We start from the raw sequence: 53,377 nt of genomic DNA, 5'->3' as shown, positions 1-53,377 counted from the left end.
GGGCCAGCTGACAGTCGTCGTGCAGCCGCCGCAGCAGCAGCCGCTGCTCCTCACCGGACGGCGCGGCACCGGGCTGGGCCGCTCCCGGCGCCGCCGGGGTCGCGTCGTTCATCGAGCGCTGCACGGCCGTCTCGTAGGTGCGGATCTCACGGGTCAGCACCAGCATCAGGTTCACCAGGAAGGCATCCCGGGACGCCGGGCCCGCCGACTGCGCGATCTGGCTGATCTGGCGACGGGCCACCGGTGCGTCCCCGAGCACCGACCACAGTGTCGCCAGGTCGTACCCCGGCAGATACCAGCCCGCGTGCTCCCAGTCCACCAGCACTGGACCGGCCGGTGACAGGAGGATGTTCGACAGCAGTGCGTCGCCGTGGCAGAACTGGCCCATGCCCTGCCGCCCGGACGCCTGCGCGATGCCGTGCAGCAGCTTCTGCAGGTCGCCCAGGTCCCGGTCGGTGAGCAGGCCCAGTTCGTGGTACCGGGAGATCCGGGTCGCGTAGTCCAGCGGGGCGTCGAAGGTGCCCGCCGGCGGCCGCCAGGCGTTCAGCCGGCAGATCGCGCCGAGTGCCGCCCTGATGTCCGCCCGGGGTGGCGCCTCGGCCGGGTGCCGCTGGAGCGCCGCCACCCGTCCGGGCATCCGCTCGATCACCAGTGTGCAGTTGTCCGGGTCCGCCGCGATCAGTCTCGGCACACGCACCGGAGGGCGGTGCCGGACGAACGAGCGGTACGCCGCTATTTCGTGGCGGATCCGCTCGGACCAGGCGGGGGAGTGGTCCAGTAAACACTTGGCGACGGCCGAGTTGCGACCGGTCGTACCGACCAGGAGCACGGCCCGTCCGCTGCGGCGCAGGACCTGCACCGGGGCGAACTCCGGGCAGATGCGGTGCACCGACGCGATCGCCGTGCGCAGCTGCGCGCCCTGGGGGCCGGACAAGTCGAGTCTCCCGCTGAGCGGTTGGGAGCCGAGGACCGCGCCGCGCCGTGCCCTGCCCGCGCCGAGCACGGGGGCCACCGGCCGCGCGGGGGCGAGGTAGGGGCCGCTGTCCGTGGGACGCGGGTGGAGCGACCGGGGCGGTGCGGACACGGAGGACGATGCTGCGTACATGGGCGAGACAGATCCCTTCGTGTGCCTGCGACGACAGCGCACCACCCGGCCCGGACGCCCGGGAGCACCCTGGGGAATGTCCCTGCGGCGACCGGGTCGGGGTGGCGCGTTCCTACCTGACACCGCATCGCCGGTGGCACACCATCTGGCGCACCCTGGCGAACCCTGGCGAATAGTCGCCCGGCAAGTCCGGCCGGGCTACTGTCAACTCAGCCGAGAACCTGGGGGCTTGATGTGAGCGGACAACCCAACACCCGGCTCGCGGATCTGTTCGGTCTCGCCGGCTGGTCCAAGGGCGAACTCGCGAGGCTGGTCAACCGGCAGGCGGCGGCCATGGGCCATCCCCAGCTGTCGACCGACACCTCCCGGGTGCGGCGGTGGATCGACACGGGAGAGATCCCGCGCGATCCGGTGCCGCGGGTGCTGGCGGCTCTGTTCACCGAGCGTCTCGGCCGTGTCGTGACCATCGAGGACCTCGGTCTGGTCCGGCACGGGCGTGCGGGGAAACGGCAGGGCGGCGGGAGTGACGATGCTCCCGACGGTGTGCCGTGGGCGCCCGAGCGGACGGCTGCGGTCCTCACCGAATTCACGGGAATGGACCTCATGCTCAACCGACGCGGCTTGGTGGGCGCGGGCGCCGCGCTCGCCGCGGGATCCGCACTCAGCAATGCCATGTACGACTGGCTGCACACCGACCCTGCCCTGGCTGCCGACGCCCCCGACCCGGACCGTTTCCTGCACGCCGACCCCGCTGGGTTCGACCGTTACGAGGCCGCCCCCATCGGGTCGCAGGAGATCGAGGAACTGGAGCGCTCGGTCGAGGTGTTCCGCGCCTGGGACGCGGCCCGCGGCGGCGGGCTCCAGCGCAAGGCCGTGGTGGGCCAGCTCAACGAGGTGGGCGGCATGCTCGCCTACCGTCACCCACCCCACCTCCAGCGGCGCCTGTGGGGCGTCGCCGCCAACCTCGCCGTCCTCGCGGGCTGGATGTCGCACGACGTCGGTCTGGAGCCCACGGCCCAGAAGTACTTCGTCATCGCCGCCCACGCGGCCAGAGAGGGCGGGGACCGGCCCCGTGCGGGCGAGGCCCTCTCCCGCGCGGCCCGCCAGATGGTGCACCTGGGCCGGCCCGACGACGCCCTGGACCTGATGAAGCTCGCCACGTCCGGTTCGGGCGACGAGGTGCTGCCCCGCACCCGGGCGATGCTCTACACCATCGAGGCCTGGGCACAAGCCGCCATGGGCAAGGGCCAGGCGATGCGCCGCACCCTCGGGCAGGCCGAAGACCTGTTCGTCTCCGACAAGGCCGACGTACCCCCGCCGGACTGGATGCAGACCTTCAAGGAGGAGGACCTCTACGGCATGCAGGCCCTGGCCTACCGCACGCTCGCGGAGTTCGAGCCGGGCGCTGCCGCGCATGCAAGGCACTACGCGGACAAGGCGCTGGCCCTGCGAGTCGACGGCCGGCAGCGGTCGAAGATCTTCGACTACCTGTCGATGGCTTCGGCGTGTTTCATCGCCGACGACCCCGAACAGGCGGACCGGTACGCGCGACTGGCCCTGGTGTCGATGGGATCCAACTCCTCCCACCGCACCTGGGACCGGCTGCGCCAGATGTACCGGCTCACGGCCGAGTACTCCGGTTACCCGAGGATCGAGGAGCTGCGGGAGGAGATCAAGCTCGCCCTGCCGAAGACGAAGGGGAGGGGCGGGAACGGCGCACCGGCCTGAGTTTCCTATGACATGACCTTGGCGACGAGCACGCAGGCGTTGTCCTCGCGCTCGCTCTCGCCGAACTCCTTGACGACCGTGCGCACGCAGTCCTCCGCTGTGCGGTTCCCGGCCAGCCGCGGGGCCAGGTCGAGCAGGAGGGCCGCGGCCGCCGTGCCGGTGTGGCCGGGTACCAGCCCGTCGGTGTGCAGGAGCAGGAGGTCGCCCACCTGAAGGGTCTCCTCGGCCTGCCCGTAGGTGGCGCCCGAGGTGGCGCCGAGCAGGACGCCGTCCGGTGCGCTCAGCGCGCGCCCCGCCCCGTCGCGGAACAGCAGCGGGGCGGGATGTCCGGCCTGCGCCCACACCAGGGTGCGCGTGGCGGGCCGGTAGCGGCAGCAGAGGGCGCTGCCGAGGGCGGGTTGCACGGTGGCGTCGAGTAACTGGTTCAGCAGGGCCATCAGTTGCCCCGGTCGCGCACCCGCCATCGCCATGCCGCGTACGGCGCCGAGCAGCATGGTCATGTTCGAGGTGACGCCGACGCCGCTCCCGGTGAGGTCGCCGACGCCGAGGAGGGTCTCGCCGTCGGTCAGTTCGAGCGCGTCGTACCAGTCACCGCCGATCAGGGTGGCGGTGGACGCCGGCAGTTGGTGGGTCGCGACGTCCAGGGCCCCGGGTCCGCGGTGCGGGAGCCGCAGGGAGCCGCGCCACGGCGGCAGCACGGCCTCCTGCAGCTCGACCGCGAGCCGGTGCTCGGTCCGCGCGGCCTCCCGCTGGTCGTGGAGCGAGTCACGGGTCTCGCTCACCACCCGCTGGCTGCGGCGCAGTGCGCTGACGTCGCGCAGCACGGCCCACATCGAGGCGGTGCTGCCGTCGGCGTCGAGCACCGGTTCGCCCATCATGTGCACGGTCCGTACGTCACCGTCCCGGCGTGCGATGCGGAACTCTCCGTCGATGGGCCGGGCGTCGACGAGGCAGTCGGTGACCATCGCCGTCAGCCTCGGCCGGTCCTCGTCGAGGACCACCGAGGGCAGCTCGTCGAGGGTGAGCGGGGGAGCGGCGGGGTCACGGCCGAGGATGTCGTAGAGCTCCCCCGACCAACTGGCCTCGTCCGTCAGCAGGTTCCACTCGGCGCTGCCCACCCGGCTGAGCAGCGAGCCGGGTGCGGGCGCGGGGGGTTCCGCGGACGCCGTGGGGGGCGGCCCGTCCCGGAGCTGGGCCAGGTGCTCGTCGAGATCGTTGAGCTGGTGCAGGGCCAGGTCGTACAGGGCGCGTTGCCAGCGTCCCCGAGGGTGGTCCGCCTCCTCCCCCTCGGCGTCGCGCCGCACCGCGTCCACATCACCCTTGAGCCGCCGCGTCTGCGAGATGAGCGCGTCGACCGAGCCGCGTCCGGGCGGCTGGGCGGCGGGGCGGTCCGCGGAGAGGTGGGACGGCATGACGCACTCCGATGCGGGACGGTACGGCCAAAGGCGGACGGAGGGACCGCTACGACTGTCGCACAGGCCGCCATGGCCTGTAAGGGCTTTGGCAACACACGATACGGTGGTGCTTCTGGCATATGCCACAGTCTCGCGGAGTTACTCCGAGGTAGGTGCGGGGTGTCCTACCGTAAGGTCCAAGTCGTAGATTACACAGGCGAGTTGACGACCCGTCGGTAACCTGGAGCGCGGTTGCTCCGGGTGTTCGACGGCCTTGTGTTCGATGCTTTCAGTACCGCAGTACTCCGGCGATGCCGTCCGCCTCTCCGAGCATGCCGTCCGGTACGAAGCGGACGTCGGCCCCCGTCTCCAGGCACTGCTCGACGATCTCGTCCACGATGTCCTCACGGGAGCCGAGATCGCCGCTCTCGGTGAGGATCAGGTGGTCCCCGGCGTCGTGGGCCGACACACGGTAGTTCTCCTCGACGGCCAGCAGCCGGACGCGGCCGTCCCGGGCGCTCTGCCACAGCTCGTCGACGCCGGCGGCGAACTCCCGCCGCCCGCGGGCGGTTTCGAGGGCGCGCGCCACGGTGTCCGTGCTCCTGCGGGCCTCCGCCTCGAGAACCGGCCGCATGGCCTGCCACACCGCCTCGGGCGTACCGTGCGCGAGTCCGCCGTGCGGGACGTGCACCGCGCTCCCGGCGGTGCCGCCGACCTCGTCCAGCAGCGTCAGCGCGGCCGGCTCCCCGGTCACGTACAGCCGTCGCGGGTGGTCGCGCAGGACGGCGCTCATCGCGATGTCGGTCTCGCGCAGGAACTGGCGGGTGCGCTCTTCCCGGAAGGCGCTCGGCAGGTCACCGACCCGCTGCTGCCGTTCCGGGTCGAAGTTCTCCATCCGCCGGGTCAGCGGGAAGCCGCCGACGCGCGCCTCGGTGACGCGGTCCGCGCCGCCGTTCCACAGCGTGACGCGGTCGGCGGCGAGCGACAGCACCCAGAACGGCCGCTCGGCCGTCTGGGCGGAGACGAGGTTGCGGGTGAGAAACGTGTCCGAGAGCACCACGCGTTCGGGCACGCTCCGGGAGAGCGACCACACCTGGTGCTCGCCGGAGGCCGCGAAGATCACCAGGCCGTCCTCGGCGTGCGTCAGGTCGACCTCGGACAGGGCCCGGTCGAGGCGCCGGGCGACCTCGGTCCGTCGGTCCCGGCTGACCGCCGGATCCGCCTCCAGCTGCCGTTTCGCCTCGGCCACGACATTGCGCAGCCGGACCTGGTCCTGGGCGTTGTAGGGCTCGCGCCGGTGCGTCGGCGTCAGTACGGAGACCGCCGGGTAGGGGCGCGGGCGCCGCAGCTCGGTGAGGGTCGCTGGACTCAGAACGTGCTCCATGACAGCACGATAGAGCCAATTCACCATGAGGGCATTTGGGGTAATCGAACCGAATGCGACGCCGGGTGCCGCAGGGCGCGCACGTCCTGATCAGGAAGGCTCGGGGTCGCGGTCGGGACCGCAGGAACTGCCGTTCGGCGGGAGGGTGCCGTACAGCAGGAACGCGTCGACCTTGCGGTGCACGCACTTGGAGGAGCCGTAGCCGGTGTGCCCCTCACCCCGGTTGTCGAGCACCACGGCCGACGACCCGAGCCGCTCGGCCGTCTCCACCGTCCAGCGGTACGGGGTGGCCGGATCGCCGCGGGTGCCGACGAGCAGCATCCTCGGGGTGTCGAGGTCCTTGACCTCGTCCCGGATGAAGTCGGTGCCCTTGGGGCGGCCGTAGCACATCAGCACCTGGGTGAGCCGGTACCGGCCGAACACCGGGGACGCCTGTTCGTACCGGGTGCGCAGCCTGCCGAGGTCCCTGGCGACCTGCGCGGCGGCGGGGCGGTCGGGATCGTCCGCGCAGTTGACCGCCATCAGCGCCGCCGGGAGGTTGTCCAGCGGCACGTCCTCCGGGTCGACCAGCCCGCGGTGGGGGCGCAGCGGCGGCAGCGTGACGCCCCCGGAAGCGAAGGCCTCCAGAGCGCGTGTGTCACCGTCCTCCAGCAGCTGCGCGATGGCCCGCTGGAGTGAAGGCCACAGTTCTCTGCTGTAGAGCCCCTGAGCGAGGGCCCCCACGAAGTCCTGGCCGGAGAACGCCTCGCCGAAGTCCGTCGGCACCGGGTCCTCGTCGAGCGACTCGACCACCTGGACGATGTCCTCCCTGGCCTCCCGCGGGTTCTGCCCGAAGGGGCAGGCGATGTCCTCGGTGCACCAGGTGAGGAAGTTCTCCAGGGCGGTCTGCTGACTCTGCGCGCTCACCACGCCCTGCTCGGACAGCGGCTCGGTCAGTGTGTCGACGCCGTCCAGCACCATCCTGCCGACCTTGCCGGGGAACTGGGCCGCGTACACCGCGCCCAGCCGGCTTCCGTAGGAGAAGCCCAGGTAGTTCAGCTTGGAGTCGCCGAGCGCGTCGCGTATGACGTCCAGGTCGCGGGCGGCGTTCACCGTGCCGATGTGGGGCAGGACGGGGCCCGAGTGCTCGGTGCACTCGGCCGCGGCGTCGCGCAGCCTCTGCAGTACGGCCTGCGGATCGGCCACGGCGGCGTCCGTCTCGTCCAGCGCGTCGTCGGGGGCGTTCCCGCAGCTGACCGGCGAGGAGCGGCCGACGCCGCGGGGATCAAAACCGACCACGTCGTAGCCGTTCGTCAGGCCCATGAACTCCTTGCCCGCCATGGCGAGTTGTCCCACGCCCTGACCGCCGGGGCCGCCGAAGTTCAGCAGCACCGAGCCCCGGGACTTCCCGGTGGCCCGGAAGCGGGCCACGGCGAGATCCAGCGTCCCTTTGCCGGGCGCGGCGTAGTCGAGCGGAACGGTGACCTTTCCGCAGCGGAGGTCCTTCGGCATGTCCGGCCCCTCGCAGGCCGACCAGGTGACCTTCTGGTCGTAGAAGCGCGACAGGCCGGGCGGGGGGTCGTCCGCGGCCGGCAGCCCCGCACCCAGCAGTGCGAGCCCGGCCGCGCCGACGACGGCGCAGCGCCGGACCGAGGGGCGCACGGACAGCTTGGCCAGCATCGATGCCTCCAGGGGGCGCCCCACAGCGGACCGGGTACCGGCGCCCTCGCTCACCATATGCGGGCACCGCACACCCCGCCTCCGGGCGATCCGGGCGAGCCGAGCGGGGCGAGCGGGGTGGGTGGGGCCGGTGAGCCGGACGGGGCGGGGGCCTGCGCCGCGCGGCGGCGTCCCACATACGAAGGGCTTTACCGCTAGTTCGACAACCGGGCCGCTCGATGGAGTGAAAGGCCGATTAGCCACTAACCAGGATCGACCGCCCGCGTTTTATCCCGTGCGGGTGAGTGCCCGCGACGATGTCTGGAAGGCAGGGACCCTATGAGACGGGTTACCCGAAACGGTGTGATCGCCGTCGCCGCCGCCTCGGGCGCGATGGCCGTGACCGTCCCCGCGTACGCCGGCTCCGGGGCGGACGGCTCGGCGGCCGGTTCGCCCGGGGTGGTCTCCGGCAACACGGTTCAGCTGCCGGTGCACGTCCCGGTGAACGTGTGCGGAAACACCGTGAACGTGGTGGGGCTGCTCAATCCGGCCGCGGGCAACACGTGCGCGAACAAGGACCGGCCGGGCAGCGGGTCCGGCGGCGGTGCGGTCGCCGAGGGCAGTGGGAAGCATTCACCGGGGGTGGCCTCCGGCAACGGCGTGCAACTGCCCGTCGACCTGCCGGTCAACGTCACCGGCAACTCGGTGAACGTGGTCGGCGTCGGCAACGCGTCCGTGGGCAACGAGTCCTCGAACACCCCGGGCGACCGCCCCGTGCGCCCGGACCGGCCCCGCCACCAGAAACCGACGCCGGAACCGTCCACCCCGCCCCGGGCGCCGACGGCCCCCGAGCCGGCCCCGCACACCCCGCGGCACAACGAGGCCCTGGCCCACACGGGTGCGGACCACACCCTCCCGGCCGTGGCGGCGAGCGCGGCGCTCGTGCTCGGCGGAGTGGCCCTCCGCCGCCGCTTCCGCTCCGGGGCGGACGACTGATCGCACGGCCGGGGAGGCAGGGAGGGAAACAGTGTCCTTCCCGCCGCCCCGGCCGTCCCGGTCGGCGACTCAGTCGCGTCCGGTGTGGAACCGTGTGTGCAACTCCCGGATCTGCTCCGTCAGTTCGGGCACCGGCCCGTCCACGACCACACCGGGTGCGATGGCGTGGACGGGGAGTGTCCGAACCGGCGGTGCGGGGACTCCCAACTCGCTGAGCCAGGCGGCGAGTTGTTCGGACGAGGCGACATAGACGATACGTCCCAGGCCGACCCAGGCGTGCGCGGCCGCGCACATCGGGCAGTGCTCGCCGGAGGTGTAGACCGTGGCCGCCGCCCGCTCCTCGGGCGTGAGATGAGCGGCCGACCAGCGCGCCAGTTCGAACTCGGGATGGCGGGTGTGATCGCCCGAGGCCACCCGGTTGTGGTCCTCACCGAGGACCGTGCCGTCGGCGCCCACCAGTACCGAACCGAACGGCTCGTCCCCGGCGTCCAGTGCCTCGGCCGCGAGCTCCACGCAGCGGCGCAGGTACGGCAGTTCCGTGTCCTTGACGACCATGGTGCCGGGGCCCTTCCTCGTGGCGACGTGATCAACAGGACTCTACGGCGGGCGGGGCCCGCGGCCGCACGGGAAAACCCGTTGCCGGGCCGCGCGGCCGATGGTGGGGTGTGCCCATGCCATCCATGGATCATGCCGCGCTGCTCGCCCTGTTCGACCGCGAGCTGCGCGAGGGAGCGCGACCGGACGGCCCCGACGCGCGGGTCGAACGGACCCGTGACGTGGTGCGCTGCGTCAGCGACGCACAGGGCTGGAACGGCGTGGTGTGGTCCGCCCTCGACGAGACCACGGCGGACGCCGCGATCGCCGGGCAGGCAAGCGACTACACCGCGCTCGGCCTGGACTTCGAGTGGAAGCTCTACGGGCACGACCGCCCGGCCGACCTCGGGTCCCGCCTGCGTGCGGCCGGGTTCACCCCCGATCCCGAGGAGACCGTGATGGTCGGCGAGATCGCGGACCTGGACCTCGGCGCCACACCGCCGCAGGGCGTCCGCGTCGTGCCGGTCACCGATCCGGCCGGAGTCGATCTCGTCGCCGACGTCCATGAGAAGGCGTTCGGCCAGGACAGCTCCTTGCTGCGCCACCACCTTCTCGCCCGGCTCGCGGCCGATCCGGACACCGTCGTCGCGGTGGTGGCGATGGCCGGGGACGAGCCGGTGAGCTCGGCCCGTATGGAGCTCGTGCCGGGCACGCGGTTCGCCGGCCTGTGGGGCGGCGGCACCGTCGAGGGCTGGCGCGGGCGCGGGATCTACCGCTCCCTGGTGGCCCATCGCGCCCACGTCGCCGCGGCCCGCGGCTACCGCTGGCTCCAGGTCGACGCCACCAGTCAGAGCCGCCCCATTCTGGAACGCCTCGGCTTCGTACCGCTGACCACGACGACGCCCTACGTGTACAGGCCGTAGCCGCCCCGCGCCCGGAGCCCCCACAGCCCCTGGCCGGATCTCCGCGGCCCGGCCCCGATGTCACGTCCGCGCCCGCCCGATCCGTCGCCTCGTCATGACGGCGATCGCCGAGCGCGGCCGGACCGATCTGCCTTCTCGTCGGCTCGCGGCCCGGTGCGCGCACGGAAGGGGCCGGTCCGGGCGCGGACCGGCCCTCTGCTCCTTCCGGCAGAGTTTCTTCAGCGTTCCTTCAGTGCAGGGCTAGGGCCTCGGAGTGGCTTTCGCCGCCGTGCCGGCGCAGACAAGCCCCAGGAGCACGGCCAGCGCGCCGATGACGATGTTGTTCCACACGACACCGGCGTCCGGGCTGTCGCCGACGATCCACGGCGAGATGATCATCCACACCCCGAGGGCGCACATGGCCCAGCTCAGGCCGTACATACGCTCGGGAGCGCGTGTGAACCCGAGCGCCAGCAGGCCGATCGCGATCCCCATGATCAGGTTGTGGGTGACGAGCGGCGGCTGGCTGGTCGTGTAGTGGACTATCCACGGGGAGGCGGCGCAGTACAGACCGAGCAGGAACACCGGTCCGTCCACGAGCGCCACATCACGACCACCGAGCATGCGGGCGTACCGGGCCCGCATTTCGGAGGCATCAGGGTGGCTGGTTATGTCCCCTCTGGTGGGCGAGACGTTGGCCATGACTCGTCTCCTTCGTCTTACAGGGCGACCGCGTCTGGAGGGGTATGCGGTAAGCGCCGCGTAAAGCTCATTCTGCTCTTATTTTTCCTTTATGTGTAGAGGTCTGTGAGGGCTGTGGTGTCTTACCGGGCGGTACATGTCCGGGCGGATCGGGGGCAGCCGGATGTGTACGACAGTGACGGATCGGGCCGCCCCGGCGGGCGGCCCGGGACAAGGAGGGCAGCGGACGTGTCAGCGGCCACGAGCGCGAAGGTGTTGGAGCGGTTTCCGGCGGGAGCGCCGCGCGGATCGTGGCCGGCGGAGGAGTACGCGGCACGCCGCCGCGCGGAGGGCGAGCCCGCCACCGTCGTGATGGACCTGGAGTCGGACGCCTTCCTCGTGGTGGTCCCGTCGGACGACGACTGAACGCAACTGCCGGGGTGACCAGGCGATTCCGGGCGCCCGTCGCCGAAACGCCTGGTCCGGGATACGAGATGAGCCGCGGATTCCTTGACGGCCCTCGTCCGCCACTGCCACGATCGATGGCATGACCATGCGACTGGACCTCACGCGGCGACGCCACGTCGACCTCGCACGCGTCTCCAGCGCCTTCTGTCGCGCCGCAGCCTGAGTCTTCCGGCTCGCCGCTTCTCCACACCGCCGTATCCGCCGGCCGAACTCCGCTTCGCCGGCGGGCCGTCAGGGGCGGTGCATTCCCCTCACGCCCGCATCCGGTGTACGTCACGCCCTTCGCCCGGCGCGCCCCCCGGATTCGGCGCTGCCATGCGCAGTCGCGCCTCTCCCGGAAAAGAGAACCCATGGCCACCGTCCTGTCCGTCTCCGGAAGTCCCTCCGCCTCCTCCCGCACCGGCCGACTGCTGCGCCACCTCGACGAACGGCTCGTCGCCCAGGGGCATGACGTGATCCCGCTCGACGTCCGCACCATCCCCGCCGACGCCCTGCTCGGCGCGGACTTCCGGCACCCCGCCATCGTCGAGGCCACCGAGTTGTTCGCGCGGGCCGACGGTGTCGTCATCGGCACCCCCGTCTACAAGGCGTCCTACTCCGGGGTCCTCAAGGCCCTGCTGGATCTGCTCCCGCAGTACGCGCTCACCGGCAAGACCGTGCTGCCCCTCGCCACCGGCGGCAGCATCGCCCATGTCCTGGCCATCGACTACGCCCTGCGGCCCGTGCTCACCTCCATGGGTGCGGCCCACACGGTGCAGGGCTGGTTCACCCTCGACAAGGACCTCACCGTGCACGACGACGGCTCCCTGACCGTCGCGCCGTCCGCCGCCGAGGCGCTCGTCCAGGTCGTCGACCAGTTCTCCACGGCACTCGGCCGCACCCCGCTGCTGGCCGTGGCAGGGTGATCGCCACCGCCGCGCCCGACGATCAACCGTGTGGCCCGCGTTGGGCGTCCTCGGCATCAGGGGCAGACCTGGCCCCTCGATGACCAGGAGGCACACATCCATGAAGAAGCGGGCCGCACGCACTGTCTCGTTAGCCCTTGCCGCGGCGTTGTCCGCCGCCGGAGCGGCACTCGCCCCGGCGGCGCAGGCGGCACAGCAGGGGCACGGCCATGAGGCGACCAGAGCCGCACTGCGCGACATCGTCGACAAGGGCGGACTCCCCGGCGTGGCCGCGAAGGTCCGCGACAGCAGAGGCAGTTGGTTCGCGGCCGCCGGCCACGCGGACACCGCCACCGGACGAAAGCGTTCGGCCGCCGACCACTTCCGCGGTGCCAGCATCACCAAGACGTTCGTCGCGACCGTCCTGCTCCAACTGGAGGCGGAAGGCGGACTGAGTCTGGACGACACCGTAGAGAAGTGGCTGCCGGGGCTGCTGCGCGGCAACGGCTACGACGGCGGCGAGATCACCCTGCGTCAGCTCCTCAACCACACCAGCGGCATAGCCAACTACACCGACGATCCCGGGTTCATCCACGGCGCCGCTGGCCCCGGCTTCCCGGAACACCGGTACGACACGCACACGCCCGAAGAGCTCGTGGCGATCGCCCTGAAGTACCCGCCCCTGCCCGACCAGCGGGCGGCACCCTCGTACTCGGACACCAACTTCGTCATCGCGGGCATGGTCATCGAGAAGGCGACGGGCCACTCGTACGCGCACGAGATCACCCACCGCATCATCCGGCCGCTGAAGCTGCGCGGCACGTCCTTCCCCGGTACGGCGCCGCAGATGCCGAAGCCGCACCCCGTCGGCTACTCCCGGCTCCACCAGGAGACGCCCGACGCCGAGATCCACGACGCCACCGAACAGAACATGACCTGGCTGGGCGCGGCGGGTGACGTCATCTCCACCAGCGGCGACCTCAACCGCTTCCAGCGGGCCCTGATCAAGGGCGAGTTGCTGCCCCGGGCGCAGATGAGGGAGATGCTGGACGAGGTCCCGGCCGGGGGCGGGTTCGGGTACGGACTCGGCGTCGAGTTCGCCGAGCTGTCCTGCGGTGTGCGGGTGGTGGGCAAGAGCGGCCGTACGAACGGCTCCCTGTCCGCGATGGTCGGTACCCCGGACGGGGAGCATCAGCTGACGTTCAACATCAACGGCGACTGGCTCCAGGACCCCGAGCTCTACACCGACGTGGTCGAGGCGGAGTTCTGCGGCAAGGTACCGGCCCGCGCCGGCCGGCCGTCGCTGCCCCCGCTCGGCTAGCCGGACGCCAGCGTGCCGAGGTGCGTCCGGCGTGCCTCGGCCGTCTGCCCCTGCACCAGCAGGAACATCCCCTCGCGTGCCAGCCGCTGCGCCCGGCTGTCCAGGGTCATGGACCGGCCGCCCCCGGACACGATCGCCGCGGTCGTGGCCGCGCGCAGCAGCTCGTACGCCCTCGTCCGCACCGCCAGACGTTCCGGGACGGACTCGTGGGGGGCGGGGTGGTCGGCCAGGGCGTAGGCCTCACGCCGGACCGCGTCGAGCCGGGCCCGCAGCGACCGGGCCGGCCCCTCGCCGTCGGGGCTCCGTGCCAGCAGGTTCAGCGCCGCCTCGGCCACTCCGAACACGGCCGGACTGGCGTTCGCGGCCCTGGGCAGGTCGACCAGGGCGAACTCCTCCCGCGGGGTGCGCAGCACGACGTCCCCCTCCGGCACCCACAGGCCGTCCAGCTCCAGGGAGACCGTACGGGCGGCGCCGAGGGCCGCGAGCCGCAACGGCGCCGACGGGCGCATCCCCGGCTGCTCGCGGGCGTCGGTGACGACGAACACCACCTCCGCCGTGTCCGTCACCCCCGCCAGCAGCAGCACGTCGTTCAGGCCCCAGCCCGTGTACCAGGGCACCCTGCCCTCGAAGCGCCAGCCGCCCCGCTCCGGCACGGCCCGTACGGGAACGCGGGGGAAGGCACGGACATGGGCGTACGCGATGCCCGCCAGTACCTCGCCGGTCGCCAGCGGCCGCAACAGCTTCTCCCGGACCGGCGAGTCGTATGTGGCGAGCAGCTTCACCGGTGTGTGGTGCTGTGTCTGCACGAACCATGTGGAACAGCACGCCCCCGCCAGGATCTCCGCGGTCTCCCGCGCCACGGCGACGGGCGCGTCCGCCCCGCCGTACTCCCGGGGCGCGCCCACCCCGAGCAGCCCCGACCGCTTCACCGCCTCGATGTGACTCGCCGGCACACCCTCCTGGTCGACGCGCTCGGCTTTCGGGACGAGGAGATCGTGCGCCAGCCGCCGCGCGGCGGTGACGAGGGGATGAGGCGTGGTGGTCATGAGGGAAATTCTCGCGGTCGTGCTGCGCGGGTTGTCGATCTGGGGGTGTGTCGTTCGTGTAGGAGGTGCAAGGACACCCGGATGACCAGAGGCCGAGGAGGCCGTCATGAAGTACTACCTGCTCAGCGTGATGCAGCCGGTCGGCGACCCGCCCGCCCCCGAGGTCCTCGAGGAGATCGGCGAGAATCTCGGCGCCTTCCACCGCGAACTGCGCGAGGCGGGCGCGTGGGTCTTCGCCGGAGGGCTGCACGGCCCGGAGTCCTCCACCGTGCTGCGGCCCGGCGACGGCGACGTCCTGATCACCGACGGCCCGTACGCCGAGGGCAAGGAGATGCTCGGCGGTATCTGCCTGCTCAAGGCACCCGACCTGGACGCCGCTCTGGAGTGGGGACGCAAGGCGGCCCTGGCCACCACCCTGCCCATCGAGGTGCGCCCCTTCATGGGAGACGCCGACTGATGGATGTGGATGTCGAGGCGGTCTTCCGCGCGGAGTACGGCCGCGCGGTCGCCGTCCTCGTCCGCTTCCTCGGCGACATCGACCTCGCCGAGGAAGCGGTGCAGGACGCCTTCACCACGGCGGTCCGGCGGTGGCCGGAGACCGGCGTCCCGCCGAGCCCGGCCGGGTGGATCATCACCACCGCCCGCAACCGGGCCGTCGACCGTCTGCGCCGCGAGTCGTCCCGGGCCGCCCGGCACGCCGAGGCGGCCCTGCTGCACGCCCCCGACGCACCGCCCGAGGAGGGCCCCGTGCGCGACGACCGGCTCCGCCTGATCTTCACCTGCTGCCATCCGGCGCTCGCCCTCCGGACCCGGGTCGCCCTGACCCTGAGACTCCTCGGCGGACTCACCACGGCGCAGATCGCCCGCGCGTTCCTGGTGCCGGAGCCGACCATGGCGCAGCGGCTGGTCCGCGCGAAGGCGAAGATCCGCGACGCCGGCATCCCGTACCGGGTGCCCCGCGACGCCGACCTGCCCGACCGGCTCGGCGGCGTCCTGGCCGTCGTCTACCTGATCTTCAACCAGGGGTACGAGGGCTCGCCCGAGCTGTGCGCGGAAGCACTGCGGCTCGGCCGGCTGCTGGTCGCACTCATGCCGGACGAGCCCGAGGCGACCGGCCTGCTCGCGCTGATGCTCCTCGTCGAGTCACGCCGCGACGCCCGCGAGAGCGACCGGGGCGAACTGGTGCCACTGCCCGAACAGGACCGGGCCCGCTGGGACCGCGAGCTGATCGCCGAAGGTCAGGCGCTGGTCCGCCGCTGCCTGCGCCGGAACCGGCCCGGGCCCTACCAGGTCCAGGCCGCCATCCAGGCCGTCCACAGTGACGCGCCCCGCGCGGAAGCCACCGACTGGGCTCAGATCCGGCAGCTGTACGACCAGCTCATGGTCATCGCCCCCAGCCCGGTCGTGGCCCTGAACCGGGCCGTCGCCGTGGCCGAGACCGACGGTCCGGGGCCCGCCCTCGCCCTCGTGGACGCCCTCGACCTCGACGGTTACCACGTCTTCCACGCCGTCCGCGCCGACCTGCTGCGCCGTCTGGGCCGGGCCGGCGAGGCCGTCCAGGCCTACGAGCAGGCCGCCGCGCTCGCCGAGAACCCCGCGGAACGCGCCTTCCTCGACGGGCGCGGGAGGGCGCTCACCCGGCGAGGCGGACCGGACGGCACGGTCACCGACGTGGATCCAGCTCCGTGAGCACGTCGAAGTCGAGCCCGTCGGCGCGTGCCAGGTAGATCCGCTGGCGCACATGCGCGTCCCGCAGGTGCAGCAGCCCGCGCGGCCCCTCGTACGACACCGCGCCCGCCGCCGCCCCGATCGCCGTCACGTCCACCGTCCCGGCCCTCCTCAACAGTGCGGCCAGCAGCAGCACGCCCTCGTAGCAGGACTCACCGAGGCTGCCGACGGCGGGCGCCTCGACGCCGAAGCGGGCCGCGTACCGGCTGTGGAAGTCGAGGGTGTCCCGGTTGGCCAGCGAGGCGAAGAATCCGGCCGTGCTGTACAGGTCCTCGGTGGCCGCCGGGCCGCTCGCCATCAGCATGTTCTCGTCCATCAGCGTGCTCAGCCGCAGACAGCGCGCGTGCAGGCCGTGCGTCGCGAAGGCCCGGTTGAAGCGCACCGCGTCGCTGCCGACGAGCAGCATCAGCACCCCGTCGGCCTCCGCGTGCTCGATGCGCCGCATCACCCGTTCGAAGTCGTGGGTGCCGAGCGGGAGATACGCCTCGTCGGCGACGCACCCGCCGGACGCCCGCGCGTATCCGCGGGCCGCCCGAGCCGTGCGCCGCGGCCACACGTAGTCGTTGCCCAGCACGAACCACCGGCGCACCCGGCGCTCGCGCGCCAGCAGGTCCATCGCGGGCCGCAGCTGGTCGCGCGGGGTCTCGCTGGTCAGGAACACGCCCGCGGTGTGCTCACCGCCCTCGTACAGCGCGGTGTACACGTACGGAACGCGGTGCGCGACTCTCGGTGCCACCGCCCGGCGCACCGAGGAGATGTGCCAGCCCGTGACACCCTGGACGACGCCCAGGTCCACCAGCGCCTCGACCTGCCCGGCGACCTCACCCGGCGGGCCCGAGCCGTCGACCGGCACCAGCCGCAGCTCCCTGCCGAGCACACCGCCGTCCCGGTTGACCTCCTCGGCGGCCAGCCGCGCGCACAGCTCGCAGGCGGGCCCGAAGACGCCGGCCGGCCCCTGCAAGGGAACGACGAGCGCCACGCCGAGCACGGAGTCGTCGGCCGTGAACCACTCGGGCGCGGTGAGGTCGTGCCGGAACATGGCGTCATGATTACGGCTCGCCCGTACGAACTCCAGTGCGTCTCCTACGATGGACATCCCTCTTGAGCCTAGGAGCAGGGATGCCCACCCCAACCCCGCGTCGGCCGGACGACTTGCTGCATCTGCTGACGCGGGCCGAGCGGCTCGCGGCCCGGCGGCTCCAGGCCCTGCTGGAGGCGGAGGGCTGCTCGCTGGACGCCTGGCGGGTGCTGGCCCTGCTGTCCGACGGCGAGGGGTACCACATGACGGCGATCGCGGATGCCGCCCTCCTGCCGCCCCCGACGCTCACCAAGCTGATCGACCAGCTCGTCGACCAGAACCTGGTGCACCGCCGGGTCGACCCGTACGACCGCCGCCGCGTGCTCGCCCATCTCACCCCGCGCGGCCGGGAGTACTGGCAGCGCGTCGACCGTGCGGTGCGCGCCGGCCGGCCGACTCTCGGCGACGGCGAGGACGACCTGTTGCGGTCCCTGCTGGCCCGGCTGGCGGCGACGCTGGAGGAACAGGCTCACGTCTGAGCCACCCGCCACCCGATGACTGGTCTACACCCTTGACTGGTACAGACCAACGCGGTTGAGTGTGCGTCCACACCCCCACCCACGGCCGCCCCCACGCCGTGACCGGTCCACCGGTGCGCGCGGTCAAGGCTCTGCTCCGCCCTGCCCTTGTCAGGGTGCGGCCGTGCTCCGCAAAGGAGTTGATCCCGTGTCGAGACGCCGTGTCTCCGCCGTCCTGGCCACCCTCGTCCTCGCGGGCGCCGCGCCCGTGCTCCTGCCCGCCTCCAGCGCCTCCGCAGCCGCCTGCTCCAGCTACCCGAGCTGGGTGGCGGGAAAGTCGTACAACGCCGGCGACATCGTCCGCTACACCGACGGCAAGGCGTACATCGCCGAGCACGCCAATCCGGGCTACGACCCGACCATCAGCACCTGGTACTGGGAGCCGTACGCCTGCGACAGCGGTCCGGGCACGCCCAACGCGCGCTTCGTCGTGACCGAGGCACAGTTCAACCAGATGTTCCCGAACCGGAATTCCTTCTACACCTACAGCGGGCTCACCGCGGCCCTGAGCGCCTACCCCGGCTTCGCCAACACCGGCAGCGACACGGTGAAGAAGCAGGAGGCCGCGGCCTTCCTCGCCAACGTCGGTCATGAGACCGGCGGTCTGGTGCACGTGGTGGAGCAGAACACCGCCAACTACCCGCACTACTGCGACTGGAGCCGGCCCTACGGCTGTCCGGCCGGCCAGGCCGCCTACTACGGGCGCGGACCGATCCAGCTCAGCTGGAACTTCAACTACAAGGCCGCAGGCGACGCGCTCGGCATCGACCTGCTGAACAACCCCTGGCTGGTGCAGAACGACGCGGCCGTGGCCTGGAAGACGGCCCTGTGGTACTGGAACACCCAGACCGGCCCCGGCACCATGACCCCGCACAACGCCATGGTCAACGGCGCCGGTTTCGGCCAGACCATCCGCAGCATCAACGGCTCGCTGGAGTGCGACGGCAAGAACCCGGCACAGGTGCAGAGCCGCGTCAGCAACTACCAGCGGTTCACGCAGATCCTCGGGACGTCGGCCGGCGGCAACCTCTACTGCTGACGCCGCGGGCGTGGTGTCATGCGGGGTGTCATGCACCTGACCTACGTCGGATGAAGGGCACCTCCCATGCGCACCCCCCACGCCCTGCTCGCCACGACCGTCGCGCTGGCCGCCGCGGTCGTGGCACCTCAGCCCGCCGCCGCCGCTGTTCCGGCGCCGGGCACGTACTACGTCCAGAGCGCCACGACCGGGCTCAACGCGGCCGACAGCGGCGGAGCCGTGGAGCAGCACAGACCCCGCGGCAACGAGGACCGCCAGCAGTGGCGGCTGAAGCCGGACGGGGCCGCCCACCTCCTGGAGAACGCCGACGCGCCGGGCAACTGCCTCGGCCGCAGCGGCGATCAGGCCGCGACCGTCACTTGTGCGAGCGCCGACGCCGCCTGGGAGATCACCCCGGCCGGGGACGACCGGTACACGCTCAAGGTCCCGGGCGCCACGCGTCACCTCACGGTGGCCCCCAAGCCGTCCGGCGCGAACTACCCCGCCCGGCTCGGTGTCGGCGGGGCGGGCGACCTCGCCACCTGGTACCTCACCCCCGTCGACCCCGCCACCGCCCCCATGCCGCCCGAGGACCGCCGCACCCTGGACCAGGTCACCTTCCTCACCGCGCACAACGCGTACGCCAACGGCGTCGACGGCGGCTTCGCCCCGCCCTTCGTCAACCTCGTCCCCAACCAGACCCGCGGCATCGAGCGGCAACTCTCCGACGGTGTCCGCGGATTCATGCTGGACATCCACCAGACCCCGGACGGCGCGATCCTCTGCCACAACAGCTGCACCCTCGTCAGCAGGCCCGTCGCCCTGTGGGTCGACCTCCAGCGCATGGTCGACTTCCTCGAGGCCCACCCCGACCAGGTCGTCACCGTCTTCCTGGAGGACTACGTCGACCCGGGAGTCCTGCGCGCCGAACTCGCCCGCGTCGACGGCCTGTCGGACGTGCTGTACCGGCCCGACCGCACCGGCGTCCGGATGAACGGCTGGCCGGCCATGGCCGACCTGATCGCCGCGAACGACCGGCTCCTGATCTTCACCGACCACAGCCGCTCGGCCGACCAGTCCGCGGGTCTGACCCGGGACAGCTTCGGCGTCATGTACCAGCGCGAATGGACCGTCGAGAACTACTGGTCCATGGGTTCCGGTGTCGGTTCCTCCGACTGGTCCTGCTACAGCCGCTGGTACGACGCCGGCACCAACATCCCGCTGACCCGCACCGAGCCCGGATTCCGCCCGCTGTTCGTCATGAACCACTTCCGTGACGTCCCGATCGCCGGAACGGCCGCCACGGACAACACCAAACTCGCCGACCGGGCACGGCGGTTCTGCCAGCCGGCCGCCCGGAAGAAGCCCACCTTCCTCGCCGTGGACCACTACGACCTCGGCAACCCGGCCTCCGCCGTCGCCACCCTCAACTCGTACACGTATCCGTAAAACGGCTACGCCGGTCGGCGCGCCCCGTGTGAGACTCCGCCGATGAGCTCACAGACGATCACCGCGGACGCCGCGGGCACCTGGACACTCGGGGACCTGTCCGTCCACCGCATCGGCCTCGGCGCGATGCGGCTGACGGGCAGCGCCGCCTTCCACCACGGCACACCGAGCGACCGCGACCGGTCGATCGCCGTCCTGCGCAGGGCGATCGACCTCGGCGTCAACCACATCGACACGGCCGCCTTCTACTTCTCGTCGCTGCGCTCCGCCAACGAACTCATCAACAGCGCGTTGGCGCCGTACCCGGACGACCTGGTGATCGTGACCAAGGTGGGCCCGTACCGGGCGTACTCGGGGGAGTGGGGCACCTCGGCCCGCCCCGAGGACCTGCGCGGCCACGTCGAGGAGAACCTGCGGCAGCTCGGCCGTGACCACCTCGACGTGGTCTACCTGCGCCGGATGGCGAAGTACGACTCGATCGCCGAGCACTTCGGTGCCCTCGCGGAACTGCGCGAGGCGGGCCTGATCCGGCACCTGGGCATCTCCAACGTCGAACCCCGCCACCTCGCCGAGGCACAGGCCGTCGCGCCGGTGGTCAGCGTGCAGAACCGGTACGCCATCGACCACCCGGACCCCGTCACCGACGAACTGCTGCGGATCTGCGGCGAACAGGGCATCGCCTTCGTGCCGTTCTACGCGGTCGCCGGCGAGCAGGGGGAGCGCGGTGCCACCACCGCTCACGACGAGGAGGTGCTTGCCGTGGCCCGGGCCCACGGTGCGAGTCCCCAGCAGATCCGCATCGCCTGGACGCTGCATCAGGGCACGCACGTCCTCGCCATCCCCGGGACCGGTGACCCCGGCCACCTCGCGGAGAACGTGGCGGCGGGTGCGATCCGCCTCTCCGGCGAGGAACTGAAGCGGCTGAGCGCGTCGCGGTACTGAAGGCGTCTCGGCCACGAGCCCGCCGTGTGGAGCGTCGGCCTTCCGCTGTGCGTGTACGCCACGGTGGCCGCCCCACTCGCCACCACGCACGGGCGCGTCGCCGACCGCTCACGCGGGTCGGACCCTCAGACCACCCAGGTCCCGTCCCGCATGAGGTGCCGTCGGGGCAGCTCGTGCTTCTCGCACCACGCCTGCACCGCGTGCGGCCGCACCCGGAAGAACGCGTACGAGGCGTGGTCCTCGCGCGGGTCCCAGCCGGTCTTCGTGCGGAACGCCTCGACCGCCCCCTGCGGCACCTCACGCAGGGGGAAGGTGTCCACCTCCCCGTCCATCAGCACGACGTCCCGGGTGTCCCCCAAAGCCAGCCGGGCACGTCGGCCGTCCCGCAGATTGCGGCCGGTGGGATTCGTCAGCCGGGTGCACAGCCATGCGGACTCGTCGTGCCACACGAACCACAGCGGGACCAGACACGGCACCCCGTCCGAGTCCGCCGTGGCGACCCAGATGTCGATCTCCCGCTCCAGGCGGTCCAGCAGTTCCGCCTTGCGCTGTGCGGGCGTACGCGGCGGCTCGGTGATCTTCATGCACGAGACGCTAGCGGGCGAACGGGCCCCACGCCTCGGTCTCGGGCCCTACATCCCCAGGGCTCTCGAGGTACTGCGCCACCCCCTCGCCCAGCGACCAGTCCGCCGACTCGTTCTCGGTCAGGACGACGAACACGTTCCGCGGCTCGGTGCCCGCGTACGCGTGCGCGAGCTCGGCGATCCGCCGGTACAGCGCCTGCTTCCGTTCCGGCGTACGGCCCGAGCGCAGTGTGATCGAGACGTAGGCGATGCCGTCGTCACGCCGCACGCCGAGGTAGTCGTCGTACCGGAGGGTGCTGCCCCTGCCGTCGTGGTCCACCAGGACCTGGAACCGGTCGTCGGGCGGGATGCCGATCGTCTCCGTCAAGGCGTCGTGGACGGCGCGGCCGAGTGCGGCGAGGCGCTCCGGGCCGGCCCGGAGCGTGTCTATGCGGACGAACGGCATGGAGCCTCCAAGGTGTGGGTGACCGTGAGTGTACATACTAGTAGTTACAAATATGCGGCGTGGTTGGCATCCTGTGGGTTTTACGTATAACCTCTCGCGTCAACCCCACCCTCCGAGAGGCCACGATGAGACGTATCGCCCTGGTCACCCTCGTCGTCGACGACTACGACGAGGCGATCCGCTTCTACACCGAGGCCCTCGGATTCCGGCTCGCCGAGGATGCGCCCCGGCCCGACGGATCCCGCTGGGTCGTCGTCGAACCCGGCGCACCGGAGGCGGGTACCGGCCTGCTGCTCGCCCGCGCCAAGGGAGAGGACCAGGCCGCCCGGGTCGGGGATCAGACCGGCGGGCGGGTCGGCTTCTTCCTGCACACCGACGACTTCGCCCGCGACCACGCCCGGATGACCGCCGCGGGCGTGACCTTCCTGGAGGAGCCGCGGCACGAGCCCTACGGAACCGTCGCCGTCTTCCAGGACCTGTACGGAAACCGCTGGGACCTGCTCCAGCCCGCCGGCTGACCCCTCCTCCCTCCGATTCGAACCACCCGCTCCAGGAAAGACCCGCCATGACTGCTACGCGCGTAGACGCCGAAGTGATCCGCCGCCTCCCCAAGGCCGTGCTGCACGACCACCTGGACGGCGGCCTGCGCCCCGCCACGGTGGTGGAACTCGCGGACGCGGTCGGCCACACCCTGCCGACGACCGACCCCGGCGAGCTCGCCGCCTGGTACTACGAGGCCGCCAACTCCGGCGACCTGGTGCGCTACATAGCCACCTTCGAGCACACCCTCGCCGTCATGCAGCACCGCGAGGGGCTGCTGCGCACGGCCGAGGAGTACGTCCTCGACCTCGCCGCGGACGGCGTGGTGTACGGCGAGGTGCGCTACGCCCCCGAGCTGATGCTGAACGGCGGGCTGACCCTGGCCGAGGTCGTGGAGACCGTCCAGGAGGGCCTCGCCTCCGGCATGGCCAAGGCGGCCGCCGCGGGCACGCCGGTGCGGGTCGGCACCCTGCTGTGCGGAATGCGCATGTTCGACCGGGTGCGCGAGGCCGCCGACCTCGCCGTGGCGTTCCGGGACGCCGGTGTCGTCGGCTTCGACATCGCCGGCGCCGAGGACGGGTTCCCGCCCGCCGACCACCTGGCGGCCTTCGAGCACCTGCGCCGCGAGAACGTGCCGTTCACCATCCACGCGGGCGAGGCGCACGGTCTGCCCAGCATCCACCAGGCCCTCCAGGTGTGCGGCGCCCAGCGCATCGGGCACGGTGTGCGCATCACCGACGACATCCCCGACCTCGCGGCCGGCAAGCTCGGCCGGCTCGCCGGCTGGGTCCGTGACCGGCGGATCGCGCTGGAGATGTGCCCGACCTCCAACCTCCAGACGGGCGCCGCGACCTCCATCGCCGAGCACCCGATCACCGCGCTGAAGGACCTCGGTTTCCGCGTCACCCTCAACACCGACAACCGGCTGGTGTCGGGCACGACGATGACGCGCGAGATGTCCCTGCTGGTCGAGCAGGCGGGCTGGACCCTGGAGGACCTGCGCACGGTCACCGTCAACGCGCTGAAGAGCGCGTTCCTCCCGTTCGACGAGCGGAACGCGCTCATCCGCGACGTGGTGCTGCCCGGCTACGCGGCGGACGTCTGAAGCAGTCCCCGGAGGTAGGCGGCCTGTCCGATGTGCTGCAGATCGTCGGACAGGACGCTGACCAGCCGCACGCCCAGGGTGACCGGCGGGTCCCAGCGGTCGTCGACGACGCGCTCCAGGTCCTTGGCGGCCAGTGCGCGCAGGGCGCCGAGGGTCTGTGCGTGCACCGCGTCGTAGTAGCCGGTCAGCAGCTCGCCGGAGTCGACCCGGACCTTGGCGACCTTGGCCGGGCTGTGGCCGTAGCCCGTGTCGTGGCGGGGCAGGCCCAGCCCGAAGCGCTTCTCCCAGTCCTCGGACAGCCACACCTGGTCGAGGTCGAAGGCGTCGGCGATGTGATCGTCCTGAACGCGGGTGAGGTGCCAGACCAGCCAGGCGACGGAGTTGGTGTCGGGGGAGGGGCGGGTGCTCAGCTCGTCGGGCCCGAGCCCCTCGACGGTGGCGTGGACCTCTTCCTGGATGCGGTTGTAGCCCTCGATGAGGATGTCCTTCGCATGCATGGCTCCACCATCGCGCATCACCGCCTCCCGTGCGTCGCGGTTTACCCGCCCGTGTTCTCCAGCAGCGCCATCAGCGCCCGGGCCGCCGGGCTGGTGGCCTGCCGGGGCGGCAGCAGCGCCACCGTCTCGTAGACGGCCTCACCGGTGCCCTTCACGGGCAGCGCGGTCAGGGAGGCGCGCTTGTGCGCGAAGTGCCGCGGCACGACGGCGACGCCGAGGTTCTCGTCGACCAGGTCGAGCAGCGTGTGCACGTCGTTCACCTCCAGGGCCACGGTCCGCCGTACCCCCGCGGCGGCGAACACCGTGTCGGTGGTGCGGCGCGGACCCCAGTCGGGGTGGAAGTCGACGAACACCTCGCCGCCCAGCTCCTCCGGTGTGACCGCCGCGCCGACGGCGGCCAGCGGGTGACTGGAGTGGCACAGCAGGGTCATCGGCTCGCTGGTCAGCGGCACCGACCGCAGCTGGTCGGTGTCCGCCTGCGTCCGCACGGCGAACGCCAGATCGAGTCGCCCGGCCTCGACGTCCTCCGCGAGCGCGCCCGAGCCGGCCTGCCGCAGACAGATCTCCACGTCCGGGTGACGGTGCCGGAAGGCGGCGAGCAGCCCCGCCACATGCACCCCGGCGATGCACTGCTCGCTGCCCAGCGTGAGCATGCCGCGCAGCACGCCCTGCACCGCCGCCACGGCCTCGTGGGCCGTCCGCACCTGGGCCAGGATGCGCTCCGCCTCGACGAGCAGCGCCCGCCCGGCGGGGGTGAGCGTCACCCGGCGGGTCGTGCGTACGAACAGCGGCGTCTGGAGCTCCCGCTCCAGCGCCCGGATGGAGGCCGACAGGCCGGACTGGGACACCAGCAGACGTTCCGCCGCCCGGGTGAAGTGCTGGTCCTCGGCGACCGCGACGAAGTGCTGCAGATGACGCAGTTCCATGACTGAGAAGCGTAGCCGCTGAATTCCATCGGATTCTTCTGTTGGACGCATGGGAGCAGGTCACGCCAGAGTGGGCAGCGGTTGTTCCCCGACCGTGCCAACCCCTCTGGAGTCGCGTTGTACACCGCACACCCCGACCGCTACGCGGACATGCCCTACCGGCGCACCGGACGCAGCGGCCTGAAGCTGCCCGCGCTCTCGCTCGGCCTGTGGCACAACTTCGGCCCGGACCGGCCCGTGGAGACCCAGCGCGCCATCCTGCGCCGCGCCTTCGACCTAGGCGTCACCCACTTCGACCTCGCCAACAACTACGGCCCGCCGCCCGGTGCCGCCGAGTCCGCGCTGGGCGAGTTCCTGAAGTCGGACTTCGCGGCCTACCGCGACGAACTGGTCATCTCCACCAAGGCCGGTTACCTGATGTGGCCCGGCCCGTACGGCGAGTGGGGCTCGCGCAAGTACGTGCTGTCCTCGCTGGACCAGAGCCTGAAGCGGATGGGCCTCGACTACGTCGACATCTTCTACTCGCACCGCCCCGACCCGGACACCCCGCTGGAGGAGACGATGGGGGCCCTGCACTCGGCGGTGCAGCAGGGCAAGGCGCTGTACGTCGGTGTCTCCAACTACTCCGCCGAGCAGACCCGCGAGGCCGCCCGCATCCTGGGCGAGCTGGGCACCCCGCTCCTCATCCACCAGCCGCGCTACTCGATGCTGGACCGCCGTCCCGAGGAGGGGGGCCTGCTGGACGCGCTCGACGAGCTCCAGGTCGGCTCGATCGTCTTCTCCCCGCTGGAGCAGGGCCTGCTCTCCGCCCGCTACCTCGACGGCATCCCCGAGGGCTCCCGGGCGGCGAGCGACAGCCCGTTCCTGAACTCCGACGCGGTCACCGAGGACCTGGTGGGCCGGCTGCGCGAGCTGAACGGCATCGCCGAGGCGCGTGGACAGAGCCTGGCCCAGATGGCGCTGGCCTGGGTGCTGCGCGGTGGCCGGGTCACCTCCGCGCTGGTCGGCGCGAGCAGCGCGGGGCAGCTCGAGGACAGCGTCGGCGCCATCCGCAACCTGGACTTCGACGCGGACGAGCTGGCCAGGATCGACGCGATCGTCAAGCCGTAACCCCGCCACGCCCGGCCCGGGGCGGCTGCCCGCCCCGGGCCGGGGCCCGGGGGCTCTAGGAGCCGATCCGCTCCTCCAGGCGCACGGTCACCGTGTCGCCCTCGCCCTTGCCGATGGCCTTGCGGACGTCGGCCTTCACCGGCAGCTTGTGCGTGCCGTCGCCCAGCGCCATGAACGAACTGCGGAACGGATGCCCGTCGATCGTCCCGCGGACCTTGACCAGGCCACGGGTGCCGAAGAACTCGACGGACCGGGGCCAGACCAGGTAGGTCCAGCCGCCCTCGGCGGGGCTCTTGCGCAGGGTCGCGGTGAATTCCGTGTCCAGTTTTCCGTGCGTGGTCATGGCGTACGTCCTTCGCTCCCGGTGGCCTCTCACGGGAAAGACCACCGAGAGCCGGGAAACTCATCGCTCCGTCGGTCTCAGGCGCCGGAGGGCACCCGGTCCAGGAATCCGAGCACGGCCCTGATCCGGCCCTGCCCGTCCAGCGTGATCACATCCGAGCCGGCGACCGGCGCCGAACCGTCGGCCGCGCTCACCAGCTCCCACGAGAAGCGCGCGATGTCGTGGTGGCCGTCGACCGTGCCGGAGAGCCGGAACACGAACCCGGGGAACTGCTCGTGGGCCGCCGTGATCACCGCGGCGATCTGCTCGTGGCCGCTGACGTCTGCCAGGGGGTCGGTGTAGCCGCCGTCCTCGGTCCAGGCGGCGGCCACCGCCTTCTCCCGCGCGATCGGGTCCTCGGCGTTCCAGGCCTCGAAGTAGCGGGCGACGGCGTCCTCGTGACGGCGGGCGGTTGCGGACATGGGCGATCAGCCTCCAGGGAGGTCGGGTCTGCTGGTCGGGAGCCGGATCGACGCTCGTGGCGAACCCGGCGACCACCACCCTGCCCGGGCCCGGCGGGACCGTCGATTACCTCCGGGGTCATGCGCCCCGAGGGCGGCCCGGCGCGTTTCGGCCAACTCGAGGTGTGAATATGCCAGGAGACTGGCCGGAAAGGCATGGTGACAGTGTTTCAGCAGTGAACATACTGACCTGCGAGAGCGTTTTCACATCCAGCGACGGCGCCCTCACGCACAGCACGCGAGTCGCGGGACGACTTGGCCGGGCCGGCAGACGGGCGGGCGACGGGGGAGGGTCACGTGCACGACGAGTTTCTGTGCCATGTCACGGCCTACGGAGTCTGCGACGGCCGCCGCATCGGCGTCCCCCTCGGAACCTACCGGGCGCCCACCCTCGCCCTCGCTCTGTGGTGGCTGCGCGACCGCGCCTCCTGGATCGCCCAGCGCCTCGACCCCCGGCCGGACGCCGAGCACTTACCGCCGGGCGCGCTCGTGCCGGTCGCCGAGACCGTACCCGACGTGCCCACGCTGCTGCGCGCCTGGTGCGCCGATCCCGCCCAGCAGGAGCGGGTCGCCGAGGAGTTGGCGGCCGGACGGCTGGTGCGGATCGCCACCAGTGACGACACCACCGAGTACGAACTGCTCGCCGAGTCCGTGGACGCCCTGCGGATGCAGCGGGCGGCGCCCGTCCTGGGCATACCCGTGGCCTGACCCGCTCGCCGAGTCAGATACCGGGCAGATCGGTAGAATCTTGGTCATGGCGCAACCGTCGGTAGCACCAGAACTGGTCCTGGAGACCGAGACGGGCTCCACGGTGATGATGCCGGGCCAGGACTACCACGTGGGACGTGACCCGTTGAGCGACATCGTCATCGACGACGACCGGGTCTCCTGGCACCACGCGGTGCTGCGGCCCGAAGACGGACACTGGACCATCGAGGACGAGAACAGCACCAACGGCACCTATGCCGAGGGGCAGCGCATCCGCGAGCGGAACGTGGGCCCCGGCAGCGTCATCCGCTTCGGCAACCCCGCCGACGGGCCGCGCATGGTCCTGCTGGGCCGCCCCCCGCCGGCCCCGGAACGCCCCTCCGCCGTCTCCATGCCGGCCATGACCGGCACCTACCGGCGGCCCACCACCGTGCGCCCGCTGCCCGCCCGGACCGTCCGTATCGGCCGTGCCGCGGACAACGACCTGGTCATCGACGACCTGGTGGTCTCCCGCCGGCACGCCGAACTGCGCGCCCTGCCCGACGGCACGTACGAGATCACCGACGTCGGCAGCCACAACGGCACGTACCTCAACGGCAGCCCCGTGACCAGCGCACCGGTCCGCCACGGCGACATCGTCGGCATCGGCCACTCGGCGTTCTGCCTGGTCGGCGACGAACTCCAGGAGTACGTCGACACCGGTGAGATCTCGCTCGACGTGCAGGACCTCGCGGTCACTGTCGACCACGGCCGCAAGACCCTGCTCGACCACGTGTCGTTCCCGGTGGGGGAGAAGTGCCTGCTCGCCGTCGTCGGCCCGAGCGGCGCCGGCAAGTCCACGCTCCTCAACGCCCTCACCGGCCAGCGGCCCGCCGACCGCGGCACCGTCCTCTACGACGGCCGCGACCTCTACCGCGACTACGCCGAGCTGCGCCAGCGCATCGGCCTGGTGCCACAGGACGACATCCTGCACGCCCAGCTGACCGTCCGCAAAGCCCTCTCCTACGCCGCCGAACTGCGCTTCCCGCAGGACACCGCCAAGGACGAGCGGCGCGCCCGGGTCGACGAGGTGATCCGTGAACTGGGCCTGGAACAGCGCGCCGATCAGCATGTGCACAGCCTCTCCGGCGGCCAGCGCAAACGCGTCAGCGTCGCCCTGGAACTGCTGACCAAACCGTCGCTGCTCTTCCTCGACGAGCCGACCTCCGGCCTCGACCCCGGCATGGACCGCTCCGTGATGCACATGCTGCGCGGCCTCGCCGACGACGGGCGGACGGTCATCGTCGTCACCCACAGCGTGCTCAGCCTGGACGTGTGCGACCGGCTCCTCGTACTGGCGCCCGGAGGGAAGATCGCCTACTACGGGCCGCCCGAGGACGCCCTGGCGTACTTCGGCTTCGAGCAGTGGCCGGAGGCCTTCGAGGCGTTCGACCGGGACACGGACCGGGGCTGGGCCGAGGAGTACCGCGCCTCGCCCTTCCACGGCCGGTACGTCGCCGACGCCACCGCCCAGCCCCGGCAGCCGCGGTCCGGGCCGGTCGTCATCACCGCGCCGCCCCGGCCGCGCAGCAGGACCGCCCAGCTGAACACGCTGGTGCGCCGGTACGCCTCCGCGCTCAGCGCCGACCGCACGTTCCTGATCATCATGATCGCCCTGCCGTTCGTGATGGGGGTGATGGCGCGGGCCCTGTCCGGCGGCAGGCTGACCGCCGACACGGCGATGAACACGCTGCTCATCCTGTGCGTCGGCGCGGTGCTCACCGGCGCCGCCAACGCCGTGCGCGAGCTCGTCAAGGAACGCGTGATCTACCAGCGGGAGCGGACGGTGGGCCTGTCCAGATCGGCGTACCTGATGTCCAAGGTCGTCGTACTGGGCGTCATCACCGTGCTGCAGGCCCTGGTGCTCACCGTGGTCGCCCTGCTCGGCGTCGACCTCGGCGCGCCCGGAGACGAAGGTGTGATGATGCCGCCCCTGGTGGAAATCGCCGTCGCCGTCGCCCTGTTGGCGTTCACGGCGATGATGCTCGGGTTGCTCATCTCGGCGCTGGTGCGCAAGGAAGAGGTGACGATGCCGCTGCTGGTGCTCGTCGCCATCGTCCAGGTCGTGTTCTGCGGTGCGCTGCTGAAACTGGACGGCGTGCCCGGTCTTGAGCAACTCGGCTGGCTGGTTCCGGCGCGCTGGGCGCTGGCGGCGATGGCCGGCACCGTCGACCTGGCCCGGATCGTGCCCGACGACCTGACCAACGACCCGCTCTTCGACCACTCGGCGGGCACGTGGCTGCTCGACGTCGGGATGCTGGTCGTGCTGTCGGTGCTCTTCGGCTTCCTCGTGTCCCGGCTGCTGCGCCGGCACGAACCGGCCGTGATGCGGAAGTAGGGGGCGCCTGTGACGACTCCCGGTTTCCGGCCCACCCACGTCGTCCCGCAGCACGGGATGCCGGCCTGGGAGGCCCCCGACCCGGCCCGGCCCACCGTGGACCTCGACCCCCTGCTTCCCGTGCAGCTGCTCGAACGGCAGGGCGACTGGGGGCATGTGCTGTGCTTCAACGGCTGGTCGGCCTGGGTCGACGGTCGCCGCCTGGTCGCCGTACCGCAGGACCCGCCCTCGGCGGACGGCCCGCTCACCCGCACCGCCGACCCGCGTCCGCTGCTGGGGCGCGCGCAGGAGGCGCTGGCGCGCTATCGCTCGGCGGTCGAGGATCTCGCGAACGGCCTCGACCGGGAGTCGTTCCACACCCGCACGCGCGGGCTGCGCATCGGTGTCGTCGTCGACGGCGAGTCCGTGTGGCTCTACGACGCCGCGCACGGGCACTGGGTGTACGCCGAGGGCGCCGGCGCGAGCACGTACGCGACGGACGAGACACCCCGGGCCGACGACGCGTCACCCGGCCCGGCCGAGGCCCCGGCGCGAGCCCCCACGCGGGTGGTGCCGCCCGAGTCCACGGAGGAGCCGCCCGTGGCCCCCGAGGAGCGCCCCGGACCCCGAATGCCGCCCCACGCCGAGGAAACCCCACACCCACCCGAGCCGCACCCCACCCCGACCGCACCTTCGGAGCCGACGGGGGTGGTGGCGCCGGAGGGGCCGGAGTTGGCCGTGCCGTCCGAGGGCCCAGGATCGCCGTCGGCCGTGCCACCGGGGGCGCCGGAGCCGACGCGAGTGGTGGTGCCGGATGGGGAGTCCGCGCGGGCCGTGCCGCCGGGAGGGCCGGAGCCGACGCGCGTGGTGGGGCCTGAGGGGCCGGAGCCGCCCGTGTCGTCCGAGGCTCCCGGATCTACGCCGGCTGCGCCGCCAGGGGCGCCGGAGCCGACGCGCGTCGTCGCGTCTGAGGAACTGGGACCGGGGCAGGCCGTGTCGTCCGAGGCTCCCGGATCGACGCCGGCCGTGCCGCCGGGGGCGCCTGAGGCAACGCGGGTGGTAGGGCCGGAGGGGCCGGAGCCGGCCGTGCCGCCTGAGGCTCCCGCATCGTCGGCCGTGCCGTCTGAAGGGCCCGAGCCCACGCGGGTGGTGGTGTCCGAGCCGGCTCGGGGCGGGGCTGACGACGGGCCCGGACTCGCTCGTGCCGTCTCTGCGGAGGAGGAGGCCGGGGAAGTCGTCCGTCCCGCGCAGGCGGAACCCACGCGGGTCGTGTCGTCCGAGGAGGACGGGGAGGGGCAGGAAGCGGCGGAGGAGGGGGACGACTCCGCCGAAGCGCCGCCCACTCGGGTCGTGGGGCCCGAGCCGACCCGGGCCGTATCGCCCGAGGGTGATACCCGTTGAGCCGCGAGACGAGCCTGTTCTCGGGGCGGCCGTCCGAGCTGATCGGGCAGCAGATCGCCGGGTACCGGATCGAGCAGGAGATCGGGCGCGGCGGCATGGCGGTCGTCTACCGGGCCCGTGACCTGCGTCTGGAACGCACCGTCGCGCTCAAACTGCTCGCCCCGGAACTCGCCCGCAACGACACGTTCCGGCGGCGTTTCACACACGAGTCCAGAGCCGCCGCCGCGATCGACCACCCGCACATCGTGCCGGTCTTCGAGGCCGGTGAGACGGACGGCGTGCTGTACATCGCCATGCGGTTCGTCGCCGGCAGCGACCTGCGCCATCTCCTGGACCGAGAGGGTCCGTTGCCGGCGGCGACCGCCCTGCGCGTCGCCGCCCAGGTCGCCTCCGCGCTCGACGCGGCCCACGAGCACGGGCTGGTGCACCGGGACGTCAAACCCGGCAACATCCTGGTGTCCCGTGGCACCGACAGCGACCACCCTGAGCACGTCTACCTGACCGACTTCGGCCTGACGAAGAAGTCGCTGTCGCTGACCGGGTTCACCACGGTCGGCCAGTTCGTCGGCACGCTGGACTACGTCGCCCCGGAGCAGATCTCGGGCCGCCCGGTCGACGCCCGTTGCGACGTCTACGGCTTCGCCTGCGTCGTCTACGAGGTGCTCGCCGGCCACCCGCCGTTCCGCCGGGACGACGACATGGCTCTGCTCTGGGCCCACCAGTACGACGATCCGCCGCCGTTGACCGAGGCCCGCCCCGACGTCGCCCCGCAGGCCGACCCGGTCTTCGCCAAAGCCCTCGCCAAGAGCCCCGACGACCGGTACCCGTCCTGCCTCGCCTTCGTCGCCGCTCTGCGCGCCGCGACGAAGGGCAGCGGGCCCGAGCCCGGCCGCGGGGCCACCCGGGTGACCCGGCAGCCCCCGGAGAGACGGCCGAAGCCACCGCCGCGCTGGGCCGAACCGGTCTTCGTGGAGCGGGAGTAGGCCCGCCGCCACCGCACAGCCGGCACAGCCGGTGCGCCTCCCGTCAGCCCACCCTCTCGGCGCGCACCTCACCCCGTCGCCGGACGTGCCGCGCCAGCAGCGCCCCGGCGTACCCGGTCACCAGCCCCCAGGGGACGGCCAGACCCACCGCACCCCACAACTGGGGCCTGAGGAACAGCCGGCCCCCGAGGCCGCCGCCCAGGTCGCCGATGCCGAGCACCGACAGGCCGAAGTGCGCGGAGAGACGCCCGACCAGGCAGATCATGAACACGGTGAGCACGAGGGCGGCCGCCATGTGCACGGCGTGCTGCCAGGCCCGGACATGGGCCGGCGACCGGGCCGCCATCACGAACGCGGCGGCGACCAGCAGCACCACGTCGACGACCAGCAGCCACCACACCCGGCCGTCGTACTGGGCGAGCGTCCGCAGGTTCAGCTCGGCGATGTCCGGGGTGCGCAGCACCTCGTCGAGGACATGCGGCATGGGCAATCCGAACGGCCCCTCCACCCGGCCGTTCCACGTGGCGCCGAGGCCGATCGTCAGTGCCAGCCACACCAGGTTGGGCAGGCCCAGCAGGATCACCGCGAACGTCTCCCTCGCGTGTCCCTTGGCCGCCGCGACGACCAGGGCGATGAGCACGCCGATGGCGACACAGGCCAGCAGCAGCGCGACCATCGCGTACGCGGCCGGACGCACCGAGGTCTGGAAGCGCAGCAGCCCGCCCGGCAACGGGGCGCCGCGCGACACCAGCAGGGCCAGCACCAGCACACCGGCCAGCCACACCATGCCGACGAACACGGACAGCGCAACGTCCGTGGTGAAGCCGATCCGCGGCGAAGCGCCGAACAGGTCGCCGAGTTCGCCCAGCTCGTCGTCGCCGAGCGAGATGTCGAACGTGTGCCGTGCGGCGAGCGTCAGACCGATCAGCGCGAGCAGCCACAGGGCCGCGACCCTGCCGGCCCAGCCGGCGAGCTCCGCCGTACCGGCGACCGCGCGGTGCCGCAACGGCCGCAGAAATCCCCAGGCGACCACCAGCGCGCCGGTGAGCGTGACGGACAGCGGGATCACGGTCAGGCCCGCCTGGGTGCCGGCGAGGTCGCCGGCGCTCCCGGAGAGTCTCACCGTGCCCCCGACGGCCGTGACCATCGTCGCCGCGGTGACCGGCACGAAGGCGCCGTCCGGGAGGTCCGCGGCTCCCGCCGCCCACAGGCCGAGCGAGGCCACCACCGCCATGGCGAGCAGCGCGCCGACCACCGTGACGAGGGCATGCCCCCAGCCGTGGCGGGCGACCGCCCGCTCGCCCGAGGTGTGTGCCTGCCTGGAGGGGGTGCGCGAACTCACGCTGCCACGCTAAGCAGCCCCCGTGCCGGACGCCCGTCGGGAGGTCCGTCCGCGTCGGCTTGCGGGCCGGACGGAATCCGGGCACACAATGAACTCGTAGTGGACAAAGCGGCATGGACCAGGACCAGACGCCTGGAGTGTGCGAAGGCCGCGGAGAACCCGCGTGGGAAGAGGAGCTCGTGAGCGTCGAACCACCGTCGTCCGGCCGCCCCACAGGCCCTCCCTCGGGCCCGCTGTCGGGCCCGTCCCAGCCGCCGTCCGGGGGCGGCCCGCCCTCCGAACCACCGACCGGGGGCGGTGAGTCACCGGAGCCGCGCCGCCCGTGGTGGGGGTCCGTGCCCCGGGTCGCGCTGATCGCCGGTGCTGTCGTGGCCGCGGTGATCCTGGCCGTGGTGCTCACCCGGCCCGACGGCGGCACCGGCGGCGCGTCCGACGGCGGCACCAGTACGTCCGACGGTGAGATCTTCCTCCAGCCCGCGGCCGACACCGGGCCGGACCCGTTCACCGACTCGACGGCCGAGGAGAGCTCCGCCCCGCCGACCACTCCCACGCCCGCCGGAACGGCGTCGCAGAACGCCGTCCGGGGTGTGGACGGCGGATCGCCCGGTCTGTACGGCGGCACCCGCAACGTCTCCAGCTGCGACGTGGAGAAGCAGATCACGTACCTGAAGGGGGCCCCGGACAAACAGCGCGCGTTCGCCTCGGTCCTGCGCATCGACCCGTCGGACGTTCCCTCCTACCTCCGCTCGCTCACCCCCGTGCAGCTGCGCATGGACACCCGCGTCACCAACCACGGTTTCCGGGACGGCCGTGCCACCGCTTATCAGGCGATCCTCCAGGCCGGCACGGCCGTACTCGTCGACGACCGCGGCGTGCCCCGGGTGCGCTGCGCCTGCGGCAACCCGCTGACCCCGCCGGTCGCCCAGCGGACCGCGCCGAAGACCACCGGCAGCAAGTGGCCCGGTTACAAGTCGTCAGGCGTCGTCGTGGTGACACCCGCTCCGGATCCGATCGACGTCTTCGTCATGTGCGAGCCCGACGGCGACTGGTTCAAGCGCGACACGGGGGACACGGGCAAGAAGGACCGCAAGACCCGGCCGCCGCACCAGCCGACCCCGTCGGTGACCGGCACCACGCCGACGTCACCGACCGGTCCGGCCTCGCCGAAGCCGCCCACGGGCGAACCGCCGGCCTCGGACGGCGAGACGACGTCCGAACCACCGACGAACGAGCCGCCGACGTCGGAGAACGTGCAGTCCCCGCCCGGGAACGACACCGGAAGCGGCACCGGGGGCGGCACGACCGAGCAGGCCCCCTCCTCCTGACTCAGCCGGCACGGACCACCAGGGCGTAGTCGCCGAGCCCGAGCAGCCGATCGGCCGGCAGATCGCCCTGGACGGTGCGGACCGCCTCGATGCGGCCCGTCTCCGGCTCGAACACGACGTCCTGGACGGTGCCGAGCTGGTCACCCGTCTCGGCGAGGATCCTGAGACCCGGCAGCTCATGATGGGGCGGCGCCTCGGCCGGGGCCGCGGCCGAACGGACGAGCACGGCGTCCGGCCCGATGGCGTGCAGGGCGCCCCAGGCCAGCACCGTGTCCTTGCGGGTGTGCCTGCCCCGGACCCGGACATGGGTGACCACACCGGACGGGGCGTCGACCGTCAGCGACCTCACGACGCCGATCTCCTCCGCCTCGGTCAGTGTCAGGACCGGCAGACCCCGGGTCTGCGAGAAGAGCATCATGACGGTGTCCCCTCCCGGCCCTCGTGGAAGGCGCCGACCCGGGCCGCGAAGGACGGCAGGTCGTCGGCGACGTAGCGGGTGGCGTCCGCGGGGATGACCAGCGCCCGGCCGGACACGGCGAGCGTCTCGCCGCGCGGTACGTACACCCGGTGCCGGCGGCGCCGGGAACCCCGCACCAGATCCTTGCCCGCGGCGATCCGGAAGCCCACGACCCGGCCGCTCGTGCCGCCCTCGACGACCACGTCGAGCACCGTGCCGACCTCGGCGCCCTCGTCGGTCAGCACCCTCGCGTGCAGCACCCGTCCCTGCTGGGCCTCACGGCGCGCCACCACGACCGGTGTGTCCGCGAGGACACCGGCGTCGACGATCATGACCGCTTCATGGCCCAGCGAGTGCACCGCCGTCCAGGGCAGGCTCTGCTTCAGCGGACCCGACAGCAGCCCCCGGCCGCTGAGCGTGAAGCCGGTGATGCGCCCGGCAGCGGCGTCGAAGACGGTGTCCTTGATCTGGGCGACGGCCTCGCCGCCCAGGGTGACCACCGGCAGGGTGGTCAGGCTCCGTGCCGCCATCAGCTCGTTCATCGCGGGCCCTTCCCGCCGGGCCGGCGCCGTACCGCGATGACCGTGCCCGACCGCCGGCCGGCCTGCACGGCGAGCGTCACCACGGCGACGACGGCGAGCGCCGCGATCACCACGACCAGCCATATCCACCAGACCACCGCACACCTCCGGCGATCCGGACCGGCCGCCGTCGACCGGTCCTGATTCCTTCCGGGTGCCCCGTGCGCGGGGGACAATACCCCGGGGGCGGGACGGGCCGAAGACCTGTCAGGACTGCAAAGCCCGGCTCGGGGTACGAGCACTGGTGCAGAGCGTCCGGCCAGCCCGGCTTCCCGGAGAGAAAAGAATGATCGACCACCTGGACGGGGCAGTGATACCGACTGGTTTCGACGTGCCCGTGGAACCGCTGAGGCGGGCGGCACACTACACCGGCGAGCAGGGCTGTATCGCCGAAGCGCGGTCCTTCGCCGCGCTCTTTCTCGACCAGCTCAGGACCGAGTGGTGCGCGCGCATCGACGACCGGGCCGACGGAGCGGTGCAGCTCGTGGTGAGCGAGCTGGTCACCAACGCGGACCGGCACAGCAACGGGCCGTACATCCTGGAGCTCGTCGGTACGGACACCTCGGTGACGGTGTCGGTCTACGACAGCAGCTCCGCACTGCCCCGTATCTTCCCGCGCAACCCCGAGCGCATCGGGCGGCACGGCCTGGAGATCGTTCACGCGCTCGCGGAGCAGGTCAGCGTGGAGCGGGTGCCGGTGGGCAAGCGGGTGCGCGCCGTGCTGCCGCTCAAAGCCGTGACCGACGGATAGGCCGCGCGCGTGCGCCCGGGCCGTGCGACCCGGGCCATGAAAAAACCGGGAAGCGAACTGGGCGAACACGACGGCGGGTGCCGTCCCACTCCCGCGTGGGGGACGGCACCCGCTGGTCTTCGCCGGGCTGGTACGCCGGCCGCGTCAGGCGCAGCCCAGCTCGCCCAGCATGCCCTGGCGCAGCCGCGTGATGATCCGCTTGATCAGGCGGGAGACGTGCATCTGGGAGCAGCCGAGCCGCTCGCCGATCTCCGCCTGGGTGGCCTCCTCCACGAACCGCATGTGGATGATCTGCCGGTCGCGCTCGCTGAGCTCCGCCATCAGCGGGGCCAGCGAGTGGAAGTCCTCGACGAGCCGCAGCCCGTCCTCCTCCACGCCGATGAAGTCGGCCAGGACAGCCTCGCCGCCCTCGGGCCCGTCGCCGGTGAGCGCGGCGTCCAGCGATGACGAGTTGTACCCGTTCGCGGCGATCTGCCCTTCGACGACCTGGTTCTCGGAGATGTTCATCAACGTGGCCAGCTCGGAGACCGTCGGCTCGCGGTCCAGTCGGCTGGCGAGCTCCTCGCGGGCCTTGGCGAGCTCCACCCGCAGCTCCTGGAGCCGCCGCGGCACGTGCACCGCCCACGTGGTGTCCCGGAAGAACCGCTTGATCTCGCCGACGATGTAAGGGAGAGCGAAGGACGTGAACTCGACCTCGCGCGACAGCTCGAACCGGTCGATGGCCTTGATCAGGCCGATCATGCCGGTCTGGACGATGTCCTCCATGTCGTCGCCGCGGCCCCGGAACCGGCCGGCCGCGAACCGCACGAGCGACATGTTCATCTCAATCAGGGTGTTGCGCGCGTACTGGTACTCGTGCGTGCCCTCTTCGAGTTCCGTCAGGCGCTGGAAGAACTGGCGGGACAGTTCCCTGGCGTCCCGCGGAGCCACGGACCGGGGGTCCACGACTCCGGGCAGTGCTCCGTCACCCGCGCTGGCCTCGGAGTTCTTCTCCACGGCCTGTACCTTCGACCGGATCACGGCGGTCTCCATTACCTCTCCCACGAAAGTCACGGCTGGCATCTGCCTGGGTCACTCCGGGTTTCGGGTACCCCGATACGCCTCCCGCATGCCCGCCGAATCGCCGGTCGGCGGAAAATCTGTTACACGCACCGGACGGGCCCGTCCGTTCCGTCCCGTTCATCCCATTCCACTGAGGGCGGAACGCCGATCCCTTCCCCGCACGACCAGGAATTCTAGGCTGGAGCGGTGACCAACCACCTGCCCGAGGAAGCCCGCGTCATCCCGCTGCGTCCGCCCGGCACACGCCCCGCGGCCGCCCGGCCCGCCACCACTGCGCCACACCACGGACCCCCGGTCGCGAGGGAGCCCCTCTGGCGCGACCTGGTCGGTGACGTCCTGCGCCGCGAACGCCTCGCGCAGGAGCGCACGTTGAGGGACGTCGCCGACGCGGCCCGGATCTCCATGCCGTACCTGTCGGAAGTGGAGCGAGGCCGCAAGGAGGCCTCCTCGGAGGTCCTCGCGGCCGCCGCCCACGCCCTCGGACTGGGCCTCGGCGACCTGCTGTCGAGGGCTCAGGGCGAACTGACCCGCGTCACCTCGCGGCACGCGGGCGGCAGCCGCCGCGGGGCGTCGCCGTCGTCGTACGACGGGCTGTGCCTGGCCGCCTGAACCGGTCCGGCCGGCGCCTCACACCGTCACGAGGCGCCGGCTGAGCACCTCGTCGGCCAGCCCGTACGCCACCGCCTCCTCGGCGGTGAACACCTTGTCCCGGTCCATGTCCGCGCGCAGGGTCGCGAGGTCGTGGTGGGTGTGCCGGGCCAGCACCTCCTCGACCTGGGAGCGGATCCGGACCATCTCCTTGGCCTGGAGCGCGAGATCGGAGATCGCACCCCGGCTGCCGCCCGCGGCCGGCTGGCCGAGCAGCACACGCGCGTGCTCCAGCACGAACCGCCGCCCGGGGTCCCCGCCGGCCAGCAGAACGGCCGCCGTGGAGGCCGCCTGCCCGACACAGCAGGTCGAGATCGGCGCCTTCACGTACGACATCGTGTCGTAGATCGCCATCAGTGAAGTGAACGAGCCGCCCGGGGAGTTGATGTAGACCGAGATCTCGCTCTCCGGCGCCGACGACTCCAGGTGCAGGAGCTGGGCGATCACGACGTTCGCCACGCCGTCGTCGATCTCGGTGCCGAGGAAGATGATCCGTTCGGACAGCAGCCGGCTGAAGACGTCGGAGGAACGCTCGCCGTGCGCGGTCCGCTCGATGACGTAGGGGATCGTGTAGTTGGCCATGTCAGAGCCCCATCCGTCGCTTCTGGGCGGTCGGGCGGATATCGGCGAGCGACTCCACGACCTGGTCGACGATGCCGTAGTCCCGGGCCTCCTCGGCCGTGAACCAGCGGTCGCGGTCGCCGTCCCGGGAGATGGTCTGCGCGGAGTGGCCCGTGTGCTCGGCGATGAGCCGCTCCATGGTCCGCTTGGTGTGCTCCAGGTTCTCCGCCTGGATCTCGATGTCGGCGGTGGTGCCGCCGATGCCCGCCGACCCCTGGTGCATCATGATCCGCGCGTTCGGCAGGGCGTAGCGCTTGCCGGGCGCGCCGACGCAGAGCAGGAACTGACCCATGCTGGCCGCGAATCCCATGGCGAGCGTCGAGACGTCGTTGGGGATCAGCTGCATCGTGTCGTAGATGGCGAGTCCCGCGTGCACGGAGCCGCCGGGGCTGTTGATGTACAGGCTGATGTCGGTGCGCGGGTCCTCCGCGGACAGGATCAGCAGCTGGGCGCAGACCCGGTTCGCGGAGACCTCGTCGACCTGGGTGCCGAGCAGCACGATGCGCTGCGCGAGCAACTGGGCGGCGAGATGGTCGTCGAACCGGGTCGCAGGGGTGTCGCCCTCCTCCGCCCGCGGGGTGAGGGTGGTGAGTGGAGTCATCGGTTCTCCTCGTCGGAGCAGGAACACCGCGGACATGCCGCGGATGTGCTGTCGTCTCCACACTTGGCCTCCGGCGACGCCCCCGTACGGTTTCTCTGCCCTCGGCAGATCCGCTCCCGGCAGAGCGCGGGCTCAGCCCTTTCTCCCGCAACTGACGGAAGAACGCCCGCACATCACGTTGGCAGGTCCGGATGCCGGTTCGCGCGGGTGTACGCCACCCGTGATCGTGGCCGGAACGGCCGATGAGTTTCCGGGCCCGGACCGGTCGACACAGACGACAGCGACCCACACCCCGGGAGGTACTGATGGCATCCGACGGTTTCACCACGTGTCTCTGGTTCGACGGCCAGGCAGAGGAGGCTGCCCACTTCTACGTCTCGATCTTCAAGAACTCCAGCGTCGGCAAGATCGCCCGCTACCCCGAGGGCGCGCCGCAGCCCGCCGGGAGTGTGATGACCGTCGAGTTCACGGCCAACGGGCACCGGTTCCTCGGGCTCAACGGCGGACCCGAGTTCAAGTTCAGCGAGGCGGTCTCCTTCATGATCTTCTGCGAGAACCAGGAGGAGATCGACTACTACTGGACCAGGCTCACCGAGAACGGCGGCGAGCCCGGCCCCTGCGGCTGGCTCAAGGACCGGTACGGCGTGTCCTGGCAGGTCGTCCCGGACCGGCTCGACGAGATGATCACCGACCCGGACCCGGCGAAGGCAGCACGCGTCACCCAGGCGTTCATGGCGATGAGCAAGTTCGACATCGCCGCCCTGGAGAAGGCGTACGCGGGCGAGTGACGTGCCGGCACGGGGGCGGAGCCGTCTTTTGCCCCTACGCCGTCTCGGCCAGGATCTCCCCGATCACATGCCGGGAGTTCGCCGCGACCGGCGGGTTGGTGTCCCAGTAGTACGGCAGCGCGATGACCGCGATCGACAGGGCCCAGCCCCGTGCCCGGGTCCATTCGGCCTCGTCCACGCCCATGGCCGCACGGAAGACGCCGCGCGCCGCGGCGGGCAGCAGACACCAGGCGGCGATGAGGTCGACGGCGGGATCGCCCACCCCTACCGTGCCGAAGTCGATCACGCCGGTGAGCCGGCCGCCCCGGACGAGCAGGTTCCCGGCCATCAGGTCGCCGTGCGCCCAGGCCGGCGGTCCGGTGTGCTCCGGGGCGCGCAGGGACGCCTCCCACACGGCCGTCACCGCCGCGGTGTCGGCCCGGCCCGCCAGCTGCCCGAGGGCCTCCCGCACGAACCGGTCCCGGCTCGCCAGCGGAACGCCCCGGCAGCCGACCGGCCCGTCCGCCGCGTCGATCCGGCGCAGTGCCGAGACACAGGCCGCCAGGTCCTCGGCGAGCAGGGCGGGTTCCTCGAGCGTGCCGGGCACCGGGTTGTGTCCGTCCAGCCAGCCGTAGACCGACCAGGGCCACGGGAAGCCCTCCGCGGGCTCACCCCGCCCGAGGGGTTCGGGCGCGGCGGCGGGCAGCGCCGGGGCCAGCCGGGGCAGCCAGCGCAGTTCGTGTGCGATGGCCTCGACGGCGCGGGGATGCCGGGGGAGCCGCACGACCTTGTCCGCCCCGAGCCGGAACATGGCGTTCTCGGTCCCGGAGGACTCCAGGCGCCGCAGGGGGAGCCCCGCCCACTGCGGGAACTGTCCCGCGATCAGCCGGCCGACGAGCGAGACGTCGATGTCCCTCTCGTCCTCATGCATCAGCAGCGTGCCCATGGCGTCCATTCGAGCGGTCAGCCGGCCGACTGTCGAATGGTTTTGGTGATCTCCCGGGCGATGCGCAGGATGCCGGGGGAGCGCACCGGGCAGGGCTTCGGCGTGGACGTGGTGGGCGCCAGGCAGAAGTGCAGGTGGTCGTCGTCGCGGTGCAGGGCCGTCCGGCCGCGGCCCGGCTGGGTGCAGTAGTCGGGATGGGCGCGTTCGTAAGGGGTGCAGGGCAGGTACTGCGTCCAGGTGTAGCGGCCGGTGGCCGGGCTCACCGCCTTCCCGGCGTCGGCCACGAGGCCGCCCGACGCGTCGGCACGCTCCCGGTAGAGCGCGTTGACGCGCCGGACCCGGTCCGGGGTGATCGGGTCCGGGCCCTGTGACACCCAGACGACGTGCGGGCGGGTGCCGCCACCGGCCGCGGCGATCTGCTCGGTGAGCCGGCGCGCGTCGGCGGCGTACCGGGTGAAGTACCGGGCCGGGGACTTGTCGTAGGTGATGCCGTCCATGCACGGCGTGTAGCCCCAGGAGTTGCCCCAGAACTGCAGCACCACGAAGTCGGGCCGCAGCCTGCGGACCAGTGCGGCGGCCTTGTCGGCGGCCGGCACCAGGGACCGGTCCGCGGTCCCCTCCAGGTAGTCGCACAGCGTGGTGCCGGAGTACGGGGCGCTCAGGTACTCCGCCTTCAGTTCCCGGCGCACCTCCTGCCCGAGCACCCGCCGGGCCTCCATCGCCAGCGAGTCGCCGAGGTACAGCACCTTGGGCGTCTTCGTCGGTCCCGGGGCGGGGGAGGCGGGGACGCGCCGGTGGGTGGTGGCCGACGCGCGCGGCGCCGTCGGCGGTGGCTCCCCGGGCGCGGACACCGGATCCCCGCATCCGGCCAGCAGCACCCCGGCCAGCAGCACGCCCACGACCCACGGCTTCCGCATGCGGCAACTCCCGCCCCCCGGCCACCGAAACGGCACTCAGGCAAACACAGCCGGGCGCCGGGGGGGAAGGCGTGTGCCGGACACGGTGGCTCACACGCGGTCGGCCGCGATCAGCAGATACGGGAAGCTGCCGTTCTCGTGCCCGGTCAGGAACCCGCCGGCCTTCACCCCAAGTCGTTCACCAGTACGGCCGCCCCGTCGAATCGCCCCGCCTTCAGGTCGCCGAGTGCCTCCGTGGCGCGTGACAGGGGGTACGGGTGGGTCGTCGCGTGTACGCCGTACCTCGCCGCGAGGGTCAGGAACTCGCGGCCGTCCTCGCGGGTGTTGGAGGTGACGCTGCGGAGCTGTTTCTCGTAGAACAGTTCGGTCTCGTAGTGCAGGGGAGGCGTGTCGGTGAGGTGGATGCCGGCGACGGCCAGAGTGCCGCCGCGGTCCAGGGCGCGCAGGGCGACCGGGACCAGGTCGCCCACCGGGGCGAACAGGATCGCGCTGTTCAGCGCCTCAGGGGGCCTCGCGTAGGCGTCCTGCGCGGACGCGGCACCAAGCTCCAGCGCCAGCCGACGGGCCTCGGTGCCGCGCGTCATGACGTGCACCGTGGCTCCCTCGGCGATCGCCACCTGCGCGCACAGATGGGCGCTGCCCCCGAAGCCGTACAGCCCGAGCCGCCCGCCGGACGGCAGCGCGGACCGTCGCAGGGCGCGGTGGCCGATGATGCCGGCGCACAGAAGGGGTGCCAGTGCCAGGTCCGAGACGTCCTCCGGCAGCCGGTACGCGAACGCGGCGGGCACCGTCGTGTACTGCGCGTAGCCGCCGTCGGCGTGCCAGCCCGTGTACGCGGACCGCGCGCAGAGGTTCTCCGCGCCGCGACGGCAGTACGCACAGCTGCCGTCCGTGCGGCGCAGCCAGGCCACGCCGACCCGTTCGCCCGGCGTGAAGCCGCGCACCGCCGCACCCGCCTCGGCCACGACACCGACGACCTCGTGACCGGGCGTGACGCCCACCCGGCGTACCGGCAGATCGCCCTCGGCGACGTGCAGGTCGGTACGGCACACACCGCAGGTGCGAACCCGCACCAGCAGCTCGTCGTCCGCGGGCACGGGCACCGGCTTCTCGACCAGCCGCAGAGCCCCCTCCTCGACCGGCCCCGGCCGCACCACCGACCAGGCGCGCATCGTCCCGTCCGCCATGCCGTCGCTCCCCGCACCGTCCGCGGCCCTCCCTGCCCAGTCTGCGGCGGAACCGCCCGTTCGGCGCGCGGGCCGGTCCAGGGGTGACTAGCGTGAGGAAACGGACCGATCCACCCTTTTCGAGAGGCTCGCAGTCATGGCCGTGCAACCCGAAGGAACCCCGTGCTGGGCCGACGCGATGTTCAACGACCTCGAGGGCGCCAAGAACTTCTACGGAGACGTTCTCGGCTGGACCTTCGCCGAGGCGTCCGCGGAATACGGCAACTACACCCAGGCCTACGCGAACGGCAAGGCGGTCGCCGCCGTCGTCCCGCCCATGCCCGGGCAGGAGGGCCAGTCGCAGTGGTGCCTGTACTTCGCCAGTGACGACACCGCCGCCACCGCGGCCCGGATCCGTGACAGCGGCGGCGAGGTGCTGATGGAGCCGATGCAGGTCGGCGAGTTCGGCACCATGTGCCTGGCCCGCGATCCCAGCGGTGTCGTCTTCGGGGTCTGGCAGGCGGGCACGCACGAGGGCTTCGAGTCCACGGCCGAACCGGGCGCCTACACCTGGGCCGAGGTCTTCACCCGCGAGCCCGAGAAGTCCGACGCGTTCTTCCCCGCCGTCTTCTCCTACCGGCAGCGGGACATGGAGGACGGTGAGATGGACTTCCGGGTCTACGATCTCGGTGAACGCACGGTGCTGGGCCGGATGAGGATGACGGAGGAGTTCCCGCCCGAGGTGCAGCCGTACATCAACGTCTACTTCGGCGTCGAGGACTGCGACGAGGCCGCGGCGAAGGCCACCAAGCTCGGTGGTGTGCTGCGGTTCGGCCCGATGACCACACCGTTCGGCCGGTTCGCCGCCCTCAGCGATCCGCAGGGCGCGAACTTCTCGGTGATCGACACCACGACGACCGAGGGCGACATGCCGAAGCTCACGGACGTGTCGTAGGCGCCCCCTCCCGGCCGAGCCACCCGTGCGGTCATGGCATGATCGAGCCCATGCCTGAACGTGTTGTGGCCGCGTGTGACGGGGCTTCGAAGGGAAACCCCGGGCCCGCGGGCTGGGCCTGGGTCGTCGCCGACGCTTCCGAGAGCCCGGTGCGCTGGGAGGCGGGGCCCCTCGGCAAGGCCACCAACAACGTCGCGGAACTCACCGCGCTGGAGCGCCTGCTGGCAGCCACCGACCCGGCCGTGCCGCTCGAGATCCGGATGGACTCGCAGTACGCGATGAAGGCCGTCACCACCTGGCTGCCCGGCTGGAAGCGCAACGGCTGGAAGACGTCCGGCGGCAAGCCGGTCGCCAATCAGGACCTCGTCGTGCGCATCGACGAGCTGCTGGACGGCCGCTCGGTCGAGTTCCGCTACGTGCCCGCCCACCAGGTCGACGGCGACCGGCTCAACGACTTCGCCGACCGCGCCGCCAGCCAGGCCGCCACCGTCCAGGAGCCCGCGGGCAGCGAGCACGGTTCGCCCGAGCCGCCGCCCGCCCCCGACGTCCCGGCCAAGGCCCCGCGCTCCCGGTCGCGCGGCGGCACGGCACGCACCGCGAAGAAGACCTCTTCGCGCACCATCAAGGCCAAGTTCCCGGGCCGCTGCCAGTGCGGCCGCCCCTACGCGGCGGGCGAGCCCATCGCCAAGAACGACAGCGGCTGGGGCCACCCGGAGTGCCGCACGGCCGCGACCGCCTGAATCAGGCGTCGAACGTGTAGTGCGGCGTGTGGTCCAGCAGATCCGCCGGACTCGTGTCGTGCCACGGCCTCATCGTCTCGTGGAGGTCGACCACGTTCGGCGTGCCCGAGACCGGCAGATAGCCGGCGCCGGGGTGCCGCCGCTGCCACTCGGCCCACAGCTTGTCGATGTACGCGTGGTGCAGCCAGAACACCGGGTCGTTGGGAGAGGCCCCGGTGGCCATGTGTCCGCCCACCCAGACATGGACGCGGTTGTGCAGATTGACGCCCCGCCACCCTTCGAGGTGGTTGCGGAAACCGTCCGAGGCGCTGTTCCAGGGCGCCATGTCGTAGGTCGGCATCGACAGCACCGACTCGACCTCGGCCGCCGTGGGCAGCGGGCGTCCCCCGGAGCCGAGCGAGCGCCGCAGGAACGTACGGCCGTCGACGCGTACGTTGATCGGCCAGCCGCCGGCGGTCGCGGCGAACGGCCCGTCCGACACACGGCCGTCGCGCTCACGCCCGGTACCCCCGAGGAAGTCGGGCGCCCACAGGGAGGCGCGCGGCGACCGGTCGACGGTCCAGTCCCAGTACGGCAGCGCCACCGACGCGTCCACCGACTGCAGGGCCCGCTCGAACTCCAGGAGGAATCTTCGGTGCCAGGGCAGGAAGGACGGTGAGCGGTGGCCCGTCCGCTCGCCGTCATCGGTGTCGGAGACGATGAACTCGTTGTGCGTCGTGACGAACGCGTCGTAGCGGCCGCTGCGCTTCAGTTCCATGAGGGCGGCGACGAAGCGCCGCTTCTCGTCGGTGGTCAGGGCGGACTGGTTCTTGCGGACGGTCATGAGCGGGTGCTCCAGATGCCTTTCGGTTCGGGTCAGTTGGCGGGGAAGGGCAGCAGTGGCGCGCCCTGCAACTCGTCGACGGCGGCACGGGCGGCGGCGCGCGGGGTGGCCACCGGGTCGTAGTGGCTGACGACGCTGATCCAGGTGCCGTCGGCGTTGCGCATCACGTGCAGCTCCACCCCGTCGACGAACACCGCGTATCCGGCGCCGTGGTGGTGATGGCCCGCTCCTTCGGCCGGCCGGCCCTGTATCCGCCGGCCCTTGTAGACCTCGTCGAAGGTCCCGGGGGAGCCGTGGTGTGCGGCGGCGAGGGCCGGGGTCGTCCCTGACAGCGTTCCCACGGCCGTGGCGAGCACGGCCGCGGCGGTGAGCGCACGGCGGCGGCTGAGTTCCGGCATACGGATCTCCTGGGTTCGTTCGGCTGATGACCCCGCATGCCTACCGGCCCCTCCGGTAGCGGGAGAAATCCACGCGAGCCGGTTGGCTACGATCCGGGCAATTCCCCTTATGTCGTGCAAGGTTGAACGAAGATGATCTTGCTGTGAGGTGTGGCCGTGTCGGTTGCGGAGGGGGAAATTCCGCCCGCCTGGGGGGCTGCGGCGACTGTTTCTCCCCGTGAGATCCGGTGCTCGTGGTGCGTGTCACGCCGCGAAACTGGCGCGATCCGGTGGTCACGTGGAGGGCGGCGCCCTGGAGGCGACCGCCCTCATCCGGTGCGCCCGCATCCCGCCCATGTTGGTGAATGGGAATTCACCGAGTAAGGTGAATAGGAATTCACCCGCCGCCTCGCCAGGCGTAGCCCGCTGGAGTACCAATGGACCGGACCGCCGCGATACGCACCCGGCTCACCGTCCCGGTGCTCGCGTTCGGTGGCATTCTCATGGCCGTCATGCAGACCGTGGTCGTCCCGCTGCTGCCCGACCTGCCCCGGCTGACCGGTGCGTCGGCCGGCGCCGTCTCCTGGATGGTCACGGCCACCCTGCTCTCCGGAGCCGTCCTCACTCCGGTCCTGGGCCGGGCCGGCGACATGTACGGCAAGCGGCGGGTACTCATGTCCGCCCTCACGCTGATGACGGCGGGCTCGGTCCTGTGCGCCCTCTCCTCCGACATCGCGGTGCTGATCGCCGCCCGCGCCCTGTCCGGAGCCGCCGCCGCGGTCGTCCCGCTGTCCATCAGCATCCTGCGGGACGAACTGCCGCCGGAGCGCCGGGGGTCGGCCGTGGCCCTGATGAGCTCCACCGTCGGCATCGGCGCCGCGCTCGGCCTGCCGCTGGCCGCGGTGGTCGTGCAGTACGCGAACTGGCACACCATGTTCTGGGTGACCAGCCTCCTCGGGGCCACGGGCCTGACACTGGTGTGGTGGGCGGTGCGGGAGTCGCCGGCGCGGCAGCCGGGCCGTTTCGACGTGCCGGGCACGCTGGGATTGGCCGCCGGGCTCGTGTGTCTGCTGCTCGGAGTGTCCCAGGGCGGGCAGTGGGGCTGGGGCAGCCCGCGCGTCGTGGGCCTGTTCGTGGCCGCCGCCGTCGTGCTCGCGCTGTGGTGCCGGCAGCAGCTGAGGGCCGCCCAGCCGCTGGTGGACCTGCGGCTGGTGGCGCAGCCCAGGGTGGGACTGTCCCATCTGGCGGCCCTGCTCGCCGGGTTCGCCTTCTACGCCAACACCCTCGTCACCGCCCAACTGGTGCAGGCGCCCGAGGCCACGGGGTACGGGCTCGGTCTGTCCATCGTCGCCACCGGCCTGTGCCTGCTGCCCGGCGGCATCGTCATGCTGCTGCTGTCGCCGCTCTCCGCCCGGATCTCCGCCGCGCGCGGGCCGCGCGTCACGCTCGCCGCCGGAGCGGTGGTGATCGCCGCCGGGTACGCGGTCCGCATCGCCGACAGCCGGGAGCTGTGGATGATCGTCGCGGGTGCCACGGTCGTGGCGACCGGGACCACCCTGGCCTACTCGGCGCTCCCCACACTCATCCTGCGGGCCGTACCGGCCGAGCAGACCGCTTCCGCCAACGGCGTCAACGTCCTGATGCGGACGATCGGCCAGGCCTGCTCCAGCGCCGCCGTGGCCGCCGTCCTGGTGCACCACACCAGCCTGGTCGGCGGCGCGCCCGTGCCCACCCTGCACGGCTACCTGCTGGCTTTCGCGATGGCCGGGACGATCGCCCTCCTCGCCGCCGCGGTGGCGCTGTGCATCCCCCGGGACGCCGGCCCCGACGGACCGCAGCCGGCCGGGGACCGCACCCGGGACGCGCGCGACCAGGCGATGGAGGGAGCATGAGTGCCGTGAGCACTCCACACGTCACGCCCACACCCGCCCGCCGGGACGCCGAGGCGACCAAAGCGGCCATCCTGAAGGCGGCCCGTCATCTGCTGGCCCGGCACGCGCACGCCGACATCACGCTCAAGGCGGTCGCCGACCGCGCCGGTGTGAGCGCGCCGCTGATCCTCAAGTACTTCGGCAACAAGGACACGCTCTTCGCGCGGGTCATGTCCTTCGAGACCGACGCCGACGCCCTGCTGGCCGCTCCGCTCGACGGACTCGGCCCGCACATGGTCCGGCACGTGCTGCTCAGCCAGTCCGAGCAGGGCGCCGACCCGCTGCTGCGGATCGTCTTCGCGCCCCTGCACGGCGAGCAGGGCGACATCCTGCGCGCCAACTTCCGCACCCAGGTGACCGACCGCCTCACCGCCCGACTCACCGGCCCCGACGCGGGCCTGCGCGCCGAACTGGCCGTCGCGACCCTGCTCGGCCTGGGCGTGATGTACGGCATCGCCCGGGGCACCGAGGTACGGGCGACCGCGATCGACACCCTGGTGGACCGGTACGCGCCCGCGGTGCAGGCCCACCTCAGTCCCTGAGCACCGGGCCGAACAGCCGGTCCAGGAAGGCGTTGCCGTACACGCGGTGCGGGTCGAGCCGGCCCAGTGCCGCGTCCGCCTCGGCCCACTCCGCCGTACCGACGGCGGCGGGCACCACCGTCCTCAGCACCTCCTCGTCGCTCCACACCCCGTCGCCCGTGTACGCCCAGCCCTTGGACCACTCCACCCGGGTCAGGGCGAAGCCGCCGTCGAAGGTGCCCAGCAGGAACCGCTCGATCTCGCGCAGGAACGCCTCCGCGTCCGGCGTGCCCGGCAGCGTCAGGACGTCCAGCCACACCGCCGTGTCCCACTCGGGGTGGTCCTCGCGCGGGCGGAGCGCGGACAGCAGGGGCGGGCGGGCCCCGGCCACCCCGGCGTCGGCCGGGTCGTCGAGACCGGTCACGCGGATCTCCACCGAGCCGTTGACCGGGAAGCTGCCCCGGGCCGCGTACGCCGTCAGCCGCTCCCGGTAGAACGCGGCGAACTCGGAGACGACCCGCTGCACCCCGTTCCGCGGGGTGAGCACCGCGTAGCCGTCGGCGTGGACCCGCAGGGTGGTCGGCTTCAGATACAGCAGCGTGTTCTTGGACGGCCCCCACAGGTCCGCGGAGGCCGTCGTCACGAGCCCGAGCGCGGCCGCGTCGTACTGCGCCGTCCCGAGCAGCGGAGCCAGGTACCAGGCGGCGTCCGACGTCATCCGGCCCACCAGCTCCGCCACCGGGGCCGGGATGTTGTCGGAGAACGGGTAGTTGTACGGCTGCCGCACGTGCCGCGACGTCAGCGGCCGGGTGGGGGAGACGCTCCACACCTTCAGCCAGGGATGCTCGGTGAAGGCGAACCAGATCGCCTCGACCCGCCCTGCCTCGTCCAGGAAGCTCGCGAAGGTACGCCCGTCGCCCGAGCCGGGCGCGGCGAAGAGTTCCCCGGCCGGGATGTCCGTGCGGCTCACACACCGCAAGTCGGTGTTCGCGCCCACCCGCAGCACCACCTCGGTCACCAGGGACCGTCCGAGATGGGTCAGCAGCGCGGCGCAGTCCGCCTCGTCGCGGTGGAACGTGCGCAGCGCGTACGCGCCGGCCCGGGAGTCCCACACCACGGCCGTCAGGGACAGGATCAGATTGCTGAGCGAGCCGTACGTGTGCCCGGCCGGGCGCCGCTCGCCCCGCGCGGGTACGGCGGTGCCGTGCGCGTCGACGGCCAGGGCGCCTCCCAGCGTCAGGACGCCGGGGGCCGGCGTGGCCGTGACGCCGAGGCCGTGTTCCTCCAGGTAGGTCAGCAGGGCCTCCAGGGTGACGCCGGTCCCGGCGCGCACGGACGTGGGCGACTCCAGGGCGAGACCGGTGAGGTGGGGAGCGGTGTCGACCAGGAGGACGGGCGCACGGGACGGTGTCCCCTCCGTCAGCGTCAGGGGCGACCAGCCGTGCGCGGCGCCGCGGGCGCGCACCCGCCACCCTTGCCGCCACGCCCAGTTGACGACGTCGACCACCTGCTCCGGCCCCGCGGGCGCACAGGCCCACAGGCCGTCGGCCGTGATCTCGCCGACCCAGTTGCGGTACGCCGAGCGGTACAGCGCGACGTCCGCCGGGAAGTCCGGCAGTTCCGCCGCGGCCACCGCCGGATCCGCAGGCAGCCCCGGCAGGGCGGCCAGGGCGGCGGCAGTGAGGAGGAAACCCCTGCGCGTCCAATGCGGGTCGTCCGACGGGAAGTTGCTCACTGAACCAGTTGTCACGTGACGTCACGCTAGAGGCCCGTTGACACGTGACGTGTTCCTGCCGATCGTATTCACTCGTGTGAGTGAATCGGTCGGGAGCTGCCGACCGGATCCGGATGTTCCGCGCGCGGCCGTGACGAATGACAGACTGACGCCCATGGACGAGCGCACATTCGACAGGTCGGGTCAGCACGCCTCCGTCATCGGTCTCGGTACGTGGCAGCTGGGTGCCGACTGGGGCGACGTCGACGACAAGAGAGCCCTCAGGGTGCTGGAGACCGCGGCCGAGTCCGGGGTGACCTTCTTCGACACGGCCGACGTGTACGGCGACGGCCGCAGCGAGCAGACCATCGCCTCGTTCCTCAGCGGCAGGCCGGACCTGCACGTCCTGGTCGCCACCAAGATGGGCCGCCGGGTCGACCAGATCCCCGGGAACTACGTGCTCGACAACTTCCGCGCCTGGAACGACCGCTCCCGGCGCAACCTCGGCGTGGACCGCGTCGACCTGGTGCAGCTGCACTGCCCGCCGACGCCCGTCTACTCCATGGACGAGGTGTTCGACGCGCTGGACACCCTGGTCGAGGAGGAGCGCGTCGCCGCGTACGGCGTCAGCGTCGAGACCTGCCAGGAGGCACTGACCGCGATCGCGCGGCCCAACGTCGCGAGTGTGCAGATCATCCTCAACCCGTTCCGCATGAAGCCCCTGCGCGAGGTGCTCCCGGCCGCGCGTGCGGCGGGCGTCGGCATCATCGCCCGCGTCCCGCTGGCCTCCGGCCTGCTGTCCGGCAAGTACACGCGGGAGACGGTCTTCCCCGAGAACGACCACCGCACCTACAACCGGCACGGCGAGTCCTTCGACGTGGGCGAGACCTTCTCCGGCGTCGACTGGGCCACCGGTGTGGAGGCGGCCGCCGAGTTCGCGGCCCTTGCCCCCGAGGGGTACACCCCGGCCCAGCTGGCCCTGCGCTGGATCATCGAGCAGCCCGGCGTGACCACCGTGATCCCCGGCGCCCGTTCGCCCGAGCAGGCTCGGGCCAACGCGTCCGCCGCCCGACTGCCCAAGCTGCCCGGCGAGACGACGGCGGCGATCCGCGACCTCTACGACCGGCGCATCAAGGACCAGGTGGAGTCCCGCTGGTAGAGGAGACGGTCCCCGTCACGGCACGAGGAGCAGCTGCCTCTCCTGCTCCTGGTCGCCGGAGGCGACCCCGTCGTCCCGGGCGGTGAAGACCCGGGTGAGCGTGTCGCTCGCCCGTCGTACCGCCTCCGGGGAGCCCTGCACGGTCACGGTCACCGGCGCCGACAGGCGCTCGCCGCCCTCCCCGGTGCTCCCTCCTGCGCCCGCGTCCGTGTCGCTGTCGAAGGTCGCCATGTGCACCGTCGCCTTCTCGTCGGCGGGAAGCTCGTCCGGCGCCCCGAACGTTCCTTCCAGCGCCCGGACGACCGCGCGTGCGTCGTCGGCGCCCCCGCCGCTGAGCGTCACGGTGAGCTGCGTACCGGACATGCGTCCACGACCTCCTCGGGCTGTGCGTCAGGTCGCCGTCCGTGTAACCGCCCGCCGTTCCCTCAAACCGCCGCGCCGGCCGGGAGGACGGCCGCTTACGGGGAACTCGCGGCACAGAAGCACATCGGGATTCACACCGGGGAGGAACCGTGGCGGACGCGGCAGAGGGCGCGGTCAGGCGCCGGGGGCGCAACGAGACGGAGGAGGAGAGAGCGGACCGGATGTGGCAGGAGCTCATCCAGGAGGTCCGCGTGGCCCAGATGGGCGTGCAGATCCTTTTCGGATTCCTGCTCACCGTCGTGTTCACCGAGAAGTACGACACTCTGACCGACACGGATCAGACGATCTATCTCGTCACGGTCGTCCTCGGCGCGTGCGCGACCGGCGCGCTGATCGGGCCGGTGTCCCTGCACCGCCTCGTCTCCGGGCGGCGCATCAAGCCCCAGGCCGTGCGGGTGGCCTCCCAGCTGACGCTGCTCGGCCTCCTGCTGCTGCTCGCCACGACGACCGCGTCACTGCTGCTGATCCTGCGCGTGGCGACGCACGACGGCTTCGTGCCCTACCTGGTCGCCGGTGTGGTCGGCTGGTATCTGCTGTGCTGGTTCGTCCTCCCCCTGTGGATCCGCTACCGCCACACGTCGGAGTGACAGCTTCACCAGCTGCCGGTCGTGCACGCGGCCCAGCAGAAGCAGTGACGAAATCGCCCCGATCAGCGCGCAGAACATGTCCCACTGCGTGTCCCACACATCGCCCTGGGTGGCCAGGAAGGCGTCCGCGGCGTGCCCGCCGGCCACGGCCGCCGCCCACTCGAGCATCTCGAAGACGGCACTGAAGGCCAGGCACGCGCAGACGGTCAGCGGCGCCAGCCAGCGGCTGCCGCGCAGCGGCGAGGTGCGCACCAGCAGCTCCCGCACCAGTACGGCGGGGACGAAGCCCTGCATGAGGTGCCCGAACCGGTCGTACGGATTGCGGTCCAGGCCGAAGGTGTCCCGGACCCAGTCGCCGAGGGGCACCTCGGCGTAGGTGTAGTGGCCGCCCACCATCAGCACGACGGCGTGGGCGGCCAGCAGGCAGCACAGCAGGTTCGTCAGCGGGAAGCGCCGCCACACCAGCACGAGCAGCGGCAGTCCCACGACGACCCAGACGGTCTCCAGGAACCAGGTCGTACGGTCGTGCGGGCCCCACGCCGACAGCGCCAGCACCGCGAGCACGCCCCAGGCGAGCGCGGCGGGCAGCGACAGCCGTGGGACTGGACGACGCACGTCGGATACGGCGGCCATGGTGGGCTCCTCTCGTGG

Annotated in this window: 58 protein-coding genes and 1 pseudogene (1 of these 59 running past the window's edge); 30 read left to right on the top strand and 29 right to left on the bottom strand. The window is 72.0% G+C overall.

The window, feature by feature from the left end; all coding sequences use genetic code 11:
* Window positions 1–1,105, bottom strand: the 5' portion of a protein-coding gene (locus ABEA82_RS14290) for an aminoglycoside phosphotransferase family protein (protein WP_345661825.1). Its footprint begins 35 nt before the window's first position; only the first 1,105 of its 1,140 coding nucleotides appear in the window; its start codon is at window positions 1,103–1,105; its stop codon lies beyond the left edge, outside the window.
* A gap of 234 nt (window positions 1,106–1,339) precedes the next feature.
* On the opposite strand from ABEA82_RS14290, the gene ABEA82_RS14285 reads away from it, so the two are divergent.
* A complete protein-coding gene (locus ABEA82_RS14285) occupies window positions 1,340–2,833 on the top strand; it encodes a DNA-binding protein NsdB (protein ID WP_345661824.1) in 1,494 nt (497 codons plus the stop codon).
* 5 nt (window positions 2,834–2,838) lie between these two features.
* On the opposite strand, the gene ABEA82_RS14280 is transcribed toward ABEA82_RS14285, so the two are convergent.
* The 3 genes from ABEA82_RS14280 to ABEA82_RS14270 form a co-directional block, all read right to left on the bottom strand.
* The gene (locus ABEA82_RS14280; RefSeq protein WP_345661823.1) at window positions 2,839–4,245 is read right to left on the bottom strand and encodes a PP2C family protein-serine/threonine phosphatase; all 1,407 of its coding nucleotides are present in this window, start codon (window positions 4,243–4,245) and stop codon (window positions 2,839–2,841) included.
* Between the two features lie 271 nt (window positions 4,246–4,516).
* A complete protein-coding gene (locus ABEA82_RS14275; RefSeq protein ID WP_345661822.1) occupies window positions 4,517–5,611 on the bottom strand; it encodes a baeRF3 domain-containing protein in 1,095 nt (364 codons plus the stop codon).
* Between the two features lie 90 nt (window positions 5,612–5,701).
* Complete coding sequence (locus ABEA82_RS14270; protein WP_345661821.1) at window positions 5,702–7,270, bottom strand: alpha/beta hydrolase; 1,569 nt, start codon at window positions 7,268–7,270, stop codon at window positions 5,702–5,704.
* Between the two features lie 318 nt (window positions 7,271–7,588).
* On the opposite strand from ABEA82_RS14270, the gene ABEA82_RS14265 reads away from it, so the two are divergent.
* Complete coding sequence (locus ABEA82_RS14265) at window positions 7,589–8,245, top strand: chaplin (protein WP_345661820.1); 657 nt, start codon at window positions 7,589–7,591, stop codon at window positions 8,243–8,245.
* Between the two features lie 69 nt (window positions 8,246–8,314).
* On the opposite strand, the gene ABEA82_RS14260 is transcribed toward ABEA82_RS14265, so the two are convergent.
* Entirely contained in the window at window positions 8,315–8,800 is a 486-nt protein-coding gene (locus ABEA82_RS14260; protein WP_345661819.1) for a nucleoside deaminase, read from the bottom strand.
* A 125-nt stretch (window positions 8,801–8,925) separates the two neighbouring features.
* On the opposite strand from ABEA82_RS14260, the gene ABEA82_RS14255 reads away from it, so the two are divergent.
* Window positions 8,926–9,702: a GNAT family N-acetyltransferase gene (locus ABEA82_RS14255; protein ID WP_345662351.1), complete on the top strand. Its 777-nt coding sequence runs from the start codon at window positions 8,926–8,928 to the stop codon at window positions 9,700–9,702.
* A 240-nt stretch (window positions 9,703–9,942) separates the two neighbouring features.
* On the opposite strand, the gene ABEA82_RS14250 is transcribed toward ABEA82_RS14255, so the two are convergent.
* Window positions 9,943–10,383 carry an SPW repeat protein gene (locus tag ABEA82_RS14250; RefSeq protein WP_345661818.1) on the bottom strand — a complete coding sequence of 147 codons (441 nt, stop codon included), beginning with the start codon at window positions 10,381–10,383 and terminating at the stop codon, window positions 9,943–9,945.
* A gap of 228 nt (window positions 10,384–10,611) precedes the next feature.
* On the opposite strand from ABEA82_RS14250, the gene ABEA82_RS14245 reads away from it, so the two are divergent.
* The 4 genes from ABEA82_RS14245 (at window position 10,612) to ABEA82_RS14235 (ending at window position 13,035) form a co-directional block, all read left to right on the top strand.
* Complete coding sequence (locus tag ABEA82_RS14245) at window positions 10,612–10,788, top strand: hypothetical protein (protein ID WP_167545774.1); 177 nt, start codon at window positions 10,612–10,614, stop codon at window positions 10,786–10,788.
* A 121-nt stretch (window positions 10,789–10,909) separates the two neighbouring features.
* Window positions 10,910–10,993, top strand: coding sequence for a putative leader peptide (locus tag ABEA82_RS38670; protein WP_423654966.1), 84 nt, complete (start codon window positions 10,910–10,912; stop codon window positions 10,991–10,993).
* Window positions 10,994–11,180: 187 nt separating this feature from the next.
* Window positions 11,181–11,735, top strand: coding sequence for an NADPH-dependent FMN reductase (ssuE, locus tag ABEA82_RS14240; RefSeq protein ID WP_345661817.1), 555 nt, complete (start codon window positions 11,181–11,183; stop codon window positions 11,733–11,735).
* 100 nt (window positions 11,736–11,835) lie between these two features.
* Window positions 11,836–13,035 carry a serine hydrolase domain-containing protein gene (locus ABEA82_RS14235; protein ID WP_345661816.1) on the top strand — a complete coding sequence of 400 codons (1,200 nt, stop codon included), beginning with the start codon at window positions 11,836–11,838 and terminating at the stop codon, window positions 13,033–13,035.
* Here the strand turns inward: ABEA82_RS14235 and ABEA82_RS14230 are convergent.
* Complete coding sequence (locus ABEA82_RS14230) at window positions 13,032–14,081, bottom strand: acyl-CoA dehydrogenase family protein (RefSeq protein WP_345661815.1); 1,050 nt, start codon at window positions 14,079–14,081, stop codon at window positions 13,032–13,034. The genes ABEA82_RS14235 and ABEA82_RS14230 overlap by 4 nt on opposite strands.
* Window positions 14,082–14,187: 106 nt before the next feature.
* On the opposite strand from ABEA82_RS14230, the gene ABEA82_RS14225 reads away from it, so the two are divergent.
* Both ABEA82_RS14225 and ABEA82_RS14220 read left to right on the top strand, forming a co-directional pair.
* Window positions 14,188–14,538 carry a YciI family protein gene (locus ABEA82_RS14225; protein ID WP_003987969.1) on the top strand — a complete coding sequence of 117 codons (351 nt, stop codon included), beginning with the start codon at window positions 14,188–14,190 and terminating at the stop codon, window positions 14,536–14,538.
* Window positions 14,538–15,770: an RNA polymerase sigma factor gene (locus ABEA82_RS14220; protein WP_345661814.1), complete on the top strand. Its 1,233-nt coding sequence runs from the start codon at window positions 14,538–14,540 to the stop codon at window positions 15,768–15,770. Before ABEA82_RS14225 ends, ABEA82_RS14220 begins: the two co-directional genes overlap by 1 nt.
* Here the strand turns inward: ABEA82_RS14220 and ABEA82_RS14215 are convergent.
* Window positions 15,745–16,848 (bottom strand): substrate-binding domain-containing protein, encoded by a 1,104-nt coding sequence (locus ABEA82_RS14215; protein ID WP_345662350.1) that lies wholly within the window; start codon window positions 16,846–16,848, stop codon window positions 15,745–15,747. The two genes, ABEA82_RS14220 and ABEA82_RS14215, sit on opposite strands and share 26 nt — an antisense overlap.
* Window positions 16,849–16,928: 80 nt before the next feature.
* Here ABEA82_RS14215 and ABEA82_RS14210 point away from each other — a divergent pair, with 80 nt between their 5' ends.
* The 4 genes from ABEA82_RS14210 to ABEA82_RS14195 all read left to right on the top strand — a co-directional run bounded on the left by ABEA82_RS14210 (window position 16,929) and on the right by ABEA82_RS14195 (window position 20,814).
* Window positions 16,929–17,366, top strand: coding sequence for a MarR family winged helix-turn-helix transcriptional regulator (locus ABEA82_RS14210; RefSeq protein WP_345661813.1), 438 nt, complete (start codon window positions 16,929–16,931; stop codon window positions 17,364–17,366).
* 187 nt (window positions 17,367–17,553) lie between these two features.
* On the top strand, window positions 17,554–18,444 hold the full coding sequence (locus ABEA82_RS14205; RefSeq protein WP_345661812.1) for a glycoside hydrolase family 19 protein: 891 nt from the start codon (window positions 17,554–17,556) through the stop codon (window positions 18,442–18,444).
* A gap of 66 nt (window positions 18,445–18,510) precedes the next feature.
* Window positions 18,511–19,872: a phosphoinositide-specific phospholipase C-related protein gene (locus tag ABEA82_RS14200; RefSeq protein ID WP_345661811.1), complete on the top strand. Its 1,362-nt coding sequence runs from the start codon at window positions 18,511–18,513 to the stop codon at window positions 19,870–19,872.
* 42 nt (window positions 19,873–19,914) lie between these two features.
* Entirely contained in the window at window positions 19,915–20,814 is a 900-nt protein-coding gene (locus ABEA82_RS14195; protein ID WP_345661810.1) for an aldo/keto reductase, read from the top strand.
* A 125-nt stretch (window positions 20,815–20,939) separates the two neighbouring features.
* Here ABEA82_RS14195 and ABEA82_RS14190 read toward each other — a convergent pair whose 3' ends face one another.
* Together ABEA82_RS14190 and ABEA82_RS14185 are read right to left on the bottom strand one after the other, a co-directional pair.
* Window positions 20,940–21,398: a pyridoxamine 5'-phosphate oxidase family protein gene (locus ABEA82_RS14190; RefSeq protein WP_345661809.1), complete on the bottom strand. Its 459-nt coding sequence runs from the start codon at window positions 21,396–21,398 to the stop codon at window positions 20,940–20,942.
* A gap of 10 nt (window positions 21,399–21,408) precedes the next feature.
* On the bottom strand, window positions 21,409–21,843 hold the full coding sequence (locus ABEA82_RS14185; protein WP_345661808.1) for a tautomerase family protein: 435 nt from the start codon (window positions 21,841–21,843) through the stop codon (window positions 21,409–21,411).
* Between the two features lie 125 nt (window positions 21,844–21,968).
* On the opposite strand from ABEA82_RS14185, the gene ABEA82_RS14180 reads away from it, so the two are divergent.
* Together ABEA82_RS14180 and ABEA82_RS14175 are read left to right on the top strand one after the other, a co-directional pair.
* Window positions 21,969–22,361, top strand: a complete 393-nt coding sequence (locus tag ABEA82_RS14180) for a VOC family protein (RefSeq protein ID WP_345661807.1) — start codon at window positions 21,969–21,971, stop codon at window positions 22,359–22,361.
* Window positions 22,362–22,408: 47 nt separating this feature from the next.
* A complete protein-coding gene (locus tag ABEA82_RS14175; RefSeq protein ID WP_345661806.1) occupies window positions 22,409–23,488 on the top strand; it encodes an adenosine deaminase in 1,080 nt (359 codons plus the stop codon).
* Here ABEA82_RS14175 and ABEA82_RS14170 read toward each other — a convergent pair.
* A complete protein-coding gene (locus ABEA82_RS14170) occupies window positions 23,470–23,985 on the bottom strand; it encodes a mycothiol transferase (protein ID WP_345661805.1) in 516 nt (171 codons plus the stop codon). The genes ABEA82_RS14175 and ABEA82_RS14170 overlap by 19 nt on opposite strands.
* Before the next feature lie 41 nt (window positions 23,986–24,026).
* On the bottom strand, window positions 24,027–24,911 hold the full coding sequence (locus tag ABEA82_RS14165) for a LysR family transcriptional regulator (protein WP_345661804.1): 885 nt from the start codon (window positions 24,909–24,911) through the stop codon (window positions 24,027–24,029).
* Window positions 24,912–25,028: 117 nt separating this feature from the next.
* Between ABEA82_RS14165 and mgrA the strand changes: the two genes are divergently transcribed.
* Window positions 25,029–26,021, top strand: a complete 993-nt coding sequence (mgrA, locus tag ABEA82_RS14160; RefSeq protein WP_345661803.1) for an L-glyceraldehyde 3-phosphate reductase — start codon at window positions 25,029–25,031, stop codon at window positions 26,019–26,021.
* A 55-nt stretch (window positions 26,022–26,076) separates the two neighbouring features.
* On the opposite strand, the gene ABEA82_RS14155 is transcribed toward mgrA, so the two are convergent.
* Window positions 26,077–26,364: a DUF1905 domain-containing protein gene (locus tag ABEA82_RS14155; protein ID WP_345661802.1), complete on the bottom strand. Its 288-nt coding sequence runs from the start codon at window positions 26,362–26,364 to the stop codon at window positions 26,077–26,079.
* Window positions 26,365–26,441: 77 nt separating this feature from the next.
* Window positions 26,442–26,825 carry a nuclear transport factor 2 family protein gene (locus tag ABEA82_RS14150; protein ID WP_345661801.1) on the bottom strand — a complete coding sequence of 128 codons (384 nt, stop codon included), beginning with the start codon at window positions 26,823–26,825 and terminating at the stop codon, window positions 26,442–26,444.
* A gap of 336 nt (window positions 26,826–27,161) precedes the next feature.
* Between ABEA82_RS14150 and ABEA82_RS14145 the strand changes: the two genes are divergently transcribed.
* Genes ABEA82_RS14145 through ABEA82_RS14130 form a run of 4 tightly spaced genes read left to right on the top strand, consistent with a single transcriptional unit; the run spans window position 27,162 to window position 32,312 of the window.
* Window positions 27,162–27,572 carry a hypothetical protein gene (locus ABEA82_RS14145; RefSeq protein ID WP_003987947.1) on the top strand — a complete coding sequence of 137 codons (411 nt, stop codon included), beginning with the start codon at window positions 27,162–27,164 and terminating at the stop codon, window positions 27,570–27,572.
* A 46-nt stretch (window positions 27,573–27,618) separates the two neighbouring features.
* Window positions 27,619–29,949: an FHA domain-containing protein gene (locus tag ABEA82_RS14140; RefSeq protein ID WP_345661800.1), complete on the top strand. Its 2,331-nt coding sequence runs from the start codon at window positions 27,619–27,621 to the stop codon at window positions 29,947–29,949.
* 9 nt (window positions 29,950–29,958) lie between these two features.
* Window positions 29,959–31,329 carry a hypothetical protein gene (locus ABEA82_RS38665; RefSeq protein WP_425588518.1) on the top strand — a complete coding sequence of 457 codons (1,371 nt, stop codon included), beginning with the start codon at window positions 29,959–29,961 and terminating at the stop codon, window positions 31,327–31,329.
* Window positions 31,326–32,312 carry a serine/threonine-protein kinase gene (locus ABEA82_RS14130; RefSeq protein ID WP_345661799.1) on the top strand — a complete coding sequence of 329 codons (987 nt, stop codon included), beginning with the start codon at window positions 31,326–31,328 and terminating at the stop codon, window positions 32,310–32,312. Before ABEA82_RS38665 ends, ABEA82_RS14130 begins: the two co-directional genes overlap by 4 nt.
* Before the next feature lie 43 nt (window positions 32,313–32,355).
* Here the strand turns inward: ABEA82_RS14130 and ABEA82_RS14125 are convergent, their stop codons facing one another.
* The gene (locus tag ABEA82_RS14125) at window positions 32,356–33,654 is read right to left on the bottom strand and encodes a streptophobe family protein (protein WP_345661798.1); all 1,299 of its coding nucleotides are present in this window, start codon (window positions 33,652–33,654) and stop codon (window positions 32,356–32,358) included.
* 335 nt (window positions 33,655–33,989) lie between these two features.
* On the opposite strand from ABEA82_RS14125, the gene ABEA82_RS14120 reads away from it, so the two are divergent.
* Window positions 33,990–34,979, top strand: a complete 990-nt coding sequence (locus tag ABEA82_RS14120; protein WP_425588517.1) for a DUF6777 domain-containing protein — start codon at window positions 33,990–33,992, stop codon at window positions 34,977–34,979.
* 1 nt (window position 34,980) lies between these two features.
* Here ABEA82_RS14120 and ABEA82_RS14115 read toward each other — a convergent pair whose 3' ends face one another.
* From ABEA82_RS14115 to ABEA82_RS14105, 3 genes are read right to left on the bottom strand one after another with little or no spacing between them, the layout of a single operon-like run.
* Entirely contained in the window at window positions 34,981–35,397 is a 417-nt protein-coding gene (locus ABEA82_RS14115; RefSeq protein ID WP_345661796.1) for a PRC-barrel domain-containing protein, read from the bottom strand.
* The gene (locus tag ABEA82_RS14110) at window positions 35,394–35,978 is read right to left on the bottom strand and encodes a PRC-barrel domain-containing protein (RefSeq protein ID WP_345661795.1); all 585 of its coding nucleotides are present in this window, start codon (window positions 35,976–35,978) and stop codon (window positions 35,394–35,396) included. Before ABEA82_RS14110 ends, ABEA82_RS14115 begins: the two co-directional genes overlap by 4 nt.
* Complete coding sequence (locus ABEA82_RS14105) at window positions 35,975–36,115, bottom strand: hypothetical protein (protein WP_167545773.1); 141 nt, start codon at window positions 36,113–36,115, stop codon at window positions 35,975–35,977. Before ABEA82_RS14105 ends, ABEA82_RS14110 begins: the two co-directional genes overlap by 4 nt.
* A 188-nt stretch (window positions 36,116–36,303) precedes the next feature.
* Here ABEA82_RS14105 and ABEA82_RS14100 point away from each other — a divergent pair, with 188 nt between their 5' ends.
* On the top strand, window positions 36,304–36,768 hold the full coding sequence (locus ABEA82_RS14100) for an ATP-binding protein (RefSeq protein ID WP_345661794.1): 465 nt from the start codon (window positions 36,304–36,306) through the stop codon (window positions 36,766–36,768).
* Between the two features lie 144 nt (window positions 36,769–36,912).
* Here ABEA82_RS14100 and ABEA82_RS14095 read toward each other — a convergent pair whose 3' ends face one another.
* A complete protein-coding gene (locus tag ABEA82_RS14095) occupies window positions 36,913–37,800 on the bottom strand; it encodes an RNA polymerase sigma factor SigF (protein ID WP_345661793.1) in 888 nt (295 codons plus the stop codon).
* Window positions 37,801–38,016: 216 nt separating this feature from the next.
* On the opposite strand from ABEA82_RS14095, the gene ABEA82_RS14090 reads away from it, so the two are divergent.
* A complete protein-coding gene (locus ABEA82_RS14090; RefSeq protein ID WP_345661792.1) occupies window positions 38,017–38,439 on the top strand; it encodes a helix-turn-helix domain-containing protein in 423 nt (140 codons plus the stop codon).
* Window positions 38,440–38,457: 18 nt separating this feature from the next.
* On the opposite strand, the gene ABEA82_RS14085 is transcribed toward ABEA82_RS14090, so the two are convergent.
* Together ABEA82_RS14085 and ABEA82_RS14080 are read right to left on the bottom strand one after the other, a co-directional pair.
* Window positions 38,458–39,060 carry a ClpP family protease gene (locus tag ABEA82_RS14085; protein WP_345661791.1) on the bottom strand — a complete coding sequence of 201 codons (603 nt, stop codon included), beginning with the start codon at window positions 39,058–39,060 and terminating at the stop codon, window positions 38,458–38,460.
* 1 nt (window position 39,061) lies between these two features.
* Window positions 39,062–39,700 (bottom strand): ATP-dependent Clp protease proteolytic subunit, encoded by a 639-nt coding sequence (locus ABEA82_RS14080; RefSeq protein WP_345661790.1) that lies wholly within the window; start codon window positions 39,698–39,700, stop codon window positions 39,062–39,064.
* A 305-nt stretch (window positions 39,701–40,005) separates the two neighbouring features.
* On the opposite strand from ABEA82_RS14080, the gene ABEA82_RS14075 reads away from it, so the two are divergent.
* Window positions 40,006–40,488 (top strand): VOC family protein, encoded by a 483-nt coding sequence (locus ABEA82_RS14075; RefSeq protein ID WP_345661789.1) that lies wholly within the window; start codon window positions 40,006–40,008, stop codon window positions 40,486–40,488.
* A 34-nt stretch (window positions 40,489–40,522) separates the two neighbouring features.
* Here the strand turns inward: ABEA82_RS14075 and ABEA82_RS14070 are convergent, their stop codons facing one another.
* The 3 genes from ABEA82_RS14070 to ABEA82_RS14060 form a co-directional block, all read right to left on the bottom strand.
* The gene (locus tag ABEA82_RS14070) at window positions 40,523–41,413 is read right to left on the bottom strand and encodes an aminoglycoside phosphotransferase family protein (protein ID WP_345661788.1); all 891 of its coding nucleotides are present in this window, start codon (window positions 41,411–41,413) and stop codon (window positions 40,523–40,525) included.
* Window positions 41,414–41,430: 17 nt separating this feature from the next.
* Window positions 41,431–42,330 carry an SGNH/GDSL hydrolase family protein gene (locus ABEA82_RS14065; protein WP_345661787.1) on the bottom strand — a complete coding sequence of 300 codons (900 nt, stop codon included), beginning with the start codon at window positions 42,328–42,330 and terminating at the stop codon, window positions 41,431–41,433.
* 164 nt (window positions 42,331–42,494) lie between these two features.
* A complete protein-coding gene (locus tag ABEA82_RS14060) occupies window positions 42,495–43,502 on the bottom strand; it encodes a zinc-binding alcohol dehydrogenase family protein (protein WP_345662349.1) in 1,008 nt (335 codons plus the stop codon).
* Between the two features lie 151 nt (window positions 43,503–43,653).
* Here ABEA82_RS14060 and ABEA82_RS14055 point away from each other — a divergent pair, with 151 nt between their 5' ends.
* On the top strand, window positions 43,654–44,451 hold the full coding sequence (locus tag ABEA82_RS14055; protein WP_345661786.1) for a VOC family protein: 798 nt from the start codon (window positions 43,654–43,656) through the stop codon (window positions 44,449–44,451).
* Between the two features lie 38 nt (window positions 44,452–44,489).
* The gene (locus ABEA82_RS14050; RefSeq protein WP_345661785.1) at window positions 44,490–45,191 is read left to right on the top strand and encodes a ribonuclease H family protein; all 702 of its coding nucleotides are present in this window, start codon (window positions 44,490–44,492) and stop codon (window positions 45,189–45,191) included.
* Window position 45,192: 1 nt separating this feature from the next.
* Here the strand turns inward: ABEA82_RS14050 and melC2 are convergent, their stop codons facing one another.
* Both melC2 and melC1 read right to left on the bottom strand, forming a co-directional pair.
* Complete coding sequence (gene melC2, locus ABEA82_RS14045) at window positions 45,193–46,014, bottom strand: tyrosinase MelC2 (RefSeq protein ID WP_345661784.1); 822 nt, start codon at window positions 46,012–46,014, stop codon at window positions 45,193–45,195.
* A gap of 32 nt (window positions 46,015–46,046) precedes the next feature.
* Window positions 46,047–46,412 carry an apotyrosinase chaperone MelC1 gene (gene melC1 / locus ABEA82_RS14040; RefSeq protein ID WP_345661783.1) on the bottom strand — a complete coding sequence of 122 codons (366 nt, stop codon included), beginning with the start codon at window positions 46,410–46,412 and terminating at the stop codon, window positions 46,047–46,049.
* A gap of 416 nt (window positions 46,413–46,828) precedes the next feature.
* Here melC1 and ABEA82_RS14035 point away from each other — a divergent pair, with 416 nt between their 5' ends.
* Both ABEA82_RS14035 and ABEA82_RS14030 read left to right on the top strand, forming a co-directional pair.
* Window positions 46,829–48,283 carry an MFS transporter gene (locus ABEA82_RS14035; protein WP_345661782.1) on the top strand — a complete coding sequence of 485 codons (1,455 nt, stop codon included), beginning with the start codon at window positions 46,829–46,831 and terminating at the stop codon, window positions 48,281–48,283.
* Window positions 48,280–48,864, top strand: a complete 585-nt coding sequence (locus ABEA82_RS14030) for a TetR/AcrR family transcriptional regulator (RefSeq protein ID WP_345661781.1) — start codon at window positions 48,280–48,282, stop codon at window positions 48,862–48,864. Before ABEA82_RS14035 ends, ABEA82_RS14030 begins: the two co-directional genes overlap by 4 nt.
* On the opposite strand, the gene ABEA82_RS14025 is transcribed toward ABEA82_RS14030, so the two are convergent.
* Window positions 48,854–50,593 (bottom strand): cholesterol oxidase substrate-binding domain-containing protein, encoded by a 1,740-nt coding sequence (locus tag ABEA82_RS14025; protein WP_345661780.1) that lies wholly within the window; start codon window positions 50,591–50,593, stop codon window positions 48,854–48,856. The two genes, ABEA82_RS14030 and ABEA82_RS14025, sit on opposite strands and share 11 nt — an antisense overlap.
* A 139-nt stretch (window positions 50,594–50,732) precedes the next feature.
* Between ABEA82_RS14025 and ABEA82_RS14020 the strand changes: the two genes are divergently transcribed.
* Window positions 50,733–51,716, top strand: a complete 984-nt coding sequence (locus ABEA82_RS14020) for an aldo/keto reductase (protein ID WP_345661779.1) — start codon at window positions 50,733–50,735, stop codon at window positions 51,714–51,716.
* 15 nt (window positions 51,717–51,731) lie between these two features.
* On the opposite strand, the gene ABEA82_RS14015 is transcribed toward ABEA82_RS14020, so the two are convergent.
* Window positions 51,732–52,079, bottom strand: a complete 348-nt coding sequence (locus tag ABEA82_RS14015; protein WP_345661778.1) for a hypothetical protein — start codon at window positions 52,077–52,079, stop codon at window positions 51,732–51,734.
* A gap of 149 nt (window positions 52,080–52,228) precedes the next feature.
* Between ABEA82_RS14015 and ABEA82_RS14010 the strand changes: the two genes are divergently transcribed.
* Window positions 52,229–52,726 carry a DUF6328 family protein gene (locus ABEA82_RS14010; protein ID WP_345661777.1) on the top strand — a complete coding sequence of 166 codons (498 nt, stop codon included), beginning with the start codon at window positions 52,229–52,231 and terminating at the stop codon, window positions 52,724–52,726.
* A gap of 75 nt (window positions 52,727–52,801) precedes the next feature.
* Here the strand turns inward: ABEA82_RS14010 and ABEA82_RS14005 are convergent.
* Window positions 52,802–53,359: pseudogene (locus ABEA82_RS14005) on the bottom strand (DUF2238 domain-containing protein); the annotation flags it as partial.
* Window positions 53,360–53,377 lie beyond the last annotated feature (18 nt).

It is taken from the genome of Streptomyces venetus, from assembly GCF_039540295.1.
In the GTDB taxonomy this organism is placed as follows: domain Bacteria; phylum Actinomycetota; class Actinomycetes; order Streptomycetales; family Streptomycetaceae; genus Streptomyces; species Streptomyces venetus.
The sequence above is the reverse complement of the archived record's forward strand: the minus strand, read 5'-3'. Positions and strand labels throughout refer to the sequence as shown.

Excerpts from the sequence above, each read along its gene's own strand:
- ABEA82_RS14280 (WP_345661823.1), bottom strand. The coding sequence starts at position 4,245 with ATGCCGTCCCACCTCTCCGCGGACCGCCCCGCCGCCCAGCCGCCCGGA.
- ABEA82_RS14275 (WP_345661822.1), bottom strand. The coding sequence starts at position 5,611 with ATGGAGCACGTTCTGAGTCCAGCGACCCTCACCGAGCTGCGGCGCCCG.
- ABEA82_RS14270 (WP_345661821.1), bottom strand. The coding sequence starts at position 7,270 with ATGCTGGCCAAGCTGTCCGTGCGCCCCTCGGTCCGGCGCTGCGCCGTC.
- ABEA82_RS14265 (WP_345661820.1), top strand. The coding sequence starts at position 7,589 with ATGAGACGGGTTACCCGAAACGGTGTGATCGCCGTCGCCGCCGCCTCG.
- ABEA82_RS14260 (WP_345661819.1), bottom strand. The coding sequence starts at position 8,800 with ATGGTCGTCAAGGACACGGAACTGCCGTACCTGCGCCGCTGCGTGGAG.
- ABEA82_RS14255 (WP_345662351.1), top strand. The coding sequence starts at position 8,926 with ATGGATCATGCCGCGCTGCTCGCCCTGTTCGACCGCGAGCTGCGCGAG.
- ABEA82_RS14250 (WP_345661818.1), bottom strand. The coding sequence starts at position 10,383 with ATGGCCAACGTCTCGCCCACCAGAGGGGACATAACCAGCCACCCTGAT.
- ABEA82_RS38670 (WP_423654966.1), top strand. The coding sequence starts at position 10,910 with ATGACCATGCGACTGGACCTCACGCGGCGACGCCACGTCGACCTCGCA.
- ssuE (WP_345661817.1), top strand. The coding sequence starts at position 11,181 with ATGGCCACCGTCCTGTCCGTCTCCGGAAGTCCCTCCGCCTCCTCCCGC.
- ABEA82_RS14235 (WP_345661816.1), top strand. The coding sequence starts at position 11,836 with ATGAAGAAGCGGGCCGCACGCACTGTCTCGTTAGCCCTTGCCGCGGCG.
- ABEA82_RS14230 (WP_345661815.1), bottom strand. The coding sequence starts at position 14,081 with ATGACCACCACGCCTCATCCCCTCGTCACCGCCGCGCGGCGGCTGGCG.
- ABEA82_RS14225 (WP_003987969.1), top strand. The coding sequence starts at position 14,188 with ATGAAGTACTACCTGCTCAGCGTGATGCAGCCGGTCGGCGACCCGCCC.
- ABEA82_RS14220 (WP_345661814.1), top strand. The coding sequence starts at position 14,538 with ATGGATGTGGATGTCGAGGCGGTCTTCCGCGCGGAGTACGGCCGCGCG.
- ABEA82_RS14215 (WP_345662350.1), bottom strand. The coding sequence starts at position 16,848 with ATGTTCCGGCACGACCTCACCGCGCCCGAGTGGTTCACGGCCGACGAC.
- ABEA82_RS14210 (WP_345661813.1), top strand. The coding sequence starts at position 16,929 with ATGCCCACCCCAACCCCGCGTCGGCCGGACGACTTGCTGCATCTGCTG.
- ABEA82_RS14200 (WP_345661811.1), top strand. The coding sequence starts at position 18,511 with ATGCGCACCCCCCACGCCCTGCTCGCCACGACCGTCGCGCTGGCCGCC.
- ABEA82_RS14195 (WP_345661810.1), top strand. The coding sequence starts at position 19,915 with ATGAGCTCACAGACGATCACCGCGGACGCCGCGGGCACCTGGACACTC.
- ABEA82_RS14190 (WP_345661809.1), bottom strand. The coding sequence starts at position 21,398 with ATGAAGATCACCGAGCCGCCGCGTACGCCCGCACAGCGCAAGGCGGAA.
- ABEA82_RS14185 (WP_345661808.1), bottom strand. The coding sequence starts at position 21,843 with ATGCCGTTCGTCCGCATAGACACGCTCCGGGCCGGCCCGGAGCGCCTC.
- ABEA82_RS14180 (WP_345661807.1), top strand. The coding sequence starts at position 21,969 with ATGAGACGTATCGCCCTGGTCACCCTCGTCGTCGACGACTACGACGAG.
- ABEA82_RS14175 (WP_345661806.1), top strand. The coding sequence starts at position 22,409 with ATGACTGCTACGCGCGTAGACGCCGAAGTGATCCGCCGCCTCCCCAAG.
- ABEA82_RS14170 (WP_345661805.1), bottom strand. The coding sequence starts at position 23,985 with ATGCATGCGAAGGACATCCTCATCGAGGGCTACAACCGCATCCAGGAA.
- ABEA82_RS14165 (WP_345661804.1), bottom strand. The coding sequence starts at position 24,911 with ATGGAACTGCGTCATCTGCAGCACTTCGTCGCGGTCGCCGAGGACCAG.
- ABEA82_RS14155 (WP_345661802.1), bottom strand. The coding sequence starts at position 26,364 with ATGACCACGCACGGAAAACTGGACACGGAATTCACCGCGACCCTGCGC.
- ABEA82_RS14150 (WP_345661801.1), bottom strand. The coding sequence starts at position 26,825 with ATGTCCGCAACCGCCCGCCGTCACGAGGACGCCGTCGCCCGCTACTTC.
- ABEA82_RS14140 (WP_345661800.1), top strand. The coding sequence starts at position 27,619 with ATGGCGCAACCGTCGGTAGCACCAGAACTGGTCCTGGAGACCGAGACG.
- ABEA82_RS14115 (WP_345661796.1), bottom strand. The coding sequence starts at position 35,397 with ATGATGCTCTTCTCGCAGACCCGGGGTCTGCCGGTCCTGACACTGACC.
- ABEA82_RS14110 (WP_345661795.1), bottom strand. The coding sequence starts at position 35,978 with ATGAACGAGCTGATGGCGGCACGGAGCCTGACCACCCTGCCGGTGGTC.
- ABEA82_RS14100 (WP_345661794.1), top strand. The coding sequence starts at position 36,304 with ATGATCGACCACCTGGACGGGGCAGTGATACCGACTGGTTTCGACGTG.
- ABEA82_RS14095 (WP_345661793.1), bottom strand. The coding sequence starts at position 37,800 with ATGGAGACCGCCGTGATCCGGTCGAAGGTACAGGCCGTGGAGAAGAAC.
- ABEA82_RS14085 (WP_345661791.1), bottom strand. The coding sequence starts at position 39,060 with ATGGCCAACTACACGATCCCCTACGTCATCGAGCGGACCGCGCACGGC.
- ABEA82_RS14080 (WP_345661790.1), bottom strand. The coding sequence starts at position 39,700 with ATGACTCCACTCACCACCCTCACCCCGCGGGCGGAGGAGGGCGACACC.
- ABEA82_RS14075 (WP_345661789.1), top strand. The coding sequence starts at position 40,006 with ATGGCATCCGACGGTTTCACCACGTGTCTCTGGTTCGACGGCCAGGCA.
- ABEA82_RS14070 (WP_345661788.1), bottom strand. The coding sequence starts at position 41,413 with ATGGGCACGCTGCTGATGCATGAGGACGAGAGGGACATCGACGTCTCG.
- ABEA82_RS14065 (WP_345661787.1), bottom strand. The coding sequence starts at position 42,330 with ATGCGGAAGCCGTGGGTCGTGGGCGTGCTGCTGGCCGGGGTGCTGCTG.
- ABEA82_RS14060 (WP_345662349.1), bottom strand. The coding sequence starts at position 43,502 with ATGCGCGCCTGGTCGGTGGTGCGGCCGGGGCCGGTCGAGGAGGGGGCT.
- ABEA82_RS14055 (WP_345661786.1), top strand. The coding sequence starts at position 43,654 with ATGGCCGTGCAACCCGAAGGAACCCCGTGCTGGGCCGACGCGATGTTC.
- ABEA82_RS14050 (WP_345661785.1), top strand. The coding sequence starts at position 44,490 with ATGATCGAGCCCATGCCTGAACGTGTTGTGGCCGCGTGTGACGGGGCT.
- melC2 (WP_345661784.1), bottom strand. The coding sequence starts at position 46,014 with ATGACCGTCCGCAAGAACCAGTCCGCCCTGACCACCGACGAGAAGCGG.
- melC1 (WP_345661783.1), bottom strand. The coding sequence starts at position 46,412 with ATGCCGGAACTCAGCCGCCGCCGTGCGCTCACCGCCGCGGCCGTGCTC.
- ABEA82_RS14035 (WP_345661782.1), top strand. The coding sequence starts at position 46,829 with ATGGACCGGACCGCCGCGATACGCACCCGGCTCACCGTCCCGGTGCTC.
- ABEA82_RS14030 (WP_345661781.1), top strand. The coding sequence starts at position 48,280 with ATGAGTGCCGTGAGCACTCCACACGTCACGCCCACACCCGCCCGCCGG.
- ABEA82_RS14020 (WP_345661779.1), top strand. The coding sequence starts at position 50,733 with ATGGACGAGCGCACATTCGACAGGTCGGGTCAGCACGCCTCCGTCATC.
- ABEA82_RS14015 (WP_345661778.1), bottom strand. The coding sequence starts at position 52,079 with ATGTCCGGTACGCAGCTCACCGTGACGCTCAGCGGCGGGGGCGCCGAC.